Below are 43070 nucleotides of genomic sequence, written 5' to 3'. Positions count from 1 at the left end.
ACCGGTCCGCTGCTGGAGTCCTCGCGCAGCCGCCCCGCGGTGAGCCTGCGCATCGGCGTGATGACCGTGGGCCTCGCCTACGCCGCAATCCTGGTCGCGAACGGCACCTTCAGCCCGTTCTTGTACTACCAGTTCTGAGGGTGGGTGTTGTGGACGCCTTGACGGTCCGGTAGGTCATCACCTCAGACCGGCACGCTGCCGTCAATTCCACTCCCCGCTTGCCGGGCATGGCGGGATGGCCGCGGAGGACGGCTCGGCGGCGAGCAGTTCGGATCTGATCATCGTTTCGATCCGGCTCGCGGTCGACACCGGCGACGACCGCCAAACCCAGCGCCAGCAAGACGATCGGTCTTCGGGGATGGCGTCCGGCACCTCACGAATCCAGCCAGACCCGGCCCGGCTTGTCGATCATTTGTCGGCCATTGTGGCCTTGCCGAGACCGACAAGCCGGGATCCGGGCTCAGGCGGTGAGTTCGGCCGCCTCGCGGTCGACGGCCGCCTGGACTCGTGTGGTGTCCATCGCGACGTTGACCGCCCAGTAGAAGATCGCCAGGCTGAACGCGATCACGACCAGCAGGTCGATCCATTCCGGCAGCGCGTTGATGTTGCCGCTGTCGCCGTAGCGGCCGAGGTACCCGATGATCACCTGGCCGGCCAGCCACGGCGCGATCCACATACCCGCTTTCCAGTCGACGGGCGGGCGTTCGGTGGCGGCAATCGTCCTCCGGCCGACGAGGAACAGCAGGAAACCGGCCACGATCGCGACCATGATCTTCCACGTGGTGTCGAAGCCGGTCCAGTAGATGATCAGGTTCGCCGCCACGAACCCGACCGGCGCGATGACCTTCGGCGCGGGCGCGCGGTACGGGCGCGGGCGATCGGGGTCGCGCTTACGCAGCGCGGACATCGCGACCGGCGCGAACGCGTACATGATCGCCGTGGCGGAAGTGATCACGCTGACAAGCTTCTGCCAGCTCGGGAACGGCAGGAACATGATCTCGCCGACCACGAACGACAGCACGATCGACCACACCGGGACACCGCGGATGCTCAGCTTGCCCAAGGTTTTCGGCAGCATCCTGTCCCGGCCCATCGCGTACGAGAGGCGGGACGACGTGCCCAGATATAGCAGCCCGGTGCCGGCGGGCGAAACGAACGCGTCGGCGTAGAGGATGTACGCGAGCCAGCCCGCGCCGGCCAGCGTCGCCAACGTCGCGTACGGGCCGAACGAGCCCTGTTCGATCGGGTTGTCCCAGCCGTGCAAGATCGCGGCGGGGTCGAGCGCGCCGATGAACGCGATTTCCAGCAGCAGATAGATGATCGTGCCGATGACCATCGCGGTGATGATGGCGCGGGAGAGGTCCTTCTGCGGGTTGCGCGCCTCGCCGCCGACCTGCACGGCCTGCTCGAAACCCTGTAACGCGAACACGACGCCGACCGGCAGCGCGGCGAACACCCCGTGCGCCCCGGCAGGGGCGAAACCGCCACCGGCGGTGAAGTTGCCGGGGTGGAAACGCATCGACAGCAGGATGACGATCGTCAGCAGCGGGACGGCGGCCTTCCAGATCACCGTGGCGGTGTTGCTCTCCGAGAGTAGCTTCACGCCGACCAGGTTGATGATCGTGAAAACCGCCATCAGCAGCGTGGCCCAGCCGAACCCGCTCGCGGTGAGGGTGCCGCTCTCGGTCAGCAGATTGAGGTTTTCCTTGACCCAGCCGATGTTGTCGAGATATTCGAGGCTGGCCTCGACCTCGACCGGCGCGAGAGCGACCGCCTGCAGCCAAGCCACCCAGCCACCGACGAACCCGGCGACGACTCCATAGGCAAGCAGCGGGAACCTGGCCGTCCCACCGGCCGCCGGGTACGCCGCGCCCAGTTCGGCGTGAATCAGCGCCAGCGTCGCCATGATGACGGCTGTCAACACCCAGGACAGCAGTGACGCCGGGCCGGCGACCTTCGCCGCCTTCAGCGCGCCGAGCAACCAGCCGGAGCCGATGATCGATCCCAGCGAAACGAACATCAGGCCGTAGAAGCCGACCGACCTATGCAGTTTCGGTTGGTTTGTATCCGACCTATCCGATTGCGCGGATTGAACCATTGAGCGCCTCGATCCTTTTCCGGGGTCTCCGCCGGGCAATGATCGCCACCTTAAGGGAGGCGCACAGTTCGTTGCTGTTACAGGTCGGTTTCGGTCGATCAAACTGGACGTTTGGAAAATTTCCGACCTTTCGCAAATGTCTGGTCCGATACGGTCGCCCAGCGCCAGCCCACGCTCAGCGTTGCCCGTAGCCCCGGAGCTTCTCCACCACGCGTCCGATCTCGGCCGGGGGCAACAGGCTCGGGCTGCCCGCGGAGCGCGCGATCAGCCAGACCTGACAGACCCATTCCAGTTGCTGTGCCCGGTGGTAGGCCGAATGCAGGCTGTCGCCATAGGTGATGGTGCCGTGGTTCGCCAGCAGGCAGCCTCGCCGGTCGTCGAGCGCTTCGAGCATCGCGTCGGCCAGCTCCGGCGTGCCGTAGGTGGCGTAGCGGGCAACCTTGGCGCTCTCTCCGATCGCCGCGAGCATGTAGTGGATCGGCGGCACTTCTTCGACCAAAGTGGACACTGCGGTGGCGTGGACCGAGTGGGTGTGCACGACGGCGTTGACCAGGGCGCCATCCGGATCGGCCGCTTTGGTGTACACGGTCAGGTGCATCGGCAGTTCGCTCGTGGGCCGCAGCTCTCCGTCCACAATGGATCCGTCCAGCGAAACCACCGGCACGTCCTGCGAACGCAGCGAGGAATAATCGACCCCGGTCGGCGTGACAGCGACAAGATCACCCGCGCGCACGGAGATGTTGCCGGAGGTGCCGACCACCAGCCCGTCCGCCGTCATCCGCCGGGCGTATTCGCACACCGCGAAACGTTCTTCCGCAAGCTTCACAGCCGCCACAACCCCTGCGCCGCCGCCAACGAGGCCTGGTAGTCGGCGTATCCGGTCTGGTAGTACTCCACGTTTTCGGGCACGAACTCGACGGTACGGGAGTTACTCGCCCACAGCTCGACGTCGTACGGCTGGCCCAGCGCCTCGGCCGCGACCAGAACCGCACCACGGGCACCGACCCCGGGATCACTCGGGATCACGATCGGCCTGCCAAGCACGTCCGCGAAGATCTGCGTCCACTCGGCCGACCGCACTCCACCGCCGCAGGCGTACAGCCGGCCCGAAAGCCCCGCCGCGTCGAAGCAATGCCTTGCCGCGTAAGCGATCGACTCGCACAGTGCGCGCACCATGTCGGCGCGGCCGTGCTCCAGGGTGAGCCCAGAGAACTGGGCTCGCGCCGCCGCATCGACGAACGGCGCACGCTCCCCCGAAACGGAAAGGAAGGGCAGCGCACGCACACCGTTCGCGCCCGGCGGGCTCGCGGCGAGCAGGCCGGCGATCTCGGCGACCTCGATGCCCAGCAGTTTGCAGATCCAGTCGATGCTCGCGGTGCCCACCATCGCGGGCATCGCGCGAAGGTACTCACCCACTGTCGGGGTGCTCAGGAACATCCCGGCCGGTTCGCCCTCAGGATCGAAATCGGCACTGTCGGTGAGCACCTGGCACGCGAGGGTGGTGCCCGCGGTGAGGATGCCGTCCCCCGGCTCACGCACCCCGGCACCGATGGCGCTTGCGGGCAGGTCGAACGGGCCGGCCGTGACCGGGAGCCCTGCCGGCAGCCCGAGCAGCTTCGCACCGTGGGCGTTGAGCTGGAAGACGGCCTTCGGCTCGGCCGGTTCAGCGAACAGCCCACGCCGGGACGCGAGGCCACAGGCCGCGATGGCCTCTTCGTCGTACTTCCTGGTGCGCGGATCGAGGAACGGCAGCGACGCGTCCGAAACGTCGACCGTGATCTCACCGGTGAGCCGCTGTACCACCGCATCGACGCAGTACCCGGCGACGGCCGCGCGATCGAGCACCTCAGGCTCATGTTCGTCCAAATAGGACAGAATCGCGGCGGTGCAGCCGGGGAACATGCCAGAACCCGTGCGGCGGAACACTTCCCGCGTCACTCCGTCGGCCTGCCATTTGGCCAGCAGCGCGTTCGCGCGGCCGTCGAGCCAGGAGATGGCAGGCCGAACGGCTTCGCCCTCGGCGTCACGCAGCCAGACGCCATCGCCCTGTCCGGTGAGCGCCAGCGCCGTGACCGGTCCGTCAAGCCCACTCACTACCTCGCGCACCACCGTGGCCACCGTGCCGATCACCTGGTCGAGGTCCTGCTCCACCCGTCCGCCGGGCAGGTGCAGCACCTCGGACGGGGTGGTGGCCTGCGCGATGGACACGCCCGCCCCGTCGAAGACGACGGCCTTCGTCAGTGATGTACCGATATCGACGCCGACGATCATGGCAGTACTTCCGGATTCGCGACGTTGGCCAGCTTCTCGCCGCGGGCATACCGGCCCGCTTCCGCGGCCACGATACGGGCGGCCCGCTCGGCCGTCTGCCTGCTGGCGCCTGCCAGGTGCGGGGTCGCGATCACGTTCGGCGCGTCACGCAGCGGCCACTCCGCCGGCGGCGGCTCGATGTCGTAAACGTCCAGCGCGAGAGCGCCCAGCCGACCGCTGCGCAGTGCGTCCGGCAGCGGCGCGTAGTCCAACAGCCCACCGCGCGCGGAGTTGACCAGCACGGCGCCTTCCGGCATCAACGCGAGCTTCTCCGCGTTGATCAGGTGCTTGGTCTGCTCGGTGAGCCTGGCGTGCAGGCTGACCACGAAGCTCCGGCGTAGCAGCTCGTCCAGCTCCACGACCTCGGCCCCGTCGGCCGTGATCTTGGCGGGGTCCGCGAACGGGTCCGACACGAGTACCTTCGCGCCGAACGCGACCAGCACCTTCGCCACCCTGGAACCGATCGCGCCGTACCCGACCAGCCCGACTGTGTTGCCTTCCAGCTCGATCCCGGTCTTGCCGTAGGAGTAGTAGTCACCGCGCCAGACACCGCCGAGCAGCTCGGCCGAGGACGTGGCGATTCGCCGCATCGCGGCGAGGATCAGGCCGATGGCGAACTCCGCGGCCGCCGCGGCATTGCGCCCCGGGGCGAAGGTGACCGCGACCCCGGCCTCGGTTGCCGCGGCGAGGTCCACGTTCACCGGGCCACCACGGGAGACCGACACCATGCGCAGCTCGGGCGCTGCGGCGAAGACCTTCTTCGTGAACGGCGCCATCTGGGTGACCGCGACCTCGGCCCCGCCGATGGCCTCGATCACCTGCTCCTCGGTGCCGCTCGCCTCGTGCACCCCGCCCACCGGGCCGAACGGTTCCACCGGCCACGGCAGGGAAAGCCGGCTGAACTCGGCGCCGGGCACCTCGGCCCGGACCGCATCGATCAGCAGCCCGGTCCCGACGAACTCGTCTCCTGCAGCGAGTATCCGCAACGTCTTTGTTCCTCTCACTGGTGCGACCGCTCAGCCAGCGGCGTGGACCTGCTCGTATTCGGTGATGTGGGCGACCTTGGCGGCACTGGCCGAGGCCGGGTCGAAGGTGTAGCCGAGCCATTCGCCGACGATCTTCTTCGCCAGCTCCGGCCCGACCACGCGAGCACCGAAGGTGATCACCTGGCAATTGTTCGATTTGATCGAGCGCTCGGCCGAGTACGAGTCGTGCGCGACCGTCGCCCGCACTCCCGGCACCTTGTTCGCCGAGATCGCCACGCCGATGCCGGTACCGCAGACCAGCACACCGCGGTCGGCCTCGCCGTTCGCGATCTTCTCCGCGGCCGCGAGCCCGAGCACAGGGTACGCACGGTCGTCCTCCGGCGTCTCCACTCCGACATCGATGACCTCGCTGACCCGCTCGTCATTCTCGAGCAGCTCACGGACCTCGTTCTTCAGCAGCACGCCCGCGTTGTCCGCGGCCACCACCACGCGCATTACTCTTCCCTCCCGAGAACCTCACCGATGGCCGTGACGATCAGCGCGAACGAAGTCGCCCCCGGATCGGCGTGCCCCTTGCTCCGTGCGGCCAGCCTGGCGGCCCGGCCCTTCGCGGGCAGCAGGTTCGCTGTCGCCTCCGCGGCCGACGTGGCCGCCTGCGCCGCCTTGCGCCAAGCCTCGGCCAACGCCGCCTTCTCGTGCTGCCGCAGGGTTTCCCGGAACGGCTCGATCGCGTCGAGCATCGTTTTGTCGCCAGGCTCGGCACGCCCCAGCTCCACGAAGGCCCGTGCCGCGTTGTCCACCGCATCGGCCATCGTTTTGGTGGTGATCTCGCCACGAAGCCCGGCCCCGGTCTCCGCGAGCAGCACGCCGTACAGCGCCCCCGAAGCACCGCCGGCGGCATCGGCCAGGGCCGTGCCCGCGGCCAGCAGTTCGTCCGCTATCGACGCGCCCGCTGCCCGGCGGGCCGCGGCGACGGCCGCTCGCATTCCACGCGTCATCCCCAGGCCATGGTCACCGTCCGCGGCGACGGCATCCAGCCTGCCGAGTTCGTCCTCGTGCTCCTCGATGCTGCGCATGGCCGCTGTGAGCACCCGGTCGACGATCTCGGTGCCCTCCCCCTCCGGCCTGCCCAGCGTCGCGTCCACAGTGGACGATGTGGACACCGAGCGAAGCTCGAGCCCGGCACTGCGGTAGCCGGGCGTGGTGCACGGCGCGGCGTACAGCTCGGCGAGCTCGTCGTCCAGCACCATCGCGGAGAGCGAGATCCCCGCCATGTCCAAGGAGGTGACGAACTCGCCGACCTCGATGTGCACCGGATCGAGCCCGGCCGCGACCAGCCGCTCGTGCACCCGCTTGTAGGTCACGAACATCTCTTCGTACTTGGTCCGCCCCAGCCCGTTGAGCAGGACGGCGACCCGGCCGTCACCGGCAGGCAGCTCCGGCAGCAGCCCGTCGACGAGCTCGTCCGCCAGCTCGACGGCGTTCAGCCGGGAAACCGTGCGGACACCGGGCTCACCGTGGATACCCAGACCGAGCTCCATCTCCGCCTCCCCGACGGAGAACAACGGCCTTTCCGCGCCCGGTAACGTGCAGCCGCCGAAGGCCGCGCCGAAAGTGCGCGTGTTCGCGTTCGCCCGCTCCGCGGCCGCGTGCACGCCGTCCAGATCGTCCCCGCGCTCGGCCGCCGCGCCCGCGACCTTGAAGACGAAGAAATCCCCGGCCACACCCCGGCGGCTTTCCGGCCTTTCCGATGGCCCGCTGGCGATGTCATCCGTCACGAGGACCGTGCGGCTCTGGATTCCTTCGGCGGCCAGCCTGCGCGCCGCGAGTCCGAAGTGGAGCACGTCGCCCTGGTAGTTGCCGTATCCGAAGAGCACCCCCGCGCCCCCGTCCGCGGCGCGGGCGGTGCGATACACCTGCTCGGCACTGGGACTGGTGAACACGTCGCCCACCACCGCACCGGCGGCCAGGCCAGGGCCGACGAGCCCGGCGAAGGCGGGATAGTGCCCGCAGCCACCGCCGATGATCACCGCGACCTTCCCCTTGCGCGGAACGTCGAGGCCGAGGACGCCGTAGGCATCCGGCACTTTCCGCACCTCGCGGCCGTATGCGGTGACGAAACCGTCGAGCCAGTCCCGCTTGAAGGTCTCCGCCGTACCGAGAATCGTCATGACCGGACCAGCTCCCCGGTGAGGTAGACCAGCAGTTTGCGCCGGACTTCGTCGTTGCTCTGCGCCACCTCGGCCGCCAGCTCGAGCGCGTCGGCCTTGGGCGGATACGTCGGGTTGGGCAGCGCGATCACGGTGAGCCCGGCCGCCGCCGCCGCGCGGATGCCGTTGCTCGAATCCTCGACGCCGAGGCACTGCTCACCGCGGAAACCCAGCCGCGCCGCGGCTTCGGCATAGACATCGGGATTCGGTTTGCCCCGGGACACCTCGGCACTGGAGACCGTGACGCGGAACTGGTCCGTGAGGCCGTGGGTGGCCAGCACAGCGTCGATCACACGGCGCGCGGCCGAGGACGCCAGCCCGACCGGCACCAGCGCGCTCACCTCGCGCACCATCGCGTCCGCCCCCGCCAGCAGTGGCGCCTCACCCCTGCCGATCGAGGCGATCATCCCGTCCACGACGGCACGCTCCACCTGCTCGGCGTTCTCGGTGGTGCCGCTGCGTTTCGCGAGGTAGTCTGCCCACTCCGGCGCGCTCATCCCCTGCACCGTCGAGGTGTCCTCGGCGGTCCACTCGACCCCGTGCTCCGCGGCATAGGCGGCCCAGTTCTCCTCCCAGAGGTGCTCACTCTCGACGAGAACCCCGTCGAGGTCGAACACCACGGCGGCGAAACCCATTGCGACAACCCCTTTCACGCTTGGAATGTTAAATTAACACCACAGACGAGATTTGTCACGAGGAGGCTGGGATGAGCACGCTCCTGCTGGTCCGGCACGGCGAGACAGAATGGCACGAGGGCAACCGGTACGCCGGTTCCAGCGAGGTCGCGCTGACCGAACGGGGCCTGCGGCAGGCCGATCAACTCGCCGGATTCCTTGCCGCACAAGCAGATCCGCCGGTCGCGCTGTACTGCTCGCCGATCGGGCGCGCACAGCGCACCGCCGAACCGGCCGCAAAGGCGCTCGGGCTCACCATCGAGACGGTGGACCTCCTGCGTGAGGTCCATTTCGGCGTCGCGGAAGGAAAGCGCCTCAGCGAGCTGCCCGCCGAGGTCGCGCAGCGGTTTCGCGACGATCCGGTGACCGGGGCGTTCCCTGGCGCCGAGCCTCCTGCCGAAGCCGCACAGCGTGGCGTGCACGCGCTCCGGGAGATCGCGGAGCGGGAAGAGGGGCGGCGCGTGCTGGTCGTCGCGCACAACACCTTGCTGCGGCTGACACTCTGCGAGCTGCTCGGGATCCCGTTGCGCACCTACCGGACCGTGTTCCCCAGGCTGGAGAACGCCGCCGTCACAGAAATACACATTCGGGGCAACCGGACCGCATTGCACCGGTTCAACCAGCCGGCGCAGTGAGATCCTGGCCCGCGTGAAAGAGAGCAAAGCCGGTGCCCGGCAGCAGAAGATCACCGACTTCGTGATCGCCAACGGCTCGGCCTCCGCGGCCGAACTGGTCGAGGTCGCCGGCGTCAGCCTGATGACGGTGCACCGCGACCTCGACGAACTTGCCCGGCGCGGCCTGCTGCGGAAGTTCCGCGGCGGGGTGTCGGCGCAGCCGTCGACAGTGTTCGAGAGCAACAGCGAATACCGGCTGCACGCGAACGTCGACGCCAAGAACGAGATCGCGGCCACGGCGTCGGAGCTGCTGGAACCGGGGATGTCGATCCTGCTCGACGATTCGACGACAGCGCTCGCGCTGGCCAGGATGCTGCACAACATCACCCCGCTGACCGTGGCGACGAACTACCTGCAGGCGATCGAGGTGCTCAAGCCTGTCGATCGCCTGCGGCTGATCGCCATCGGCGGGGACTACTCGCCGACGCACGACTCGTTCCTCGGGATGCCCTGCCTGGAGGCCATCGAACGGCTCACCGTGGACCTCGCGTTCGTCTCCACCTCGGCGATGACCTCGGACATGACGTACCACCAGGAGCCGGAGATCGTGATGGTCAAACGCGCGATGCTGGCCAGCGCGGAGAGCAAGGTGCTGCTGATGGACTCCAGCAAGCTGGGCCGCGCGGCGTTGCACCAGCTCGCCCCGCTCAGCGACTTCGACCAGCTGATCCTCGACCAGGACGCGCCACCGCAGCTCGTGGAGGATCTACGGAGCCGCATCGAGGTGGAGATCGGCGAAGACTGAAAATACCATCTTGCGTGTTATCTTCACGTGGTCCATGCTAAGTCCGTCGGACAGACGCATGGAGGCGTGATGAGTGAGACGGCAACATCGAGGTTGTCCCCACCAGGCGGCGGTTTTTCCGGACTGCTCAACAAGTGGGGGCTGCCGGCACCACTGCTGCTCGGCTATGTCGGGTTGCTGCTGTTCATGGTCGGCGACGGGGTGGAGTCCGGTTTCATCTCGCCGTTCATGGCCGATAACGGCGCCGGGAGTGAAATACACGCCTCGTATGTGATCACCGTGTACGGGGTAGCGGTGATGCTGGCGTCCTGGCTTTCCGGGGCACTGTCGGAACTCTGGGGCCCGCGGCGGGTGATGCTGCTCGGGCTGACGATCTGGGTCGTGTTCGACGTGCTGTTCCTCGCGGTCGCCGTCGCCGGGCACAACTACCCGCTGATGCTGGTGTTCTACGGCATCCGCGGTTTCGGTTACCCGATGTTCGCGTTCGGGTTCCTGGTGTGGATCACCGCGGTCGCACCGATCGCGCGGCTCGGCGCGGCGGTCGGCTGGTTCTACTTCGCGTTCACCGGCGGTCTGCCGACCCTCGGCTCGCTGCTGGCGAGCTTCACCAACCCGGTGCTCGGGCACACCGGCACGCTGTGGCTGTCGGTCGGCGTATTGATGCTGGGCGGGTTGATCTGCCTGCTGGGTGTGCGAGAACGCACCGGTTTCCAGCGACTGGCCCCGCCGGACGTGAAACCGGTGCAGAGCCTGATCTCCAGCGTGTCCATCGCCTGGAAGAAGCCGCGGGTGGGGATGGGCATGCTCGCCCGCGTGATCAACACCGCGCCGGAGTTCGGCATGCTGGTCTTCTTCCCGACGATCTTCTCGGATCAGATCGGGTTCGGTGAAGGGCGCTGGCTGCTGCTGGTATCGGTCATCTACGGCACGAACATCTTCTTCAACCTCATCTTCGGCCTGCTCTCGGACAAGATCGGCTGGCGGACAACGATCTTCTGGTTCGGCGCGATCGGCTGCGCGATCTCGATCCTGTTGCTGTACTTCGTGCCGGTGGCACTGGGCGCGGACTACTACTGGGTGGCGCTGCTCGTCGGCGCGCTCTACGGCGCGACACTGGCCGGGTTCGTGCCGATCTCCGCGCTGCTGCCCTCGCTGGCTCCGGAAAACAAGGGCGGGGCGATGGCCTTGCTCAACCTGGGGGCTGGTGCCGCCGCCTTCGTCGGTCCGGCGATCGTCAGCGTGTTCCTCGGCCCGGTCGGCGCGGCGGGCGTGGTGATCATCTTCGCGGCGCTGTACCTCGTCGCTGCGGTGCTCGTGCGGTTCCTGAAACTGCCGGAGAGCACCGAAAAAGCGATGAAGCAGGATGGCAGCCTGCAAGAGGTTTCGGTGGCGGTCAATTGACCGTCATCGGGATCGACGTCGCCACCGCGGGGGTGCGAGCCTTCGCAGTGGCCGACGGCGTCGTGGTCGCGAAGGCCTCGGCGGCGCTGCCGGCCCCCGTGCGCACGGAGGACGTCCGGAGTGAGCAGGACGCGCGAAGCTGGTGGCCTGCGGTGGAATCCGTGCTGCAACGGGTATGCGCCGGGCGCTCGGTGCGCGCGGTGGCGGTGTCGGCGACCTCGGGCACGATCGTCGCGGTTGACGGTACGGGCGAGCCGGTGTCCCCGGCGCTGATGTACGACGACCGCCGGGGCGCGGCCTGGAACGCGAAAGCGGCAGAGCTGGGCGCGAAACGTTGGCGGGCACTGGGAATGGGAGTCTCGCCGACAGCCGCGCTCGGCCGGATCGCCTGGCTGCACGAGAACTTTCCCGCCGCGGCGGGCATTGTGCACACCCCGGAGCTGATCTGCGCCCGGCTCACCGGCGGGCCGGTGGCCGCGGATTCGTCGCACGCCTTGAAGAGCGGGTACGACCCGAGGGCAGGCGAGTGGGCCAATGAGGTGTTCGACGCTCTCGGCGTGCCCGTCAGCTGGTTACCCGAGGTGGTCGCGCCGACTTCGGTACTGGGGCAGGTTTCCCGGCCGGTCGCGGGGCTGCCGGCGGGCTGTCTGGTGGTCGCCGGGATGACAGACGGCTGTGCCGGGCAGCTCGCGACCGGTGCGGTGACCCCGGGACGGTTCGCGGGCATCGTCGGTACCACGTACGTACTGAAGGGGGTCACCGAACAGCTGGTGCCCGATCCCACCGGCGCGATGTACAGCCATCGGCATCCGGACGGCTGGTGGTTGCCCGGTGGCGCGTCCAACACCGGTGGCGAAGCGCTCACCGGAGACGTCGCGCGGCTCGATGAGGCCGCCATGCGGCTCGGGCCGGCCGGGGTCATCGCGTATCCGTTGGCCAGAACGGGCGAGCGGTTTCCCTTCGTGGCCTCGGATGCCCGGGGGTTCGTGCTCGGTGAACCGGCGGACGAGGTCGAACTGCACCGCGCGAGGCTGGAAGGTGTCGCCTTCGTCGAACGGCTGGCACTGGATCACCTGCGGCGGCTCGGTATCGAGGTGCGCGGACCGCTGCTCGCCGCGGGCGGCGGGAGCCGGAGTCCATTGTGGACCTCGATCCGGGCGACGGTGACCGGGCTCGAACTCCAGGTCTCCACCCACGCCGAGACGGCGTACGGAGCGGCGCTACTCGCCGCAGCGGCCATCACCCCGGGTGGCTTGGCCGCAGTGAGCGCGTTCGAAGGCGGTGCGAGCCACGTTGTCGAGCCAGTGGTGGCCCAACGAGAGGCGCTACTCGACTCGTACCGGCGGTTCTGCTCGGAACTGCACCGGCGCGGCTGGATCGACGGCGAGTTGTTCGCGCTGGCCTCGAAATAGAGCCGCTCGACGGGGCCGGGGGCCGCCCAGACGCGACGAGCACCGCACGGGCTGGCGCCGGAAACGCGCCATCCCACTCACCGCCGGAAACACGCCGTCCGACGCAGCAGGGCTGCGGGCCAGTCGCGCACGCGCCAGCCAAGGCTCGAAAACGAGAGAGGCCGGTTCGAACCGGACCCCGGGGAAGGGGCCGGCCCGAACCGGCCGGATGGCTGGTGCTCGGGTGTGATCAGGTGCGATCAGGCGGGAACCGACTCCGGTTCCTCGGCCGCCTCGGCGGCCTCGGCCGGGGTCAGCGTCTGCAAAGCCGCCTGCAGCGCCGAATGCGTCGCGGTGAGCCGCTCGGTCACCTCGCGCTTGAACTCGAACGCCTGGGTGCGGTTCTCGTTCGCTTCGGCGAGCTTCTGCTCGGCGTCGGCGACCAGGACCGCGGCGCGCTCTTCGGCCTCGGCGGTCTGCGTTGCGAGCCGGTGCTCCGTCTCGGAAACCTTGCTGGCCAACGACTCCTCGGTCGTCTGCACCTTCTCGGTCAGCGCCGCTTCCGTCGTCTGCACCTTCTCGGCCAACGCGGCCTCGGTCGTCTGCACCTTCTCCGCCAGCGCCGCCTCGGTGGTCTGCACCTTCTCCGCCAGCGCCTCTTCGGTCGTCTGCACCTTCTCGGCCAGCGCGTCTTCCGTCGTGCGGACCTTGTTGTTCAGCGCTTCCTCGGTGTCGCGGACCTTGGTGTTGAGGTCGTCCTCGGTCTGGCGCACCCTGGTGTTGAGGTCGGCCTCGGCGGCGGCGACCTTCTCTGCCAGCTCCGCGTCGGCCACTCGCTCGGCCTCGGCGCGACGTTCGTTCGACTCGTCGTCGAGGCGCTGCCGCTCGGCCTGCGCCTCGTCGTTCAGGCGCTCGATCTCGCCGCGGGCGCGGTCCATCAGGTCGTCGTGCTCGGCCTTCAGCTTCGCCGTCAGCGCCTGGTACTCGGCTTCCAGCTCGTTGCGGCGCTCGGCGATCTCGGCCTCACGCTCGGCGACCCACTTGTCGGTCGCCTTGCGGGTGTCGAGGTCGTACTTGTCGGCCTCGGCACGGATCTGGTCGGCCTGACCCTCGGCGTGCTGACGCAGCTCGGCGATCTCCTCCTCGGCGAGCGTCATCATGCTGCGCACGCGTTCGGTCATCGTCGCCGCGCTCGACGGGTCGCTGGCCATCCGCGACAGCGCGGTCTTCGTTTCGGCCAGTTCCTGCTGCGCGTAGCTCAGCGCCTTGGTCAGCTCCGCGACCGAGGACATCGCCTCGTCACGCGCCTGGGAGAGGTCCTTCATGTCGGCCGCGAGCTGGTTCAGCCGCTCATCGACCGGCACCCGGTCATAGCCGCGGAAGACGAGCGGGAAATGCGGATTTCCGACAGAGGGTTCGGTGGATTGGATTGGGGACTGGGCAGGGGGCATGGCGCGAACCTTAGTGCGTCCGGTCGCCCCGATCTATACCGCCATTCAGATTCTTTGCCCGTGGTGAATGGCGGCCGCGTTGCGGCCGATCCGACCAACGACCGCTGGGCTAACGTTCTGCCGGGAGCCGCGGAGGTGGAGCATAGTGGTTGATCTGGGCGAACTGGCCGCAGACCTCAGTAAGCATTGGCCGATCTACGTCAGTATGCCGTTCGTCGCGGCGCTTATCGGGTACGTCACCAAGCGAGTCGCGATCGAGATGATGTTCCGGCCGCTGGAGTTCATCGGCATCCCCCCGTTCCTCGGCTGGCAGGGCGTGCTGCCGGCCAATGCCGAACGGATGGCCGCGACCGCCACCGAGATGCTCACCAGCAACCTCGTCGACCCGAAGGAGATCTTCGCCAGACTCGATCCGGAACAGATCGCCAAAGAGATCGAGGAACCGCTACTGGAAGTGGTCGAGGACGTCACCCGCGAAGTGATGGAGCAGTACCAGCCGCGGCTCTGGGAAGCGCTTCCAGCCGGCGCCCGGCAGCTCCTGCTGAACCGGGTCGCCGCGGAATCGCCCAAGGTGATCGCGAAGATCATGCGGGAGATCTCCCACGACATCGACCAGGTGCTCGACCTCAAGCACATGGTCGTGACGAACCTGGTGCGCGACAAGGCATTGCTCAACCGCCTCATCCGCGACATCTCGCGGCCGGAGATGCGGTTCATCGCCCGCTCCGGGCTCGTCTTCGGCTTCGCGCTGGGCATCGTGCAGCTCGCGGTCTGGGCGTTGACGAACTCGCCGATCGTGCTCCCACTGTTCGGCCTCGGCATCGGCTGGTTCACCGACTGGCTCGCGCTCAAGATGATCTTCCTGCCGCGGGAGCCACGCGAGTTCTTCGGCCTCTACACCTGGCAGGGCGTCTTCCAGAAACGGCGCGACGAGGTCGCCGCCGACTACGGCGACATGATCGCCCGCGAGATCATCACCATCCCGAACATCATGGAAGAGGTGCTGCGCGGGCCGAAGTCGGACCGGCTGTTCGACATGATCACCCGCGAGGTCAAACGCACCATCGACGCACAGGCCGGTCTCGTCAAACCCCTCGTGGTGGTGGCCGTCGGCTCGCATACGTTCCAGGAGATGAAGGCGGCCGCGGCGGCGAAAGCGGCCGAACGCGTGCCGGACACCATCCGTTTCGCCGAGGACTACGCGGTCAACGCGCTCGATGTGCGCAACACGATCGTCGACCGGATGCGGCGGCTGTCGCCGGTGGAGTTCGAGGGCCTGCTGCGCCCCGCGTTCCGCCAGGACGAGTGGAAGCTGATCGCGGTCGGCGCGGTGATCGGCGGACTGGTGGGTGAGCTGCAGGTTCTGCTCCTGCTGCACTAATCTGCCCCAATACCGCTGATCGGGGAGGAGGTCCGGTGCACCAGGTCCTGGCCGACCTCGCCGCGCACTGGCCGCTCTACGCCGCGATCCCGATCATCGGTGCGCTGATCGGTTACCTCACCAAGCGGGTCGCCATCGAGATGATGTTCCGGCCGCTGGAGTTCATCGGTATCCGTCCGTTCCTCGGCTGGCAGGGCATCGTCCCGAAGCACGGCGGCCGGATGGCCGCGATCGCCACCGATCTGCTCACGTCGAACCTGCTGGATCTCAAGGAGATCTTCGCGCGGATCGACCCGGACAGGCTGACCGCGCAGATGGAACAGCCACTGCTGCGCGCGGTGGACGACATCGCGCGGGACGTGCTCGCCGAGTACCAGCCCCGGTTGTGGGAAGCGCTGCCCTCGATGGCGCAGGAGCTCGTGGTCAAACAGGTGCAGGCGGCCGCGCCGCGGCTCGTGCGCGAGCTGCTGGTGGAGGTGCGGGAGAACCTCGACGAGGTGCTCGACGTCAAGCACATGACGGTGCAGAACCTGACCAGCGACAAGGCGTTGCTGGTGCGGCTGATCCGCGAGACGACCCGGCCGGAGATGCGGTTCATCGCGCGCTGCGGCATCTACTTCGGCTTCGGGCTCGGCGTCGTGCAGGCCGTGGTGTGGGCGCTCACGCACAACCCATGGGTGCTGCCGATCTTCGGTGGCTGCATCGGGCTGTTCACCGACTGGCTCGCGATCAAAATGATCTTCCTGCCGCGCGAGCCGGTGCGGGTGCTGCCGCGGCTGGTGCTGCAGGGCAAGTTCCAGCGCCGCCGCGCGGAAGTGGCGCGGCAGTACGGAGAGCTGATCGCGCACGAGGTGCTCACGCTGCCGAACCTGCTGGACGCGATCCTGCGCGGACCCAGTTCGGACAGGCTGCTGGCCCTGGTGCGGCGGACAGTGTCGAAGGCCGTGGACGAGCAGGCGGGCCGGCTCGTGTCGGCGACCATCGGCGCGGCGCGCTTGCGCGAGATGAAGGAGACCGCCGCGGCCGAGGCGATCCAGCGCCTGCCCGACACGGTGCGGCACGCCGAGGGATATCTGACCGAGGCGATGAACGTGGCCAACATGGTCGAGGAGCGGATGCTGGCGCTCACGCCGGTCGAGTACGAGGGGCTGCTGCGCCCCGCGTTCCGGCAGGAGGAGTGGAAGCTGATCGTGGTCGGCGGTGTGATCGGGTTCGTGGTCGGCGAGTTGCAGGTTCTGCTGATGCTGCACTGAGGGGCCGGATAACGTTGGGGCCGTGGCAAAGGAACCCCAGCAGCTGCCCGCGGTGCACGAGGCGTGGCTCCCCAGGGAGCACTCGCTGCACCGTCCCCGGCACGGTGGCCGGCAGCTGACGGCGCTGATCAGCGCGCTGGTTTTCTTCGTCACGCCGACGCTGCTGTGGGTTTTCGGGGTCCGCCCGACGGAGATCGAGAACCATGCGCTGGCGGGTTTTCCCAGTATGTCCCAGGGCTGGGCCTTCTTCACCAGCCTGCCGACCTGGGCCACCGATCAGTTGTCGTTCCGCTCGGCGGCGATCGAGGCGGCGGACGGGATCAGTCGTGGCCTGTTTGGCGAATCGGCCCCGCACGACCAAGGCGGCACGTCGAACTCCGGCCCGCTGCCCGGCAGCCCGCCGCCGGCCAACTCCGAGACCCCTGGCCCGCAGTCCGGCCCGGTGGACAAGGCCGGGTACCGGCAGGTGATCGAGGGCTCGAACGGCTGGCTGTACTACGGGGTGGACGCCGAGGCGAAATGCGCGCCGACCCGGGCGCTGTCCGACACGATCGACCGGATCAACCAGGTGCGCGACATCGTGCAGGCCTCGGGCCGCAAGTTCGTTTGGGTGGTGCCGCCGGACAAGTCGACGATGGTGCCGCAGTTCCTGCCCACGAGTTATCCGGGCAAGGACTGCCACGACGCCGGCGAAGCCCCGACGTGGGCGCAGCTCGACGCGGCGGGCGCGATCGACCTGCGACCGGAGCTGCAGCAGGTGACCGCGCAGCTGGGCCGCCCGGTGTTTCCGCCGGAGGACACGCACTGGAACGACGAAGGCAGCTTGACGCTGACCCGCAATGTCGCCGAAGCCATCCAGCCCGGCGTGACCAAGACGTGGACCAGCCCGGCGATCGGCACCTGGAACGGGACGGCGGACCTGCCGAAGCTGCTCGGCCGCTCCGGCGAGAAGACGAGCACCTTGTACAACCTCGACCCGGACGGCACGACGAACCGGGCCGGGCCGATCGTCACCAACCTGGACACCCCGGTGCGCCGCATCGAAACGCCGATCACCGGCACGATCGACAAGAAGACACTCGTCTACGGCGATTCGTTCACCATCGCGTCTTCGCGTTATCTCGTGGGCGCGTTCAGCAATCTGACGATGCTGAACTACTCCACCAGCAAGACCACGGCGGCGCAGGCGGTGGACGAGTTCGTCAACTCCGACGTGGTCGTGCTGGAAACGGTGGAGCGCACAGTTTCCGGTGGGGCGCTGCCGTTCTTCGACGACGGGTTCATCGACCAGCTACGGACGCAACTGGCGCAGCATCCGATCGGCTGACCGTGCTTGCACGCTGCCTCCGGTAGGCGACGAACCGGCAGACCAGGTAGATCAGGAACGAGATCGCAGTGACGAACGCGCTCACCGGCACACCGGGCGCGAGCGAGAGGATGATCCCGCCCAGCGCGGCGATCTCGGCGAACACCACCGCGAGCACCGTCGCACGCCAGGGGCTGGCGGTGATCCGGACGGCCGCGGCCGCCGGGGTGACCATCAGCGAGACCACCAGCAGCGAGCCGACGATCTGCACGCCGAGCGCGGTCGCGACGCCGACCAGCACCGCGAACACAATGGACAGTAACCGGGCCGGAACACCGCGCGCGGCGGCCACATGCGGGTCGACGCTCGCGAACAGCAGCGGCCGGTAGATAACCGCGAGCACGAGCAGCACCACGACCGCCGCGCCGATCAGCACCGCGATGTTGGTGGACTCGATGGACACGATCTGCCCGACGAGGATGCCGAACTTGTTCGACGTGCGCCCGGGGTAGAACGACAGCAGCAGCACGCCGAGGCCCAGCCCGAAGGACAGGATCACGCCGATCACCGAGTCGCGTTCGGACTCGCGGCCGCCGAGCAGACCCAGCAGCAACGCGGCGATCACCGATCCGGCGAGCGCGCCATACTCCAGCCCGAAGCCCAGCAGCAGCGCCCCGGCCGCGCCGGTGAACGCCAGCTCCGCGGTGCCGTGCACCGCGAACGACATCCGCCGGGTGACGACGAGCGGCCCGAGCACCCCGGCGACCAGGCCGAGCACCGCCGCGGCGAGCAGCGCCGTCTGCACGAAGGGATACGACAGCAGGTCGATCGTGGTCCCGAAATCGAACAGTTTGTCCATTCAGGACACCTGCTCTTCCAGGTGGTGCGGCTCCTCCTCGCAGACCGCGCTCTGCGCGCCCGCGACGTGGATCTGCCCGCCGACGCGGATCACCTCGACCTTCGTCCGGTACAGCTCGGACAGCGTCTTGGAGTTCATCACCTCGTCCGGCTCGCCGATCCGGAACCGGCCGTCCACCAGGTACAGCACCCTGTCCACATAGGACAGGATCGGGTTCAGCTCGTGGGTGACGAACAGCACCGCGGTGTCCGCCTTGCGACGGCGTTCGTCGATCAGCGCGCTGACGGCCCGCTGATGGCCGAGGTCCAGCGAGAGCAGCGGCTCGTCGCACAACAGCACGTCGGGCTCGCCGATCAGCGCCTGCGCCACCCGCAGCCGCTGCTGCTCGCCGCCGGAGAGCCGTCCGACCGGCGATTTCGCATATGACCCTGCTCCCACCCCCTCGATCGCTTCCTGCACACGACGGCGCCGCTCGCGCAGGCCGCGCAGGCCGAGCCCCCAGCGATGCCCGTCCAGCCCGAGCCCGACGAGGTCGACCCCACGCAATGTCAACGCTTCCTGCATGGCGCGTTGTTGCGGGACATACCCGACCGGGCGAGAACTGTTGATCTTCCAGCTGCCGCCGGACAGCGGTTGCAGTCCCAGCAGCACCTTCAGCAGGCTCGTCTTTCCCGACCCGTTGGGGCCGAGGACGGCGAGGAACTCGCCGGGCTCGACGGTCAAGTCGAGCCCGGACCACAGCGTGCGCGTGCCGAAGGCGAGGCTCGCGCCCGAGATTTCTACGGCGGGCGTCAAGACTTCAGCGCTCCTGCCAAGGAATCGACTTCGCTGGTCATCCAAGAAATGTAGTCCGTGGCACCGGCGGGCAGTGTCTCGGTCACGTTCACCACCGGCAGTCCGGCCTGCTTGGCACCGTCCACCACCTGCTGGGTGACCGGGGTGACGGTCTGGGCGTTGTTCACGACGGCTTTGACCTGTTTGGCGGCAATGATGTTCTGCACCTCGGCGAGCGCCGCGGCCGGCACGTCGCTCTCCTGCTCCACCGCCTCGGAGAATTCCTTCGGGGTGGCGTCGGTGACCTTGGCGGTCTCCAGCAGGTAGTGCGCGACGGGTTCGGTCGCGAGCACCTTGGCACCCGGGCTCGCCGCGCCCGCCTGCTCGGTCTTCGTCTCGAGATCGGCGACCTTGGCCTTGAAGGTGTTCGCGTTGGCGGTGAAGGTCTGCGCGTCGGCGGGACGAAGCTGGCCGAGCTCGACGGCAACCTGGTCGGCGACCTTCTCGACGGTGGCGAAGCTGTACCAGACATGTTCGTTCTCGTCGCCGGTCGCGCCGATGTCATACGCGACGAGCTTCTTCGCGTTGGCCGCCTGGTCGGCGAGCTTGGTGAAGAAGTCGTCGTAGCCGCCGCCGTTGGCGAGGGTGAGCTGGGCCTTCTGCGCCGAGATGGCGTCCTGCGGGGTGGTTTCGTAGGAGTGCGGGTCGGCGCCGGGGTCGTGGATGATGGAGGTGACCCGCACCTGGTCGCCGCCGACGGCGGAGAGCACGCTGCCCCAGACATCGGTCGACGCGACAACGTCGATCCTGCCGCCGTCGTCGCCCGCGGTGTTACCCCCGCCACATCCGGCGAGCACCAGCGCGAGGGCGGCAGAGGCGGAAATCAGCGCGGTGAGGCGCGGCAAATGACGCGTAGACGACACGTTCACTCCCGAAAGTGGCAGGTAAAAGCACAGTCCGTAGTTAATGGAAACGGTTTTCGAGTTCACTTTACCCCACCGAGTGTTGATCTTGCCGGGATGGGTGAAGCGGGCCTGAACATCGAGTTGCGCCCACACGACCTCCCGACGAGGGGCCGCTGACTTCTGGAATCCGTACTGAACCGTTACGGTTCCCTCATGGGGCGTCCTATGCGCATGAGGCGACAGGCGACGTTGGCGTCGCTCGCCGCGGAACTCGGCGTGTCCAGGACCACGGTGTCCAACGCCTACAACCGTCCGGACCAGCTCTCGCCCGAGCTGCGCCGTCGCGTGCTGGAAACGGCACGGCGGCTGGGGTACCCGGGCCCGGATCCGGTCGCCCGCTCGCTGCGCACCCGCAAGGCGGGCGCGGTCGGGCTGCTGCTGACCGAGAACCTGTCGTACGCCTTCCGCGACCCGGCCGCCATCGGCGTGCTCGAAGGGCTCGCGCTGGCGTGCGAAGACGCGGGCGTCGGCCTGCACCTCGTGCCGGCCAGCCCTGGCCGGGAGGACGTCGCCGCGGTGCATCGCGCCGGGGTCGACGGGTTCGTCGTCTATTCAGTACCCGACGACGACCCGCATCTGGCCGCCGTGCTGGCGCGCCCGGTGCCCACCGTGATCATCGACCAGCCGCAGGTCGAGGGCGTGGACCGGGTCGGCCCGGACGACGCGACGGCGATCAGCAAACTGGCCGAGCACCTGATCGGCCTCGGCCACCGGCAGATCGGCGTGCTGTGCATGCGGCTGGGCCGGGACCGCAATGACGACTTCGTCTCGCAGGATCGCCAGCGTGGCGCGCATTTCCACGTGCAGCGCACCCGGCTGGAGGCACTGGCCACGTCGTTCACCAAGGCCGGGGTGGACTGGGCGAGCGTACCGGTGGTGGAGCGGTTCGATCACACCGTCGACGAGGGCGCCTCGGCCGCGCGGCAGCTGCTCAGCGCCTACCCGCAGGTCACCGCACTGATTTGCACTTCGGACATCCTGGCGCTCGGCGCGCTCGCCGAGGCGGACAGGCGCGGCCTGCGCGTACCGGCGGATCTCACGGTCACCGGGTTCGACGGGATCGCCGAGGCCGAGCGGATGGGCCTGACCACCGTGCACCAGCCGGTACTGGAGAAGGGGCGCGCGGCGGGCAAGCTGCTGCTCGCGTCCGCCGAACACGTGAACCCCAGGATCATCACGCTCGAGACCGAGCTGCGACTGGGCACCACGTCCGCCCCGCCGCGGACGATGGAAGAGCACTGGTTCGGGCCGTGATCTTTCTCTAGCCCGCGAGCCCTCCGGTTGTGCGAAAGTCTGCTCAGGAGTCGGACTTCAGGAGGGCCTCATGACCGCGACTGACGTGCTGTTGGAGCGGAACCGCGCACTGGAGGACAAGCTGCGAGGGGACCGCTCCTCCGCGCAGCCTTCCATGCACATCGCGATCCTGACCTGCATGGACGCGCGTATTCGCGTGTTCGAGCTGTTCGGGCTGATCCAGGGCGAGGCGCACATCCTGCGCAACGCCGGTGGTGTCGTCACCGACGACGTCCTGCGCTCGCTGGCGCTGTCGCAGCGCAAGCTGGGCACCACCGAAGTGGTGATCGTGCAGCACACCAACTGCGGCCTCTCGATGGTGACCGAGGACGGCTTCAAGGACGAGCTCGAGCAGGACAGCGGCCTTCGGCCTACCTGGGCCGTCGAGGCGTTCCGGGATGTCGAGGACAGTGTGCGCACGTCGGTGCGGCGTGCGCGGCGCAGCGCCTTCCTGCCGCACACCGACAACGTGCGCGGGTTCGTCTACGACGTGCACACGGGCGCGCTCACCGAAGTCGAGTAGCTATTCTCGGGCGGTGTCCATCGACGCCGAAACCCTGACCGACTGGTTCGACCGCACCGGGCGGGACCTGCCGTGGCGGCGGCCCGAATGCACCGGCTGGGGTGTGCTGGTCAGCGAAATCATGCTGCAGCAGACGCCGGTCGCGCGGGTGCAGCCGATGTGGGAAGAGTGGCTGGCGCGCTGGCCGGTGCCATCGGCGCTGGCGGCGGCGAGCCAGGGCGAGGTGTTGCGGGCCTGGGGCAAACTCGGCTACCCGCGTCGTGCGCTGCGCCTGCACGCGGCGGCGACGGCGATCGCGGAACAGCACGGCGATGTCGTTCCGTCCGATGTGGACACTCTGCTGGCGCTGCCGGGCATCGGCGCGTACACGGCGCGCGCGGTGGCCGCTTTCGCTTACGGCAAAAGGGCTCCGGTGGTGGACACCAACGTGCGCCGGGTGGTCGCGCGGGCGGTACACGGCGCGGGTGACGCCGGCCCACCGTCGAACACCCGTGACATGGCCGACGTCGAGGCCATGCTGCCGCTGGACGACGCACGCGCGGCCCGGTTTTCCGCCGCACTGATGGAACTCGGCGCGCTGGTGTGCACGGCGCGCTCCCCGCGTTGTGCCGACTGCCCGGTCTACGAAACCTGCGCCTGGCAGCGCGCCGGGCGGCCGGCGTATGACGGCCCGGCCAAGCCGACGCAGAAGTTCGCCGGCACGGACAGGCAGATCCGCGGGATGCTGCTCGACGTACTGCGGGACACGCCGGAACCGGTGTGGAAGGCCCGGCTCGACACGGTGTGGCCGCAGGACGGCGGACGCCGCGACCGCTGCCTGGCGTCACTGCTCACCGACGGGCTGGTCGAGCAGATCCCGGACGGCCGCTTCGCGCTGCCCGGCGAGCACTAGCGGCGAAGGGTTTCGCGGATTCGGGCGAGCGCTTCGTTTCCGTGCCCGGCGGCGATTTCGAGGCTCTGGTGGCCCGGAACGATGTAGGCACCACCGTCGAGGCGCTCGCTGCGAGTGGGGCCGCGGCCGGATCGCCCGGGAAAACCTCGCGAGGGTGCAGCACTAACGGCCGAGCACCCTCGACAGGAACGCCTCGACGGCGCCCCGGTACTCCTCCGGCGCATCGTCGTGCACGACGTGACCGGCGCCCGCCACCACCAAGTGCGTGCCGTCGGGCACCCGCGCCGCCAGTTCGGCCTGCTGCCCGGCGGGCATCGCGGTGTACTCGGCCTCGATCGCCAGCAGCGGACATTTCACACCGTCCACAAAGGACCAATACGAGCGCCGGCCCCATTCTGCCGCGATCTCGTACAGATCCTCCAGATCGGCGATCAGGTGGTAGCCGTCGGCCCGCTCCTCGACGCATTCGGCGAAGTAGTTTCCGGTGCTGCCGAAGAACTCCCGCACGTGCGCGAGCGATTCGAAGGGCACCGGCCAGGACTCGAAATACCCGCGCCAGGTTTCGACCGAGCGGCCACGCTGATCCGGCGCCATATCCTCCACCACGACCGCCCGCACCAGGTCGGGGTGGCTCGCGGCCAGCGCCCACGCGTGCAACCCGCCCATCGAGTGCCCGATCACGATCGCCGGTTCGCCAAGGGAACCGACGGCCTCGGCCGCGTCGGCGACGAACTGCTCCGTGGTCCAAGGCCCGCCACGCGGACCACGGCCGTGCCCGCGCGCGTCGAGGCCGACGACGTGGCCGTACCGCTTCAGCCATTGCGCCACCGGCCACCAGGTGCGGGCCCGTCCCATCAACCCGTGCAGCAGCACGATGGGCGGGCCTTCACCACCGAAGTCGACGATCATCGGCTGCCCAGCAGGGAACGCGTCAGGGAGTTGTGCGACTCGTTCATCTCGCGCAGCGCCTCGGCCAGCGCGGCGTCGTCCACCGGCACGGGATCCCCGGCCACTTCCCGGTGCATCTGGTGCAGCACCGCCCGGCGCAGCAACTCCTTGATGTACGAAGCTGTCACCCCGTCAGTCTGCGCCACGACCGGCTCGAGATCCGCGCGCAGGTCCACGTTCCGGCCGTACAACTCGATCAGCTCGCGTCGCCCCGCCGCGTCCGGTTTCGGGATCTCCACGGCGAGATCCACCCGGCCCGGCCGGTCCGCGAGCGCCTTCTCCAGCTCGGCGGCACGGTTCGTGGTGAGCACGAAGGTCACGTCCGCGTCCGCGCCGATCCCGTCCATCGCGTCGAGCAGGCTGAACAGCAGCGGGTTCGTGCCCTGGCCGTGCGAGCGGTCCTGCGCCACCAGGTCCACGTCCTCCAGCACCAGCAACGAGGGCTGCAACCGGCGCGCCAACTCGGCTGCCTTGCTGATGAAGCGCATCGCACCGCCGGTGAGGATGATCACGGTGTTCTCGGGCAGGCGGCCCATCAGATACCGCAGCGTGTGCGTCTTCCCGGTGCCCGGCGGGCCGTGCAGGAGCAGGCCGCGCTTGAGGTGCTGCCCGGCCGCGCGTAACCGCTCGGCGTGCCCGGCGATGCCGATGGTGTGCCGCTCGATCGACGGCAGCACCCCGTCCGGCAGCACCACGTCGGACGCTTTGAGTTCCGGGCACGGCAGGAACGTCAGCAGCTCGTTGCCCCGGTACTCACTCGATCCGAACGCCAGCACCTGGCCGCGCAGCACGTCGTTCGCGCGGATCAGCCGCTCGACCCTGTCGCGCACCGCACCGGCCGCGGCCCGGTCCGCGGAGATCACCTCGAACCGGGCCACCGCGGACGGACCGTGCTGGGCGATCGGGCCGCGCTGGGCGATGATCACCGGCGTGCCGTCCGGCGCTGTCGTGTCGGCGAGGCCGAGCTGCACCACGTTCTCGGTCGTCTCCGGGCCGGTGGCTTCGGTCCGGTAGTCGACCGCGCCGAGTTCGTAGGTGCCGTGCCGACGCGCTGTGGTGAGCATCGCGATGAGCTCTTCGTTGGTGCGGTTGGCCCCCGAGATACCGAACCACTCGTGCCCGCCGCCCCGTTCGGCGAGATAGGCGTCGATCCCACGATCGACGTTGACGTGCTCCCATGGCGGGAAATCCTGTGCCACCAGCACCAGATCCTGCAGCTCGGCGCCGAGATGCCCGGTCACGCGCGCGATCAGCGCACTCGCCGGATGCTCGGCGTCGACGATCGCCGCCGCCGCGCGGACCAGGCGCTGCAGCCCGGCGGCGAGTGCACGCGCGTCGTCCCCATTGAGAAGTTGCTCCCCTGGTTGCCCCATTCGCGCAGCCTGGCACAGCCGGGGATACCGAGCCAACCGGCCGAATGGCCAGGACTTCGGCCGATCGGCCGAGTAGTACATTCGGGTGCATGGCAGTCGTGAAGATCAACGCAATCGAGGTCCCCGAGGGCGCCGGCCCGGAACTGGAGAAGCGTTTCGCCAACCGGAAACACGCGGTGGACTCGCAGCCTGGCTTCCTCGGCTTCGAACTGCTGCGCCCGGTTTCCGGCGAGAACCGCTACTTCGTCTACACCAAATGGGAGTCGGAGGAGGCGTACCAGGCGTGGGCCTCCGGTCCCGCCGTCGAGGCGCACGCCGGTCAGCGGGCCAAGCCCGTGGCCAGCGGCGCGAACCTGCTGGAGTTCGAGGTCGTCTCGCTGGACAGTGCGGAGTAGCGAAGAACTCGCGCAGGCCGCCGGGCTGATCGCCGGCGCGGACGCGGTACTGGTCTGCGCCGGCGCCGGCATGGGTGTCGACTCCGGGCTGCCGGATTTCCGCGGCGAGCAAGGGTTCTGGCGTGCGTACCCGCCGTACGCCGAACTCGGCCTCGCCTTCGCCGAACTGGCCGACCCACGGCATTTCGCCGAAGATCCGGAACTGGCCTGGGGTTTCTACGGGCACCGCCTGCGGCTGTACCGGGAAACGGTGCCGCACGAGGGCTTCGGCCTGCTGCTGCGCTGGGCCGCGGCCAAGCCCGGCGGCGCGGCCGTGTTCACATCCAATGTGGACGGACAGTTCCAGCGCGCGGGCTTCAGGATGGTCACCGAGGCACACGGCTCGATCCACCATCTGCAGTGCACCTTGCCGTGCGGCAACGAAATCTGGCCCGCGCCGGAGCTGCGGCTGGACGTCGACGAGGAAACGATGCGGGCCGCCGGGCCGCTGCCGGAGTGCCCCAGCTGCGGGCGGCTGTCCAGGCCGAACATCCAGATGTTCGGCGATTTCGACTGGGTTTCCCAGCGCAGCGACGCACAACTGCGTGCGCTCACCGAATGGCGCAGGGGGCATCGGAACCTCGTGGTGATCGAGCTCGGCGCCGGACAGGCCGTGCCCACCGTGCGCCGCTACGCCGAACTCGCGAGCGCCGCCACCGGTGCGCTCGTCCGCATCAACCCGAGAGAACCGGAAATCCGGCACGGCCGTGGGGTGTCCCTGCCCTACGGCGCGCTGGAAACCCTTACCGCGCTGGACGATCTGCTCACGGCAGGGTGAGCTCGGCGAACACCGCGTGGTGGTCGGAGTCCGGCACGTCGAACACGCGGTAGTCGTCGACAGCCACCCTGGGGTCGACGAGCACGTGGTCGATGGTCACCGGCGGCGGGAAGATCTTGGCCGGCCAGGTCGGCGTGAACCCGTTTCCCGTAGTCAGCCCGGCATCGGTGTAACCGGCGTCGAGCAGGTCGCGGAACGTCGCGTGGTCCACGGTGGCGTTGAAGTCGCCGGCGAGTATCCGCACCGGGCCCGCCGAGTCGGGATGAGGGAGCTGGCCGATCTCCTTCTTCCACGTGGGCGCGGACGTGGTCGGCGGAATCGGATGCACGGCGACCACTTCGACGGACGTGCCACCGACTTCGATGCGCGCGCTCGGCTGTTCCATGCGCGACTGCCCGGCCAGCGACAACTCCGTCACCGGATACCGCGAAGCCAGCCCCGAGCCCGCTCCGCCGCTGTGCGGCTTGAACACGCGGTATGGCAACAGGTCGAACAACCCGGCCTGTTCGTACTCGGCCGCTTCACGCGGGGTCAGCTCCAGCAGGTTCAGCACGTCGACCTGGTTGTCCCGGACAAGCTGCACGACTGTTTTCACGTCGGCCTGCCCGAGGTACTGGTTCGACGACATCACCCGGAGTTTCCCGCCGTGCGCGGCCGGCTGTGCCGACGCGAAGCCGCGCGGCAGGACCATGCCGACCAGCGCGAGCGCGAGCACCAGCACGATTCCACCGATCCACCAGTGCCGCAGCGCCAGCGTGACCCCGCCGAAGATCACCCCGGCGCCGACCCAGTACGGCGTGAGCGCCAGCAGCGCCGACGTCACCCGGTTGCCGTCGATCCCGAAGAAGCGCAAGACCGCCAGCTCCGCGAAGGCCGCGGCCAGTACCAAGAGCAGGATCATGCGCCAAGTCTGCCCGCCACGCCTGGCCCTCGGCTTTTCCTCCGCTGTGTCCACCATGTGCACAGCTTCTTTTTACGCGAGCCCGGGAAATGTGGTTGTGAGCTGGGCACGGCCGACACTGTCAGCACCTACCAGCCCCTGACAGCGCGCTGTGCGTGTCCTGTCAGCCGACGGGGTCATTCTCTCCTTGACGCGACTGCCAAGGAGGATGAGATGTCGCTCGCGATCCAGGCGGAAGGCCTGGTCAAACGCTTCGGGGACACCGTGGCGCTCAACGGGGTGGACCTCGAGGTGCCGACGGGCAAGGTGGTCGGCGTCCTGGGTCCGAACGGGGCAGGCAAGACGACGGCGGTCCGGATCCTGGCCACGCTGCTGCGGCCGGACGCCGGGCACGCGACCGTCGGCGGCTACGACGTGGTGCGCGACCCGGTCCGGGTGCGCAGCGTGATCGGGTTGACCGGGCAGTACGCCTCGGTGGACGAAGACCTGTCCGGGACCGAGAACATGGTGCTGATCGGCAGGCTGCTGGGGCTCGCCCGGCCCGCCGCCAAGGCCCGTGCGGCCGAACTGCTCGAGCAGTTCGAGCTGTCCGACGCCGCGGGCCGCGCGGCCAAGACGTACTCGGGCGGGATGCGGCGCAGGCTGGACCTCGCGGCGAGCCTCGTCGGCCGCCCGCAGGTGCTGTACCTGGACGAGCCGACCACCGGGCTGGACCCGCACGCCCGCAACGAGGTGTGGGGGGTGATCCGGCGGCTCGCCGCGGACGGCTCGACGGTGCTGCTGACCACCCAGTACCTGGAGGAGGCCGATCAGCTGGCCGATTCCATCACGGTGTTCGACCACGGCCGGGTGGTCGCCGAGGGCCGCGCCGACGAGCTCAAGCGGCGCGTCGGCGGGCAGACCCTGCAGGTGCGCCCGACGATGCTGACCGACATGGACATGGTGGCCACCATTCTGGCCGACCTGACCGGGGTGCTGCCGGCGCGGGACGACGACACCGGGCTGCTCACCGCGCCCGTGTCCGACCCGGTCCTGCTGTCCACCTTGGTCCGGAGACTCGACGAAGCCGGGATCACCGCGGACGAGCTGGCGCTGCGGCTGCCCAGCCTCGACGAGGTTTTCCTGGCACTGACCGGAAAACCCGTAGAGGAGGTGGTGGCATGACCGCCATCGCGCTCGCCCCGCCGCCGCGGCACATCAGCCCGGCCAAGGCTATCCAGCACGGCCTTTCGCTGAGCTGGCGCGGCATCCTGAAGATCCGCAAGAACCCGGAACAACTGGTCGACGTGACCCTGCAGCCGATCCTGTTCCTGGTGATGTTCGTCTATCTCTTCGGTGGCGCCATCTCCGGCAACACCGGGGCGTACCTGCAGACACTGGCTCCCGCCCTGCTCGTGCAGAACACGATCATGGCGAGCCTGTCGGCCGGGGTCTCCCTCAACACCGACGTCAACAAGGGCGTGTTCGACCGGTTCCGCGCGATGCCGATCGCCCGCTCGGCACCACTGGTCGGGGCGGTTCTCGCGGACGTCGTGCGGTACCTGGTCGCCATCGTCGTACTGCTGGTGATGGCCACGATCATGGGTTTCCGGATCACGACCGACCCGGCCTCGGCGATTCTCGGCGGCCTGCTGATGATTCTGGCCGGCCTGTGCTTCTGCTGGATCGCGGTGTTCGTCGGGATGCTCGTCTCCACCCCGGGCGCCGTGCAGGGGATCATGATCGCCTTCATCTTCCCCCTCACCTTCGGCAGCAACGTGTTCGTGCCGAGCTCGACCATGCCGGGCTGGCTGCGGGCCTGGTCCGACATCAGCCCGGTGAGCCTGCTCGCGAACACGATGCGCGGCCTGTTCGTCGGCGGTGACGTCGCGGGCCCGCTGCTGGGCAGCCTGGCCTGGATGGCCGGGGTCGTGGTGGTGTTCCTGCCGCTGGCCATGCGCGCCTACAAGCGCCGGGTCGGCTGACCACCGGGGGTAGCTGGCCGGCTTTCCGCACCAGGGGGCGGAAAGCCGGCTACTCCGTTTCGAACTCGGCCAGCAACCGCGCCGAAGCATCCTTTTTGGACAGTCGGACGGCGCTGTCGTAAGCCGCCCGGTAACGCTGCTCGCCGAGCTCCGCCCGCACCTGGTCGGCCAGCTCGGCCAGCTCCGGGTCCCCGTCGTCGAAGGCTCCGCGCAGGCAGTGGCTGGCGCCGAGCGCCCAGGCCGCGAGCTCCGGATCGCCTTCCTGGTGGAACAGCCGCGCCGCGACCTGGGTGGCATGCGCGACGTCGGGCATGTCGCCCCGCTCGGTGGCGGAAAGGATCGCGGACGGCAGTCTTTTCCTTGCCTCAGCGGAATTTCCCTGCGACACCAGCAGGGCTGAGGAGTAGACCGCGAGCCACTCGTCCCCCATCCTGGCGGGGAACGGAACCTGCGGAAGCATCGCGGTCAGTTCCGCGACCATCGCCTCGGCTCTCGCGAAATCGCCGGTCCGGCGGGCCAGGTCCAGCGCGATGAACTTCGAGATCGCCTTCAACTCGATCCGCCCGGACGCCTCCGCGCCCGCATCGGCCTCGCGCAGGTCACGCCAGGCACCGTCGATGTCGCCCGAGCGCATCCGTTCCGCGGCCAGCCTCGTCAGCTGCTGCACCTGGTCGTCGGCCGAGTTCAGCTCCTTGGCCAGGGCCAGGCCCTGGGTGAAGCCCGCGATCGCCCGCTCGTGCTCGCCGCGGACGGAGTACGAGCCGGCCTGCATGGCGAGCGTCATCGCGATCCCCCAGCGGTCGCCCACCTGCTGAAACCCGGTGACCGCCCGTTCCCTGGCCTGCTCGCTGCCCTTGAGATCGCCTTTGTCGTCGAGGATGAAGCCCTCGACCCAGCTCGCGCAGGCCTGTGCCCATGGGTCCGGGTTGTCGAGCGACCGGCGCATCTCGCGCTCCGCCAGCTCCGGGTCACGCGCCATGAACGACAACATCGGCAGGGCGAGACTCAGCGCCGGGTAGCGCTCGACCGCTCCGGTGCGCACGCATTCGTCGATCAGTACGTGCAGGTCGAACGACGGGACCATGGTGGGTACCGCGTCGAACAGGTTGTGCATCGTCTTGAACGCGGCGTATGCGTAGTCCGGGATCCGCCCTTCGAAGGCGAGCACGTCGGCGAAGAACTCGCCAGGTGAATCGTTGATCCCGCTGATCACCCAGTACCAGTACAGCGCGACCACCAGCCGGTACGCGGTTTCGGCGTCGTCGGTGTCGATGGCGCGGCGCAGGGCGGTGATCATGTTGTCCTGCTCGGTCTGGAACACCGAGATCGCTTCGAGCTGGTCCGCGCGGCGCAGCATCGGCTCGTGCCGCTCGGCCAGATCGAGGAAGTACGCCGCGAACCGGCGGGTGATCTCGGCCCGCTCACCGGCCTCGTCCAGCCGTTCCTCGCCGTACGCGCGGATCGTCTCCAGCATCCGGTACCGGGGTTCGGCACTGTCTATCGTGTCGACAATAGACTTCTCGACCAGCGAGCCGAGCACGTAGAGCACGTCCTGCTCCGGCAGCGACTCGTCCGCGCAGATCGCCTCGATCGCGGAAACCGTTGCCCCGCTGGGAAAAAGGGACAGCCGCCGGGCCAGCACCCGTTCCGGCTTCTCCAGCAAATCCCAGCTCCACTCGACCACGGCGCGCAAGGTGCGCTGCCGGGGCAGCGCTGCCCGGCTGCCCGAGGTGAGCAGCCGGAACCGGTCGTCGAGCCGGCGCGCGATCTGGTCCACGCTCATCGAGCGCAGCCGCGCCGCGGCCAGTTCGAGCGCCAGCGGCATCCCGTCGAGCCTGCGGCAGATCTCGCGAACCGGGCCGGAAGTGGCCTCGTCCATGGTGAAGCCGGGGCGCACGGCGGCGGCCCGTTCCACGAACAACCGTTCCGCGGCCGGGAGTTCCAGCGGGCCCAGATGGCACAGCGTCTCGCCGGTCACCGCGAGCGGCTCCCGGCTGGTGGCGAGGATACGCAGCGTCGGCAGCCTGGTCAGCAGCTCGTGCGCGAACTCGGCGGCCGCGCCGATCAGGTGCTCACAGTTGTCCAGCACCAACAGGGCTTCGCCGCCGCGCAACAGATCCACGACGCGGCCGAGCGCGTCCATCGCCCCCAGTTTCGGGGCGCTGTTGAGCAAATGCATGTCGAGCGAGCCGAGCGCGCCGAGCACGGCGCCGGTCACATCGGCCCCCGTGCGGACGCTGGCGAGCGGCACGAACCAGACCCGGCCGTGTTCGTAGGCCGGATGCCGGATCGCCGCTTCCGTTGCCAGGCGGGTCTTTCCGGCGCCACCCGGCCCGACGAGGGTGACCAGGCGCGCGGACGACAACGCGGCCGAGAGCAGTTCGAGCTCGCCGTCCCGGCCGACGAAACTGGTGAGCCGGACCGGAAGCTGGTCACGTTCCGGGCGAGGCTTCGCGATCTCGCCACGCAGCACCGCGAGCTGGGTCTGACGGAGTTCGGCGGAGGGATCGACGCCCAGCTCTTCGGCGAGGATGGCGCGGGTCTGCTCGTACACCGCCAGCGCGTCGGACTGCCTGCCCGCCGCGTACAGGGCGCGCATCCGGAGCCCGGCGAGCCGTTCGCGCAGCGGATTCGCGGCCCCTTCGGCTTCCAGGTCGGCGAGGATCTCGGCGTACCGGCCCAGCTCCAGCTCCGCTTCGAAGCGGTCCTCGATCGCCGCCGCGCGCAGATCCGCGAGCCGGGCGGCCGGTGCCTGTACGAACGGGGCGTCCACCACATCGGACAGCGCCTCGCCCTGCCACAGGGTGAGCGCTTCGGTGAGGGCGGCGGAGGCATCGGCGTGATGCGCCGCCGCCAGTTCTCGTCTGCCGCGGGCCGCCAGCTGTTCGAACCGGTGCGCGTCCACTTCCTCGACCTTGAGCAGGTACCCGCCGCCGGCCGAAGTGAGCCTGCCGCTGTCGCCAAGTGCTTTGCGCAGGCGGGACACGAGGGACTGGAGCGCGTTCGCCGCGTCGGCCGGGGGCTCGGCGCCCCACAGCCCGTCGACCAACGCCTCCGCGGTGACCGGGCGATTGGCGTCCAGCGCGAGCCTGGCCAAGAGCATGCGCAGGCGAGCGCCGCCGACTTCGATCGGCGCCCCGTCGTCCGCCCGGACCCGTACCGGGCCGAGAACCGAAACCTGCACGATTCCACCTTCCCAGAACACGGGGACCAGACGTGCGCTGACTCCCTACTCAAGGCGGGATTTTCCCGGCAAAACGGTCGCCTGCCGGAAATCGTCGTACCCTCGCGCTACCGTCGCAGGCAGTCGATTCTCAGGGGGTTCTCAATGACCTTGCGGCGGGTGGCGCTGCTGGTGGCGACCGTGGCCGGGCTCGTCTTCGGCAGCGGAGCCGCCGACGCGGCCCCGCCGGCGGCCGGTTCGGACGGCGCCGGGGACAGCTACTACCCGCAGGACGGCAACGGCGGATACGACGTCGCCGACTACCACCTGACGGTCGGTTACAACCCGGCCACGCATCAGCTCAGGGGAGACCAGGTGATCACCGCGCGCGCCACCGAGTCGCTGCGCTCGTTCAACCTGGATCTGGAAGGCCTGACGGTCGACTCGGTGCGCGTCAACGGAAAGGTGGCCGCGTTCAGCCGCAACGGCGAGCACGAGCTGACGGTCACCCCGCAGCGGCCGCTGCGCCGTGGCGAGGGCATCGTCGCGGAGGTCGTCTACCACGGTGTGCCCGCCCCGATCAGCGATCCGCTGCTGGGCGACAACGGCTGGCAGTACTCGGCGTCCGGCGGCGCGTTCGTCGCCGGGGAGCCGCATTCGGCGGCCACCTGGTACCCGGTCAACGACACCCCGAAGGACAAGGCCACCTTCCACCTGTCGATCACCGTGCCCAAGGAGTGGGGCGTGATCGCGAACGGCCGCGAGGTGGGCACCCACGGGAATACGCACGTGTGGGCGGAGGAAACACCCGTGGTGCCGTACATGACCACGGTCGGCATCGAGCAGTGGGAGTTCCAGCGCGGCCGGCTCGGCGACGGCACGCCGGTGGTGAGCGCGTTCGCCCCCGGCACGAGTGACGCGACGAAGGCGGCCGAGGCCCGGCTGCCCGAGATCCTCGACTTCCTGGCCTCGAAGTTCGGCCCCTACCCGATCGACGCCGCCGGCGGCATCTTCCTGGCCGAGCCGATCGGCTTCTCGCTGGAGACGATGAGCAGGCCCATCTATTCGGGCCGCGCGGGCAACATCCAGACGATCGTGCACGAGAACGCTCACCAGTGGTACGGGGACTCGGTGGCGGTCGAGGACTGGAAGGACGTCTGCCTCAACGAATGCTTCGCGTCGTACGCGCAGTGGCTGTGGTCCGAGGCGAAGGACGGGCAGGATCTCGACACCCGCTACCGCAGCACGGTCGCCTCGGCGAGCGCGCAGTTCTGGGCGGGCAAGCTGTACGACATGGGCCCTGGCAAGGAGTTCACGTCCGTGTACAGCAAGGGCCCGATGGCGCTGCACGCGCTGCGCCGCCAGATCGGGGACAACGCGTTCAACCTCGTGCTCCGCACCTGGCCTGCCTTGCACCGCAACGAAAACGCGAGCCTGCCGGAATTCCAGCGGTACGTGGAGCGCGTCTCGCACCAGAGCCTGCAGGGCTTCTTCGACGCCTGGTTTTACGGCAACAGCAAACCGGCCGACCAGTACCTGTACCCGGGTTCGCTCAAACCCCAGGCTTGAGGTTCCGAGGTCTGCGGGGCGAGCTTTCGTTGCGATTCGACCAATGCGGCCGAAAGCGCAGCAAGGAGTGGGCGCCTTCGAAACCGTGCTGAGCGACTACCTCGGCCTCGACCTGGATCTGGCGAGTCTGACCGGAGACGACGACGGATGGAGCCGCACCGAGGCGGTTCTCGACCCGGCGAAGCTGATCGCGGCCACTTCTCGCCCAGAACCCTGCCGCGGCCCCTCGCCCTGCAGCAACGCTCCAATTTCCCACTGGACAAGGAAATCCTCGCCACGGCCGAACACGGTCCTGCACATCAGCGCCGTGTGACCCCGGCAATGAGAAACGCCCCCAGGGAACGAATCCCTGGGGGCGTATCGCTGCTTACCCGAGTTACTCGGCCTCGGTCTCGCGGTCGCCCGCGGCACCGATGGACACCGGCGGGGCGTCCGGCACCTCGAGCGGCTTGGACTCGCCGCGGAAGGTGAAGTGCGCCTTGTCGTCCTTGTCCTCGGGGTTCCCGCTCCAGCCCTCGACGTCCACGATGATGATCTGACCCGGCTGCACCTCGCCGAACAGGATCTTCTCGGACAGCTGGTCCTCGATCTCCCGCTGGATGGTCCGGCGCAGCGGACGGGCACCGAGCACCGGGTCGAAGCCGCGCTTGGCCAGCAGCGCCTTCGCCTTGTCGGTCAGCTCGAGCGCCATGTCCTTGGCCTTGAGCTGCGTCTCCACGCGGGTCGCCATCAGGTCCACCATCTCGATGATCTGCTGCTGCGTGAGCTGGTGGAAGACGATGATGTCGTCGATCCGGTTGAGGAACTCGGGCCGGAAGTGCTTCTTCATCTCCTCGTTGACTTTTTGCTTCATCTTGTCGTACTTGGCTTCGCCCTCATTGCCGGACGAGAAGCCGAGACTCACGGACTTGGAGATGTCCTGAGTGCCCAGGTTCGAGGTGAAGATCAGCACCGTGTTCTTGAAGTCGACCGTGCGGCCCTGACCGTCGGTGAGGCGACCGTCCTCCAGCACCTGCAGCAAGGTGTTGTAGATCTCCTGGTGCGCCTTCTCGATCTCGTCGAACAGCACCACCGAGAACGGCTTGCGCCGCACCTTCTCGGTGAGCTGGCCGCCCTCTTCGTAGCCGACGTACCCGGGAGGGGCGCCGAAAAGCCGCGAAGCGGTGTAGCGGTCGTGGAACTCGCCCATGTCGATCTGGATGAGCGCGTCGTCCTCGCCGAACAGGAACGCCGCCAGCGCCTTGGACAGCTCGGTCTTACCGACACCGGACGGACCGGCGAAGATGAACGAGCCCGACGGGCGCTTCGGGTCCTTCAGGCCGGCGCGGGTGCGGCGGATGGCCTGCGAGACCGCCTTGACGGCGTCCTCCTGGCCGATGATCCGCTTGTGCAGCTCCTCCTCCATGCGGAGCAGACGCGTGGTCTCCTCCTCGGTGAGCTTGAACACCGGGATACCGGTCCAGTTGGCCAGGACCTCGGCGATCTGCTCGTCGTCGACCTCCGCGACGACGTCCAGGTCCCCGTCCTTCCACTGCTTCTCCCGCTCGCCCTTCTGGCCGAGCAGCGTCTTCTCCTCGTCACGCAGCCGGGCGGCGCGCTCGAAGTCCTGCGCGTCTATCGCCGACTCCTTGTCACGGCGGACGGCCGCGATCTTCTCGTCGAACTCGCGCAGGTCCGGCGGCGCCGTCATGCGACGGATACGCATCCGGGCGCCGGCCTCGTCGATCAGGTCGATCGCCTTGTCCGGCAGGAACCGGTCGTTGATGTACCTGTCGGCCAGGGTGGCCGCGGCGACCAGCGCGGAGTCGGTGATCGACACGCGGTGGTGCGCTTCGTAGCGGTCACGCAGACCCTTGAGGATCTCGATGGTGTGCTCGAGCGAGGGCTCGCCGACCTGGATCGGCTGGAAGCGGCGCTCCAGCGCGGCGTCCTTCTCGATGTACTTGCGGTACTCCTCGAGCGTGGTGGCGCCGATGGTCTGCAGCTCACCGCGGGCGAGCATCGGCTTCAGGATCGAAGCCGCGTCGATCGCGCCCTCGGCGGCACCCGCGCCGACGAGCGTGTGCAACTCGTCGATGAACAGGATGATGTCGCCGCGGGTCTTGATCTCCTTGAGCACCTTCTTCAGGCGCTCTTCGAAGTCACCGCGGTAGCGGGAACCGGCGACCAGTGAGCCGAGGTCGAGCGTGTAGAGCTGCTTGTCCTTCAGCGTCTCCGGGACCTCGCCCTTGACGATGTTCTGCGCCAGGCCCTCGACGACGGCGGTCTTGCCGACGCCGGGCTCGCCGATCAGCACCGGGTTGTTCTTGGTACGGCGGGAAAGCACCTGCATGACCCGCTCGATCTCCTTGCCGCGCCCGATGACCGGGTCGAGCTTGCCCTCGCGGGCGGAAACCGTCAGGTTGCGGCCGAACTGGTCGAGCACCAGCGAAGAGGACGGCGTGCCCTCGCCGCGGCCGGCGCCGGCCTCGGCCGGCTCCTTGCCCTGGTAGCCCGACAGCAGCTGCAGCACCTGCTGGCGCACGCGGTTGAGGTCCGCGCCGAGCTTGACGAGCACCTGTGCGGCGACGCCCTCGCCCTCGCGGATCAGGCCGAGCAGGATGTGCTCCGTGCCGATGTAGTTGTGGCCGAGCTGCAGCGCTTCGCGCAGCGACAGCTCGAGCACCTTCTTGGCACGCGGGGTGAAGGGGATGTGTCCGCTCGGGGCCTGCTGGCCCTGGCCGATGATTTCCTCGACCTGCTGGCGGACGCCCTCCAGCGCGATGCCCAACGATTCGAGCGCCTTGGCGGCGACACCCTCACCCTCGTGGATCAAACCCAGGAGGATGTGCTCGGTGCCGATGTAGTTGTGGTTGAGCATCCTGGCTTCTTCCTGGGCCAGGACGACCACCCGCCTCGCGCGGTCGGTGAACCTCTCGAACATTCCCACTCCCTCGACTGCTGCGCCGGCGGTGAGCCTCCATCACGAGCTTCGGATGGATTCAGCACCGTAGGTCCACTGTAGTAGCCAACGCCGCGCGCCGGACTACCACTGGGTCGGATTACGTCACAGAAGTCAGCACGCCGGCGGGGGCCGGCGATCACGTCTTCGCTGGTTACTGACTTCCTGTCCAACGTGTGGACACGGCCGTGGATTCCGCGCCGCGCCATTGTCCGCTCAGCGCGAACGCCCGCACTGGCGAGTTCCCGGAAAGACTGTAAGGTAAGGCACGCCTAACACTCGTTTGGAGCAGAGGGGGCCGCCATCGACACCGTCCGGCTCCGCTCCGCGCCCACCGGGCTCGCGGCCTCGGTCGCATCTGCCGCGGCGCGGCAGCGACGCGTCAAGTTCCGCGCTGACCTGCCCGAAACCGGCGGCTGGCAGCGCTGTTCGGAGTTGCTGGACGACGTCTCGCGGTTCGACGTATGGCGGAAACTGCTCGGCGAATGGCTGCGGGAACGCTTCGGCGAGGCACCGGATCGGACCACCGCCGGTTACGTCATGTCGTGGTACCTGCACGTGCCGGCTTACGCCGCGGCGTTGCTGATGTCCCACGAAAGAAGGGTTCCATTACTCCGGCCAGGCGAACTTGCCTTCCGGCTCGGCAACGACCGGCCACACCCGGATGCGGTCGCCGTGCTCGGAACCGAGTTCTACTGCCTGCCCGACGACCCCGGCGCGGCTGATCCCGAGGCCACGGTCGTCGCCGATGAGCACGCGCTGGCCGCCGTACTGCGCGCCCGTTATATCGCGCACGTGGCGAAATTCATCCCTGCCTACGCGCAGGCCACCAGGCTCGGCCGCCGCACGCTGTGGGCGGCAGCGACCGATGCGCTGGACAACGCGCTGTGGTGGGTGGGCAGACAGGACGGCAACGAGGCGGCGGGCGTCGCCGACGCGGCGCTGGTCCTCGACGCCCGGCACGCCCCGCTCACCTCCGCTTCGGCGCTCCGGCTTTCGGCCGACGGCTGGACGCGGCGGCGCGAGAGTTGCTGCTTCTCCTACCTGTTGCCGGACGAGTCCGAATGCGCCGAATGCCCTCGAATCTGCCCTAGGTGAGTTTCGCCACAGAAGGACGGCGAACGGCCGGTGTGAGCGCGCCGGTGTCGAGGCGGTCTTGGACAAACATGACAGCTGGCCCGCTCCGAAGTTCACGCTGACCCGAGCAGTGCCCGGAACCGCGCGAGTCCGTCGAGTGCTACCGCGACCATTGTGGAATCGATTGCTGGGGACGGAAGTCGGAATAGATCCAAATGGGGCCGGCCACGGCCGCCGGCCCAACGTTATGCGACACTCGCCACCGAGCTGGGTTATAGCGGTAGGCGTGATTTCACCGTCCGCGTAGAACTGTGTTCAAGAATGCTGACGCGCCGACGAGCAGGCCGCGGTCCGCGTCCGTCTGCTTTCGATCGGATTGGTAACCCGCGACAAGGGCCGCCGGGAAGATTCCCGGCGGCCCTTGCGACAAGCTTTGCGAACTCGCCTCAGTTCTTCTTGTGGTAGGCCTCGACGACCTCCGAGGGGATACGCCCGCGGTCGGAAACCTGGTAGCCGTTCTTGCGCGCCCAAGCGCGAATAGCCTGGTTCTGCTCCCGATCAACCGAAGCCGAGCTGGCGGCAGGCTTGGCCGAAGGACGGCCGGCCCGCTTCCGGCCACCCGCACGGCGCGCGTGCTCGACATACTGAGCCAGCGCGTCGCGCAGCTCTTCCGCGTTTTCGCTGGAGAGGTCGATCTGGTAGTTGATCCCATCCAAACCGAACTCGACGGTCTCATCCGCCTCAGAACCGTCGAGGTCGTCCACGAGGGAGACCAGCACCTTCTGTGCCATCAGTTTCCTCCTGTTTTGTGCCAGCCAGAATGTTCAGGTGGGGCGAGCGCCCCAGTCAGAAGCCATTGACTACGACATTAATACCCGTAAACGCAGCGTAGTGCAAATCTCGTTTGCACGGTCACGGCTATTCCGGACGCACCAGCGGGAACAGGATCGTCTCCCGGATACCAAGACCGGTGAGTGCCATCAGCAACCGATCGATACCCATTCCGACGCCACCCGAGGGCGGCATTCCGTACTCCAGCGCGCGCAGGAAATCCTCATCCAAGCGCATGGCTTCACTATCTCCGGCCGCGGCCAGCCTTGACTGCTCGACCAGCCTTTCCCGCTCGATCACCGGATCGACCAGCTCCGAGTAACCGGTGGCGAGCTCGAAACCGCGTACGTAGAGATCCCACTTCTCCGCGACGCCGGGCACACTGCGGTGCTGTCTGGTCAATGGCGAAGTCTCGATCGGGAAATCGCGCACGAATGTGGGCGCGTGCAGATGATCGCCGATCAGATGCTCCCACAGTTCTTCCACGAGCTTGCCGTGTCCCAGTTTCGGATCCGGCTCCAGGCCGTGGGCCTGCGCGAACGCACGAAGTTCCGGCACCGTGGTCTCCGGGGTGACTTCCGCACCGAGGGCCTCGGACAACGAGCCGTACATGGTGAGACTGGTCCATTCACCGGACAGGTCGTAAGTCGATCCGTCGGCGAGTGTCACTTCGAGTGTGCCGAATACCGACTGTGCGGCTTCCTGGATCAGCTGCCTGGTCATCACCGCGTTGGTGTCATAGGTCGCATACGCCTCGTAGAACTCCAACATGGCGAATTCAGGCGAATGCGAAGAGTCGCTGCCCTCGTTGCGGAAGTTGCGGTTGATCTCGAAGACCTTCTCGATCCCGCCGACCACACAGCGCTTCAGGTACAACTCCGGCGCGATGCGCAGAAAGAGGTCGATATCGAAGGCGTTGGAGTGGGTGGTGAACGGCCGGGCCGCCGCGCCGCCGTGCAACGTCTGCAGCATCGGCGTTTCCACCTCGACGAACCCGCGGCGTTCGAAGGAATTGCGCAGGGAACGCACCACGGCGGCCCTCGTGCGCACGACATCACGCGCCGCCGGACGCAAGATCAAGTCGACATATCGCTGACGGATGCGCGTTTCCTCGGCCAGTTCCTTGTGCGCGACCGGCAGCGGGCGGACCGCTTTCGAGGTGATCTGCCACGAGTCGGCCATAACCGAAAGCTCACCGCGCCTGGAGGTGATCACCTCGCCGTGCACGAAAACGTGGTCGCCGAGGTCGACATCCGATTTCCAGGCCGCGAGTGCGTCGGCACCGACGCCGGCAAGGCTGATCATCGCCTGCAACTCGGTGCCGTCGCCTTCGCGCAGAGTAGCGAAACAGAGTTTGCCGGTGTTCCGCATGAACAGCACGCGGCCGGTGACGCCGACGATCTCACCGGTCCGCGCATCGACCGGCAACCCGGAAAACTTGGCCCTGATCTCGGCGAGGGTATGCGTTCGCGGGACCTCGACCGGATAAGGCTGCCCACCCTCCGCGATTATCCGGTCGCGCTTGGCCCGGCGAACCCGCATCTGTTCCGGCAGGTCGTCATCGGGCAAGGGGCGCTCGGAAGCGGCGGAATCGGTCATGCGCATAGAGTACGAACCCCGCCGGGCGCGGAGCCAACCGGATTACGTTTTCGGCGAATAGGATTGGGTGCGTGACCGAGCACACCGCCGAGCAGGAACTGCGTTCCCGGCGCGCCCGATCCTTCGGGGCCAGCGCCGACGCCTACGCCGAGCACCGACCCGATTACCCGCTTCCGGCATTGCGCTGGGGATTACCCGAAAAAGCGGAACATGTCCTCGATCTCGCCGCGGGAACGGGAAAACTTTCCGAAGGCCTGCTGGCGCTGGGCCTGCGGGTCACCGCGGTGGAACCCGATCCGGAAATGCGCGCGGAACTCACCCGCAGGCAACCAGGGGTGCCGGCGCTCGCCGGAACAGCCGAGAACATCCCGCTGCCCGACGCCGAGGTCGACGCGGTCGTCGTCGGCCAGGCGTTCCACTGGTTCGATGTCGAGCCGGCGCTGACCGAGATCGCCAGGGTGACCCGGCCCGGCGGCATGGTGGCGGCGTTATGGAACCACGACGACATCTCCGTGCCGTGGGTTGCCGAGTTCGGCCAACGGGCGCGCACCGGGGTGAGCCGCCAGTGGACCGTGCCGGGCTCGGACCTGTTCTCCCACGAGGCGTTCGAGAACTTCGAGCGGACCCGGTTCCCGCACGTCCAGCGCCGCACCGCCGAATCGCTGGTGGAAACCGTGGCCACGCACTCGCATTTCCTGGTCATCTCCGCCGAGGAACGCGAAGCCAAACTGGCGGAGTTGCGCGATTTCCTCGCGGCGACACCGGAAACCGCGCACGGCGAGTTCGAACTGCCGCTCGTCACCACCGTGATCCGCGGAGTGCGCAAGGGCTAGCGAGTCTGGCGCTCGTACGCCAGGCGCAGCCCCAGCAAAGTCAGTTCCGGCACATGTTCGGTGATCGTCTCCGATTCGGCGACCACCAGCGGGGCGAGGCCGCCGGTGGCCAGCACCACGACCGGGCCATCGGCGGACAGCTCCTTCACGATCCGCCTCACCAGCCCGTCGACCTGGCCCACGAACCCGTACAGGATCCCGGACTGCAGGCATTCCACGGTGTTCTTGCCGATCACCGACCGCGGCGCCACCAGCTCGACCTTGCGCAGCGCCGCCGCACGAGCGGCCAGTGCGTCCACCGAGATCTCGATACCGGGCGCGAACGCGCCACCGAGGAACTCACCCTTCGCCGAGATCGCGTCCACGTTGGTGGAGGTGCCGAAATCGACCACGACGCAAGCGGTGTTGTGCAGGTGGTGCGCGGCAAGCGTGTTCACCAGCCGGTCCGCGCCGACCTCACGCGGGTTGTCGACCAGCAACGGGACCCCGGTCCGGACTCCGGGCTCCACAACGACTTTCGGCACGCGCGGGTAGTAGCGGCCCAGCATGACCCGCAGCTCGCGCAGCACCGCGGGCACCGTGGACAGCGCGCTGATCCCGGTCACCTCGTCGGCGTACGAACCCAGCAGCCCGCGCATGGTGAGCGACAGCTCGTCGGCGGTCATCTGCGCGTCGGTCCGCATCCGCCAGTCCGCGATCAGCTCCTCGCCGTCGAAGAGCCCGAGAACGATGTTCGTATTGCCGACGTCTATGGCCAGCAGCAACTAGCTCTCCGCGTGCAGCAGTGCGTCGAGCCGGGCGGCGTCGACGGTCTCGGCGGTGGGGAAGGCCGGCTCCCCGCCCGGCTGGACGATGCTGACCGAACCGCTGAGCAGCCCGGAACCCTCGGGCGCGAACCCGGCGTCACCGCCGCGGTGTGCGATCCGGTTGTCCTCGTCGACGAAGACGATCCGCGGCTGGAAGGACGTGGCCTCGGCGTTGGTCATCTGGGCGTAGGAGATCAGGATGACCAGATCGCCTGGGTGCACCAGGTGGGCGGCGGCGCCGTTGATGCCGAGCACCCCGCTGTCGCGCTCGCCGGGGATCACGTAGGTCTCCAGCCGCGCGCCGTTTGCGATGTCCACAATGGACACCTGCTCGCCCGGCAGCAGGTCGGCGGCCTCCATCAGGGTCTGATCGACGGTGACCGAACCGACGTAGTGCAGATCGGCCTGGGTGACCGTCACGCGATGGATCTTGGACTTGAGCATGGTGCGGAACATGGTGGCTCTCCCTCATTCCCCTGCGTTGCCGAGCAGCACGGCGACGTTGTCGATCAGCCGGGTCCGGCCAACGTGAGCGGCAATCAACAACCGCGCCTCCCCATCGACGGGCGCGGGACCGAGATCGGTTCCACGCAGTTCCAGATAATCGAGCGAGACCTCCGGCCGCGCGGCCAGCGTTTCCCGCGCCGCGGCCAGCACCGCGTCGGCC

Annotated in this window: 39 protein-coding genes (1 of these 39 only partly in view); 18 read left to right on the top strand and 21 right to left on the bottom strand. The window is 68.4% G+C overall.

Translation table 11 applies throughout. The features are described from left to right. Positions 1 to 460: 460 nt before the first annotated feature. From VHD82_RS24300 to VHD82_RS24270, 7 genes are all read right to left on the bottom strand, one after another. Complete coding sequence (locus VHD82_RS24300; RefSeq protein WP_325708257.1) at positions 461 to 2098, bottom strand: APC family permease; 1638 nt, start codon at positions 2096 to 2098, stop codon at positions 461 to 463. Between the two features lie 175 nt (positions 2099 to 2273). Then, a complete protein-coding gene (locus VHD82_RS24295; RefSeq protein ID WP_325708254.1) occupies positions 2274 to 2924 on the bottom strand; it encodes a class II aldolase/adducin family protein in 651 nt (216 codons plus the stop codon). Further along, on the bottom strand, positions 2921 to 4369 hold the full coding sequence (locus tag VHD82_RS24290; protein WP_325708251.1) for an FGGY-family carbohydrate kinase: 1449 nt from the start codon (positions 4367 to 4369) through the stop codon (positions 2921 to 2923). The genes VHD82_RS24295 and VHD82_RS24290 overlap by 4 nt, the downstream gene beginning before the upstream one ends. After that, on the bottom strand, positions 4366 to 5394 hold the full coding sequence (locus tag VHD82_RS24285) for a 2-hydroxyacid dehydrogenase (protein WP_325708248.1): 1029 nt from the start codon (positions 5392 to 5394) through the stop codon (positions 4366 to 4368). Before VHD82_RS24285 ends, VHD82_RS24290 begins: the two co-directional genes overlap by 4 nt. Positions 5395 to 5424: 30 nt before the next feature. Beyond that, a complete protein-coding gene (locus VHD82_RS24280; RefSeq protein ID WP_325708245.1) occupies positions 5425 to 5889 on the bottom strand; it encodes a ribose-5-phosphate isomerase in 465 nt (154 codons plus the stop codon). Next, complete coding sequence (locus tag VHD82_RS24275; RefSeq protein ID WP_325708242.1) at positions 5889 to 7565, bottom strand: dihydroxyacetone kinase family protein; 1677 nt, start codon at positions 7563 to 7565, stop codon at positions 5889 to 5891. Before VHD82_RS24275 ends, VHD82_RS24280 begins: the two co-directional genes overlap by 1 nt. Then, the gene (locus VHD82_RS24270; RefSeq protein WP_325708284.1) at positions 7562 to 8239 is read right to left on the bottom strand and encodes an HAD family phosphatase; all 678 of its coding nucleotides are present in this window, start codon (positions 8237 to 8239) and stop codon (positions 7562 to 7564) included. The genes VHD82_RS24275 and VHD82_RS24270 overlap by 4 nt, the downstream gene beginning before the upstream one ends. 71 nt (positions 8240 to 8310) lie before the next feature. Between VHD82_RS24270 and VHD82_RS24265 the strand changes: the two genes are divergently transcribed. The 4 genes from VHD82_RS24265 to VHD82_RS24250 all read left to right on the top strand — a co-directional run bounded on the left by VHD82_RS24265 (position 8311) and on the right by VHD82_RS24250 (position 12510). Beyond that, entirely contained in the window at positions 8311 to 8913 is a 603-nt protein-coding gene (locus VHD82_RS24265; protein WP_325708239.1) for a histidine phosphatase family protein, read from the top strand. A gap of 13 nt (positions 8914 to 8926) precedes the next feature. After that, the gene (locus tag VHD82_RS24260; protein ID WP_325708236.1) at positions 8927 to 9697 is read left to right on the top strand and encodes a DeoR/GlpR family DNA-binding transcription regulator; all 771 of its coding nucleotides are present in this window, start codon (positions 8927 to 8929) and stop codon (positions 9695 to 9697) included. A 69-nt stretch (positions 9698 to 9766) separates the two neighbouring features. Then, positions 9767 to 11098 carry an MFS transporter gene (locus tag VHD82_RS24255; RefSeq protein ID WP_325708233.1) on the top strand — a complete coding sequence of 444 codons (1332 nt, stop codon included), beginning with the start codon at positions 9767 to 9769 and terminating at the stop codon, positions 11096 to 11098. Then, on the top strand, positions 11095 to 12510 hold the full coding sequence (locus tag VHD82_RS24250) for an FGGY-family carbohydrate kinase (protein ID WP_325708230.1): 1416 nt from the start codon (positions 11095 to 11097) through the stop codon (positions 12508 to 12510). Before VHD82_RS24255 ends, VHD82_RS24250 begins: the two co-directional genes overlap by 4 nt. A gap of 239 nt (positions 12511 to 12749) precedes the next feature. Here VHD82_RS24250 and VHD82_RS24245 read toward each other — a convergent pair whose 3' ends face one another. Then, positions 12750 to 13940, bottom strand: a complete 1191-nt coding sequence (locus VHD82_RS24245) for a hypothetical protein (RefSeq protein WP_325708226.1) — start codon at positions 13938 to 13940, stop codon at positions 12750 to 12752. Between the two features lie 205 nt (positions 13941 to 14145). On the opposite strand from VHD82_RS24245, the gene VHD82_RS24240 reads away from it, so the two are divergent. The 3 genes from VHD82_RS24240 to VHD82_RS24230 are packed head-to-tail and all read left to right on the top strand — an operon-like array spanning position 14146 to position 17901. Continuing rightward, entirely contained in the window at positions 14146 to 15321 is a 1176-nt protein-coding gene (locus tag VHD82_RS24240) for a DUF445 domain-containing protein (protein ID WP_325708281.1), read from the top strand. Between the two features lie 35 nt (positions 15322 to 15356). Then, positions 15357 to 16574, top strand: a complete 1218-nt coding sequence (locus tag VHD82_RS24235) for a DUF445 domain-containing protein (RefSeq protein WP_325708224.1) — start codon at positions 15357 to 15359, stop codon at positions 16572 to 16574. A gap of 22 nt (positions 16575 to 16596) precedes the next feature. Next, entirely contained in the window at positions 16597 to 17901 is a 1305-nt protein-coding gene (locus tag VHD82_RS24230; RefSeq protein WP_325708221.1) for an alginate O-acetyltransferase AlgX-related protein, read from the top strand. Here the strand turns inward: VHD82_RS24230 and VHD82_RS24225 are convergent. From VHD82_RS24225 to VHD82_RS24215, 3 genes are read right to left on the bottom strand one after another with little or no spacing between them, the layout of a single operon-like run. Next, the gene (locus VHD82_RS24225) at positions 17855 to 18739 is read right to left on the bottom strand and encodes a metal ABC transporter permease (protein WP_325708219.1); all 885 of its coding nucleotides are present in this window, start codon (positions 18737 to 18739) and stop codon (positions 17855 to 17857) included. The genes VHD82_RS24230 and VHD82_RS24225 overlap by 47 nt on opposite strands. Next, complete coding sequence (locus VHD82_RS24220) at positions 18740 to 19534, bottom strand: metal ABC transporter ATP-binding protein (RefSeq protein ID WP_325708216.1); 795 nt, start codon at positions 19532 to 19534, stop codon at positions 18740 to 18742. Then, positions 19531 to 20436 carry a metal ABC transporter solute-binding protein, Zn/Mn family gene (locus VHD82_RS24215; RefSeq protein WP_414637573.1) on the bottom strand — a complete coding sequence of 302 codons (906 nt, stop codon included), beginning with the start codon at positions 20434 to 20436 and terminating at the stop codon, positions 19531 to 19533. The genes VHD82_RS24220 and VHD82_RS24215 overlap by 4 nt, the downstream gene beginning before the upstream one ends. Before the next feature lie 195 nt (positions 20437 to 20631). On the opposite strand from VHD82_RS24215, the gene VHD82_RS24210 reads away from it, so the two are divergent. The 3 genes from VHD82_RS24210 (at position 20632) to VHD82_RS24200 (ending at position 23186) form a co-directional block, all read left to right on the top strand. Next, on the top strand, positions 20632 to 21732 hold the full coding sequence (locus VHD82_RS24210; RefSeq protein WP_325708213.1) for a LacI family DNA-binding transcriptional regulator: 1101 nt from the start codon (positions 20632 to 20634) through the stop codon (positions 21730 to 21732). A 70-nt stretch (positions 21733 to 21802) separates the two neighbouring features. Then, positions 21803 to 22294 (top strand): carbonic anhydrase, encoded by a 492-nt coding sequence (locus VHD82_RS24205; RefSeq protein ID WP_325708210.1) that lies wholly within the window; start codon positions 21803 to 21805, stop codon positions 22292 to 22294. Between the two features lie 13 nt (positions 22295 to 22307). Then, positions 22308 to 23186, top strand: a complete 879-nt coding sequence (locus VHD82_RS24200; protein WP_325708207.1) for an A/G-specific adenine glycosylase — start codon at positions 22308 to 22310, stop codon at positions 23184 to 23186. A gap of 162 nt (positions 23187 to 23348) precedes the next feature. Here VHD82_RS24200 and VHD82_RS24195 read toward each other — a convergent pair whose 3' ends face one another. Both VHD82_RS24195 and VHD82_RS24190 read right to left on the bottom strand, forming a co-directional pair. Further along, entirely contained in the window at positions 23349 to 24095 is a 747-nt protein-coding gene (locus VHD82_RS24195; RefSeq protein WP_325708204.1) for an alpha/beta hydrolase, read from the bottom strand. Next, a complete protein-coding gene (locus VHD82_RS24190) occupies positions 24092 to 25507 on the bottom strand; it encodes an ATP-binding protein (RefSeq protein ID WP_325708201.1) in 1416 nt (471 codons plus the stop codon). The genes VHD82_RS24195 and VHD82_RS24190 overlap by 4 nt, the downstream gene beginning before the upstream one ends. An 89-nt stretch (positions 25508 to 25596) precedes the next feature. On the opposite strand from VHD82_RS24190, the gene VHD82_RS24185 reads away from it, so the two are divergent. Then, the gene (locus VHD82_RS24185; RefSeq protein ID WP_325708198.1) at positions 25597 to 25902 is read left to right on the top strand and encodes an antibiotic biosynthesis monooxygenase; all 306 of its coding nucleotides are present in this window, start codon (positions 25597 to 25599) and stop codon (positions 25900 to 25902) included. Continuing rightward, positions 25892 to 26719 carry an SIR2 family NAD-dependent protein deacylase gene (locus VHD82_RS24180; protein WP_325708195.1) on the top strand — a complete coding sequence of 276 codons (828 nt, stop codon included), beginning with the start codon at positions 25892 to 25894 and terminating at the stop codon, positions 26717 to 26719. The genes VHD82_RS24185 and VHD82_RS24180 overlap by 11 nt, the downstream gene beginning before the upstream one ends. On the opposite strand, the gene VHD82_RS24175 is transcribed toward VHD82_RS24180, so the two are convergent. Continuing rightward, the gene (locus tag VHD82_RS24175) at positions 26706 to 27620 is read right to left on the bottom strand and encodes an endonuclease/exonuclease/phosphatase family protein (protein WP_325708193.1); all 915 of its coding nucleotides are present in this window, start codon (positions 27618 to 27620) and stop codon (positions 26706 to 26708) included. The genes VHD82_RS24180 and VHD82_RS24175 overlap by 14 nt on opposite strands. Positions 27621 to 27833: 213 nt before the next feature. Here VHD82_RS24175 and VHD82_RS24170 point away from each other — a divergent pair, with 213 nt between their 5' ends. Beyond that, complete coding sequence (locus VHD82_RS24170; RefSeq protein ID WP_325708190.1) at positions 27834 to 28784, top strand: ATP-binding cassette domain-containing protein; 951 nt, start codon at positions 27834 to 27836, stop codon at positions 28782 to 28784. Then, complete coding sequence (locus VHD82_RS24165; protein ID WP_325708187.1) at positions 28781 to 29584, top strand: ABC transporter permease; 804 nt, start codon at positions 28781 to 28783, stop codon at positions 29582 to 29584. The genes VHD82_RS24170 and VHD82_RS24165 overlap by 4 nt, the downstream gene beginning before the upstream one ends. Positions 29585 to 29633: 49 nt before the next feature. On the opposite strand, the gene VHD82_RS24160 is transcribed toward VHD82_RS24165, so the two are convergent. Then, positions 29634 to 32768 carry a BTAD domain-containing putative transcriptional regulator gene (locus tag VHD82_RS24160; RefSeq protein WP_325708184.1) on the bottom strand — a complete coding sequence of 1045 codons (3135 nt, stop codon included), beginning with the start codon at positions 32766 to 32768 and terminating at the stop codon, positions 29634 to 29636. A 144-nt stretch (positions 32769 to 32912) separates the two neighbouring features. Between VHD82_RS24160 and VHD82_RS24155 the strand changes: the two genes are divergently transcribed. Beyond that, entirely contained in the window at positions 32913 to 34316 is a 1404-nt protein-coding gene (locus VHD82_RS24155) for a M1 family metallopeptidase (RefSeq protein WP_325708181.1), read from the top strand. Between the two features lie 43 nt (positions 34317 to 34359). Continuing rightward, complete coding sequence (locus VHD82_RS24150) at positions 34360 to 34629, top strand: hypothetical protein (RefSeq protein WP_325708178.1); 270 nt, start codon at positions 34360 to 34362, stop codon at positions 34627 to 34629. 63 nt (positions 34630 to 34692) lie between these two features. On the opposite strand, the gene VHD82_RS24145 is transcribed toward VHD82_RS24150, so the two are convergent. Beyond that, positions 34693 to 37239, bottom strand: a complete 2547-nt coding sequence (locus VHD82_RS24145) for an ATP-dependent Clp protease ATP-binding subunit (protein WP_325708174.1) — start codon at positions 37237 to 37239, stop codon at positions 34693 to 34695. A gap of 321 nt (positions 37240 to 37560) precedes the next feature. Here VHD82_RS24145 and VHD82_RS24140 point away from each other — a divergent pair, with 321 nt between their 5' ends. Then, positions 37561 to 38355 (top strand): (2Fe-2S)-binding protein, encoded by a 795-nt coding sequence (locus VHD82_RS24140; protein WP_325708275.1) that lies wholly within the window; start codon positions 37561 to 37563, stop codon positions 38353 to 38355. Between the two features lie 425 nt (positions 38356 to 38780). Here VHD82_RS24140 and VHD82_RS24135 read toward each other — a convergent pair whose 3' ends face one another. Both VHD82_RS24135 and lysS read right to left on the bottom strand, forming a co-directional pair. Beyond that, positions 38781 to 39125: an Lsr2 family protein gene (locus tag VHD82_RS24135; protein WP_325708171.1), complete on the bottom strand. Its 345-nt coding sequence runs from the start codon at positions 39123 to 39125 to the stop codon at positions 38781 to 38783. Positions 39126 to 39252: 127 nt separating this feature from the next. Continuing rightward, on the bottom strand, positions 39253 to 40764 hold the full coding sequence (gene lysS / locus VHD82_RS24130; RefSeq protein ID WP_325708168.1) for a lysine--tRNA ligase: 1512 nt from the start codon (positions 40762 to 40764) through the stop codon (positions 39253 to 39255). A 71-nt stretch (positions 40765 to 40835) separates the two neighbouring features. Here lysS and VHD82_RS24125 point away from each other — a divergent pair, with 71 nt between their 5' ends. Next, positions 40836 to 41597 carry a class I SAM-dependent methyltransferase gene (locus tag VHD82_RS24125; protein ID WP_325708164.1) on the top strand — a complete coding sequence of 254 codons (762 nt, stop codon included), beginning with the start codon at positions 40836 to 40838 and terminating at the stop codon, positions 41595 to 41597. Here the strand turns inward: VHD82_RS24125 and VHD82_RS24120 are convergent. The 3 genes in view from VHD82_RS24120 to panC are tightly spaced (at most 12 nt apart) and all read right to left on the bottom strand, a layout consistent with a single transcriptional unit that may run on beyond the window. Then, positions 41594 to 42361: a type III pantothenate kinase gene (locus VHD82_RS24120; protein WP_325708161.1), complete on the bottom strand. Its 768-nt coding sequence runs from the start codon at positions 42359 to 42361 to the stop codon at positions 41594 to 41596. The genes VHD82_RS24125 and VHD82_RS24120 overlap by 4 nt on opposite strands. Next, a complete protein-coding gene (gene panD / locus VHD82_RS24115) occupies positions 42362 to 42859 on the bottom strand; it encodes an aspartate 1-decarboxylase (RefSeq protein WP_325708159.1) in 498 nt (165 codons plus the stop codon). 12 nt (positions 42860 to 42871) lie between these two features. Continuing rightward, positions 42872 to 43070, bottom strand: partial view of a pantoate--beta-alanine ligase gene (gene panC, locus VHD82_RS24110; RefSeq protein ID WP_325708156.1) — the end only. 683 nt of this gene lie beyond the right edge of the window; only the last 199 of its 882 coding nucleotides appear in the window; its start codon lies beyond the right edge, outside the window; its stop codon occupies positions 42872 to 42874.

The organism is Amycolatopsis sp. (assembly GCF_035546795.1).
Taxonomy (GTDB): Bacteria; Actinomycetota; Actinomycetes; order Mycobacteriales; family Pseudonocardiaceae; genus Amycolatopsis_E.
This window is presented reverse-complemented; position numbering and strand designations above follow the sequence as displayed.

Bases quoted from the DNA above. Each gene is read 5' to 3' on its own strand.
- VHD82_RS24300 (WP_325708257.1), bottom strand. From the start codon at position 2,098: ATGGTTCAATCCGCGCAATCGGATAGGTCGGATACAAACCAACCGAAA.
- VHD82_RS24290 (WP_325708251.1), bottom strand. From the start codon at position 4,369: ATGATCGTCGGCGTCGATATCGGTACATCACTGACGAAGGCCGTCGTC.
- VHD82_RS24280 (WP_325708245.1), bottom strand. From the start codon at position 5,889: ATGCGCGTGGTGGTGGCCGCGGACAACGCGGGCGTGCTGCTGAAGAAC.
- VHD82_RS24275 (WP_325708242.1), bottom strand. From the start codon at position 7,565: ATGACGATTCTCGGTACGGCGGAGACCTTCAAGCGGGACTGGCTCGAC.
- VHD82_RS24270 (WP_325708284.1), bottom strand. From the start codon at position 8,239: ATGGGTTTCGCCGCCGTGGTGTTCGACCTCGACGGGGTTCTCGTCGAG.
- VHD82_RS24265 (WP_325708239.1), top strand. From the start codon at position 8,311: ATGAGCACGCTCCTGCTGGTCCGGCACGGCGAGACAGAATGGCACGAG.
- VHD82_RS24255 (WP_325708233.1), top strand. From the start codon at position 9,767: ATGAGTGAGACGGCAACATCGAGGTTGTCCCCACCAGGCGGCGGTTTT.
- VHD82_RS24245 (WP_325708226.1), bottom strand. From the start codon at position 13,940: ATGCCCCCTGCCCAGTCCCCAATCCAATCCACCGAACCCTCTGTCGGA.
- VHD82_RS24240 (WP_325708281.1), top strand. From the start codon at position 14,146: ATGCCGTTCGTCGCGGCGCTTATCGGGTACGTCACCAAGCGAGTCGCG.
- VHD82_RS24225 (WP_325708219.1), bottom strand. From the start codon at position 18,739: ATGGACAAACTGTTCGATTTCGGGACCACGATCGACCTGCTGTCGTAT.
- VHD82_RS24210 (WP_325708213.1), top strand. From the start codon at position 20,632: ATGGGGCGTCCTATGCGCATGAGGCGACAGGCGACGTTGGCGTCGCTC.
- VHD82_RS24205 (WP_325708210.1), top strand. From the start codon at position 21,803: ATGACCGCGACTGACGTGCTGTTGGAGCGGAACCGCGCACTGGAGGAC.
- VHD82_RS24195 (WP_325708204.1), bottom strand. From the start codon at position 24,095: ATGATCGTCGACTTCGGTGGTGAAGGCCCGCCCATCGTGCTGCTGCAC.
- VHD82_RS24190 (WP_325708201.1), bottom strand. From the start codon at position 25,507: ATGGGGCAACCAGGGGAGCAACTTCTCAATGGGGACGACGCGCGTGCA.
- VHD82_RS24185 (WP_325708198.1), top strand. From the start codon at position 25,597: ATGGCAGTCGTGAAGATCAACGCAATCGAGGTCCCCGAGGGCGCCGGC.
- VHD82_RS24175 (WP_325708193.1), bottom strand. From the start codon at position 27,620: ATGATCCTGCTCTTGGTACTGGCCGCGGCCTTCGCGGAGCTGGCGGTC.
- VHD82_RS24170 (WP_325708190.1), top strand. From the start codon at position 27,834: ATGTCGCTCGCGATCCAGGCGGAAGGCCTGGTCAAACGCTTCGGGGAC.
- VHD82_RS24165 (WP_325708187.1), top strand. From the start codon at position 28,781: ATGACCGCCATCGCGCTCGCCCCGCCGCCGCGGCACATCAGCCCGGCC.
- VHD82_RS24155 (WP_325708181.1), top strand. From the start codon at position 32,913: ATGACCTTGCGGCGGGTGGCGCTGCTGGTGGCGACCGTGGCCGGGCTC.
- VHD82_RS24150 (WP_325708178.1), top strand. From the start codon at position 34,360: ATGCGGCCGAAAGCGCAGCAAGGAGTGGGCGCCTTCGAAACCGTGCTG.
- VHD82_RS24145 (WP_325708174.1), bottom strand. From the start codon at position 37,239: ATGTTCGAGAGGTTCACCGACCGCGCGAGGCGGGTGGTCGTCCTGGCC.
- VHD82_RS24135 (WP_325708171.1), bottom strand. From the start codon at position 39,125: ATGGCACAGAAGGTGCTGGTCTCCCTCGTGGACGACCTCGACGGTTCT.
- lysS (WP_325708168.1), bottom strand. From the start codon at position 40,764: ATGACCGATTCCGCCGCTTCCGAGCGCCCCTTGCCCGATGACGACCTG.
- panD (WP_325708159.1), bottom strand. From the start codon at position 42,859: ATGTTCCGCACCATGCTCAAGTCCAAGATCCATCGCGTGACGGTCACC.